Annotated in this window: 57 protein-coding genes and 1 pseudogene (2 of these 58 only partly in view); 16 read left to right on the top strand and 42 right to left on the bottom strand. The window is 68.1% G+C overall.

Translation table 11 applies throughout. The annotated features are described in order from the left end of the window. On the top strand, positions 1-2,457 hold the 3' portion of the coding sequence (locus OG589_RS39410; RefSeq protein ID WP_405143689.1) for a LuxR C-terminal-related transcriptional regulator. It extends 351 nt beyond the left edge of the window; 2,457 of the gene's 2,808 nt are visible here — the last part of the coding sequence; its start codon lies off the left edge, out of view; it ends in the stop codon at positions 2,455-2,457. 78 nt (positions 2,458-2,535) lie between these two features. Here the strand turns inward: OG589_RS39410 and OG589_RS39405 are convergent, their stop codons facing one another. Then, entirely contained in the window at positions 2,536-3,009 is a 474-nt protein-coding gene (locus OG589_RS39405; protein WP_405143687.1) for a MarR family winged helix-turn-helix transcriptional regulator, read from the bottom strand. An 86-nt stretch (positions 3,010-3,095) separates the two neighbouring features. Between OG589_RS39405 and OG589_RS39400 the strand changes: the two genes are divergently transcribed. Continuing rightward, on the top strand, positions 3,096-3,962 hold the full coding sequence (locus OG589_RS39400) for an alpha/beta fold hydrolase (RefSeq protein WP_405143686.1): 867 nt from the start codon (positions 3,096-3,098) through the stop codon (positions 3,960-3,962). A 235-nt stretch (positions 3,963-4,197) separates the two neighbouring features. On the opposite strand, the gene OG589_RS39395 is transcribed toward OG589_RS39400, so the two are convergent. After that, positions 4,198-4,902, bottom strand: a complete 705-nt coding sequence (locus OG589_RS39395) for a hypothetical protein (RefSeq protein ID WP_405143685.1) — start codon at positions 4,900-4,902, stop codon at positions 4,198-4,200. A 115-nt stretch (positions 4,903-5,017) separates the two neighbouring features. Further along, positions 5,018-5,368 (bottom strand): hypothetical protein, encoded by a 351-nt coding sequence (locus OG589_RS39390; protein WP_405143684.1) that lies wholly within the window; start codon positions 5,366-5,368, stop codon positions 5,018-5,020. Between the two features lie 146 nt (positions 5,369-5,514). Here OG589_RS39390 and OG589_RS39385 point away from each other — a divergent pair, with 146 nt between their 5' ends. Both OG589_RS39385 and OG589_RS39380 read left to right on the top strand, forming a co-directional pair. Next, the gene (locus tag OG589_RS39385; RefSeq protein WP_405143682.1) at positions 5,515-7,497 is read left to right on the top strand and encodes a histidine kinase; all 1,983 of its coding nucleotides are present in this window, start codon (positions 5,515-5,517) and stop codon (positions 7,495-7,497) included. Then, complete coding sequence (locus OG589_RS39380) at positions 7,485-8,126, top strand: response regulator (protein WP_405143681.1); 642 nt, start codon at positions 7,485-7,487, stop codon at positions 8,124-8,126. The genes OG589_RS39385 and OG589_RS39380 overlap by 13 nt, the downstream gene beginning before the upstream one ends. Positions 8,127-8,790: 664 nt before the next feature. Here OG589_RS39380 and OG589_RS39375 read toward each other — a convergent pair. From OG589_RS39375 to OG589_RS39365, 3 genes are all read right to left on the bottom strand, one after another. Then, positions 8,791-9,684: an SDR family NAD(P)-dependent oxidoreductase gene (locus OG589_RS39375; RefSeq protein WP_405143680.1), complete on the bottom strand. Its 894-nt coding sequence runs from the start codon at positions 9,682-9,684 to the stop codon at positions 8,791-8,793. Positions 9,685-9,824: 140 nt separating this feature from the next. After that, a complete protein-coding gene (locus tag OG589_RS39370; RefSeq protein WP_405152215.1) occupies positions 9,825-10,340 on the bottom strand; it encodes a TetR/AcrR family transcriptional regulator in 516 nt (171 codons plus the stop codon). A gap of 249 nt (positions 10,341-10,589) precedes the next feature. After that, positions 10,590-10,775: a hypothetical protein gene (locus OG589_RS39365; RefSeq protein WP_405143679.1), complete on the bottom strand. Its 186-nt coding sequence runs from the start codon at positions 10,773-10,775 to the stop codon at positions 10,590-10,592. Between the two features lie 526 nt (positions 10,776-11,301). Here OG589_RS39365 and OG589_RS39360 point away from each other — a divergent pair. Further along, entirely contained in the window at positions 11,302-13,554 is a 2,253-nt protein-coding gene (locus tag OG589_RS39360) for a PxKF domain-containing protein (protein ID WP_405143678.1), read from the top strand. A gap of 109 nt (positions 13,555-13,663) precedes the next feature. Here OG589_RS39360 and OG589_RS39355 read toward each other — a convergent pair whose 3' ends face one another. From OG589_RS39355 to OG589_RS39340, 4 genes are all read right to left on the bottom strand, one after another. Beyond that, positions 13,664-15,082: a non-reducing end alpha-L-arabinofuranosidase family hydrolase gene (locus tag OG589_RS39355; RefSeq protein ID WP_405143677.1), complete on the bottom strand. Its 1,419-nt coding sequence runs from the start codon at positions 15,080-15,082 to the stop codon at positions 13,664-13,666. 1,074 nt (positions 15,083-16,156) lie between these two features. After that, positions 16,157-16,675: a type II toxin-antitoxin system RelE/ParE family toxin gene (locus OG589_RS39350; protein WP_405143676.1), complete on the bottom strand. Its 519-nt coding sequence runs from the start codon at positions 16,673-16,675 to the stop codon at positions 16,157-16,159. A 2-nt stretch (positions 16,676-16,677) separates the two neighbouring features. Next, entirely contained in the window at positions 16,678-16,989 is a 312-nt protein-coding gene (locus tag OG589_RS39345) for a hypothetical protein (RefSeq protein ID WP_405143658.1), read from the bottom strand. A 149-nt stretch (positions 16,990-17,138) separates the two neighbouring features. Further along, positions 17,139-17,444 (bottom strand): tyrosine-type recombinase/integrase, encoded by a 306-nt coding sequence (locus OG589_RS39340; RefSeq protein ID WP_405143675.1) that lies wholly within the window; start codon positions 17,442-17,444, stop codon positions 17,139-17,141. Positions 17,445-17,470: 26 nt separating this feature from the next. On the opposite strand from OG589_RS39340, the pseudogene OG589_RS39335 reads away from it, so the two are divergent. After that, positions 17,471-17,746 (top strand): annotated as a pseudogene (locus OG589_RS39335) (IS5/IS1182 family transposase); the annotation flags it as partial. A 13-nt stretch (positions 17,747-17,759) separates the two neighbouring features. Here the strand turns inward: OG589_RS39335 and OG589_RS39330 are convergent. Next, positions 17,760-18,488 (bottom strand): LysR family substrate-binding domain-containing protein, encoded by a 729-nt coding sequence (locus OG589_RS39330; RefSeq protein WP_405143674.1) that lies wholly within the window; start codon positions 18,486-18,488, stop codon positions 17,760-17,762. A 55-nt stretch (positions 18,489-18,543) separates the two neighbouring features. On the opposite strand from OG589_RS39330, the gene OG589_RS39325 reads away from it, so the two are divergent. Continuing rightward, a complete protein-coding gene (locus OG589_RS39325) occupies positions 18,544-18,915 on the top strand; it encodes a DUF5997 family protein (protein ID WP_405143673.1) in 372 nt (123 codons plus the stop codon). 352 nt (positions 18,916-19,267) lie between these two features. On the opposite strand, the gene OG589_RS39320 is transcribed toward OG589_RS39325, so the two are convergent. Next, positions 19,268-19,795, bottom strand: a complete 528-nt coding sequence (locus OG589_RS39320) for a GNAT family N-acetyltransferase (protein WP_405143672.1) — start codon at positions 19,793-19,795, stop codon at positions 19,268-19,270. Between the two features lie 44 nt (positions 19,796-19,839). Beyond that, positions 19,840-21,303 carry an MATE family efflux transporter gene (locus OG589_RS39315; RefSeq protein ID WP_405143671.1) on the bottom strand — a complete coding sequence of 488 codons (1,464 nt, stop codon included), beginning with the start codon at positions 21,301-21,303 and terminating at the stop codon, positions 19,840-19,842. Between the two features lie 111 nt (positions 21,304-21,414). Here OG589_RS39315 and OG589_RS39310 point away from each other — a divergent pair, with 111 nt between their 5' ends. Next, positions 21,415-21,939, top strand: coding sequence for a PadR family transcriptional regulator (locus OG589_RS39310; protein ID WP_405143670.1), 525 nt, complete (start codon positions 21,415-21,417; stop codon positions 21,937-21,939). Between the two features lie 85 nt (positions 21,940-22,024). Next, positions 22,025-22,864 (top strand): SMI1/KNR4 family protein, encoded by an 840-nt coding sequence (locus tag OG589_RS39305; protein WP_405143669.1) that lies wholly within the window; start codon positions 22,025-22,027, stop codon positions 22,862-22,864. Here OG589_RS39305 and OG589_RS39300 read toward each other — a convergent pair. Then, entirely contained in the window at positions 22,861-23,490 is a 630-nt protein-coding gene (locus tag OG589_RS39300) for a class I SAM-dependent methyltransferase (protein WP_405143668.1), read from the bottom strand. The genes OG589_RS39305 and OG589_RS39300 overlap by 4 nt on opposite strands. Before the next feature lie 151 nt (positions 23,491-23,641). On the opposite strand from OG589_RS39300, the gene OG589_RS39295 reads away from it, so the two are divergent. Then, positions 23,642-23,977 carry a helix-turn-helix domain-containing protein gene (locus OG589_RS39295; protein WP_405143666.1) on the top strand — a complete coding sequence of 112 codons (336 nt, stop codon included), beginning with the start codon at positions 23,642-23,644 and terminating at the stop codon, positions 23,975-23,977. Between the two features lie 313 nt (positions 23,978-24,290). Continuing rightward, positions 24,291-25,133 carry an RDD family protein gene (locus OG589_RS39290; RefSeq protein ID WP_405143665.1) on the top strand — a complete coding sequence of 281 codons (843 nt, stop codon included), beginning with the start codon at positions 24,291-24,293 and terminating at the stop codon, positions 25,131-25,133. A gap of 325 nt (positions 25,134-25,458) precedes the next feature. Here OG589_RS39290 and OG589_RS39285 read toward each other — a convergent pair whose 3' ends face one another. From OG589_RS39285 to OG589_RS39255, 7 genes are all read right to left on the bottom strand, one after another. Continuing rightward, positions 25,459-25,929, bottom strand: a complete 471-nt coding sequence (locus tag OG589_RS39285) for a hypothetical protein (protein ID WP_350955391.1) — start codon at positions 25,927-25,929, stop codon at positions 25,459-25,461. A 461-nt stretch (positions 25,930-26,390) separates the two neighbouring features. Continuing rightward, positions 26,391-26,747: a hypothetical protein gene (locus OG589_RS39280; protein WP_405143663.1), complete on the bottom strand. Its 357-nt coding sequence runs from the start codon at positions 26,745-26,747 to the stop codon at positions 26,391-26,393. Further along, the gene (locus OG589_RS39275) at positions 26,744-27,214 is read right to left on the bottom strand and encodes a hypothetical protein (protein ID WP_405143662.1); all 471 of its coding nucleotides are present in this window, start codon (positions 27,212-27,214) and stop codon (positions 26,744-26,746) included. Before OG589_RS39275 ends, OG589_RS39280 begins: the two co-directional genes overlap by 4 nt. 292 nt (positions 27,215-27,506) lie before the next feature. Further along, positions 27,507-28,955, bottom strand: coding sequence for an argininosuccinate synthase (gene argG / locus OG589_RS39270; protein ID WP_405143660.1), 1,449 nt, complete (start codon positions 28,953-28,955; stop codon positions 27,507-27,509). A 177-nt stretch (positions 28,956-29,132) separates the two neighbouring features. After that, positions 29,133-29,651 (bottom strand): type II toxin-antitoxin system RelE/ParE family toxin, encoded by a 519-nt coding sequence (locus OG589_RS39265; protein WP_405143659.1) that lies wholly within the window; start codon positions 29,649-29,651, stop codon positions 29,133-29,135. A 2-nt stretch (positions 29,652-29,653) separates the two neighbouring features. Then, positions 29,654-29,965: a hypothetical protein gene (locus OG589_RS39260; RefSeq protein WP_405143658.1), complete on the bottom strand. Its 312-nt coding sequence runs from the start codon at positions 29,963-29,965 to the stop codon at positions 29,654-29,656. 156 nt (positions 29,966-30,121) lie between these two features. Beyond that, entirely contained in the window at positions 30,122-31,141 is a 1,020-nt protein-coding gene (locus tag OG589_RS39255) for a helix-turn-helix transcriptional regulator (RefSeq protein ID WP_405143657.1), read from the bottom strand. A gap of 93 nt (positions 31,142-31,234) precedes the next feature. Here OG589_RS39255 and OG589_RS39250 point away from each other — a divergent pair, with 93 nt between their 5' ends. After that, positions 31,235-31,633 carry a VOC family protein gene (locus tag OG589_RS39250; protein ID WP_405143656.1) on the top strand — a complete coding sequence of 133 codons (399 nt, stop codon included), beginning with the start codon at positions 31,235-31,237 and terminating at the stop codon, positions 31,631-31,633. 199 nt (positions 31,634-31,832) lie between these two features. Here the strand turns inward: OG589_RS39250 and msrA are convergent, their stop codons facing one another. Further along, on the bottom strand, positions 31,833-32,495 hold the full coding sequence (gene msrA, locus OG589_RS39245) for a peptide-methionine (S)-S-oxide reductase MsrA (protein WP_405143655.1): 663 nt from the start codon (positions 32,493-32,495) through the stop codon (positions 31,833-31,835). Between the two features lie 138 nt (positions 32,496-32,633). Between msrA and rarD the strand changes: the two genes are divergently transcribed. Both rarD and OG589_RS39235 read left to right on the top strand, forming a co-directional pair. Further along, positions 32,634-33,551, top strand: coding sequence for an EamA family transporter RarD (gene rarD / locus OG589_RS39240; RefSeq protein ID WP_405143654.1), 918 nt, complete (start codon positions 32,634-32,636; stop codon positions 33,549-33,551). A gap of 125 nt (positions 33,552-33,676) precedes the next feature. Further along, complete coding sequence (locus OG589_RS39235; protein WP_405143652.1) at positions 33,677-34,645, top strand: LLM class flavin-dependent oxidoreductase; 969 nt, start codon at positions 33,677-33,679, stop codon at positions 34,643-34,645. Between the two features lie 11 nt (positions 34,646-34,656). Here the strand turns inward: OG589_RS39235 and OG589_RS39230 are convergent, their stop codons facing one another. From OG589_RS39230 to OG589_RS39150, 17 genes are all read right to left on the bottom strand, one after another. Continuing rightward, positions 34,657-35,652 (bottom strand): polyprenyl synthetase family protein, encoded by a 996-nt coding sequence (locus tag OG589_RS39230; RefSeq protein WP_405143651.1) that lies wholly within the window; start codon positions 35,650-35,652, stop codon positions 34,657-34,659. Between the two features lie 12 nt (positions 35,653-35,664). After that, entirely contained in the window at positions 35,665-37,224 is a 1,560-nt protein-coding gene (gene nuoN, locus OG589_RS39225; RefSeq protein ID WP_405143650.1) for an NADH-quinone oxidoreductase subunit NuoN, read from the bottom strand. Beyond that, positions 37,221-38,750, bottom strand: a complete 1,530-nt coding sequence (locus OG589_RS39220) for an NADH-quinone oxidoreductase subunit M (protein ID WP_405143648.1) — start codon at positions 38,748-38,750, stop codon at positions 37,221-37,223. The genes nuoN and OG589_RS39220 overlap by 4 nt, the downstream gene beginning before the upstream one ends. Next, a complete protein-coding gene (nuoL, locus tag OG589_RS39215) occupies positions 38,750-40,657 on the bottom strand; it encodes an NADH-quinone oxidoreductase subunit L (RefSeq protein WP_405143646.1) in 1,908 nt (635 codons plus the stop codon). Before nuoL ends, OG589_RS39220 begins: the two co-directional genes overlap by 1 nt. A 9-nt stretch (positions 40,658-40,666) precedes the next feature. Further along, positions 40,667-40,963: an NADH-quinone oxidoreductase subunit NuoK gene (gene nuoK / locus OG589_RS39210; RefSeq protein WP_189165194.1), complete on the bottom strand. Its 297-nt coding sequence runs from the start codon at positions 40,961-40,963 to the stop codon at positions 40,667-40,669. Next, on the bottom strand, positions 40,960-41,859 hold the full coding sequence (locus OG589_RS39205; protein WP_405143644.1) for an NADH-quinone oxidoreductase subunit J: 900 nt from the start codon (positions 41,857-41,859) through the stop codon (positions 40,960-40,962). The genes nuoK and OG589_RS39205 overlap by 4 nt, the downstream gene beginning before the upstream one ends. Then, a complete protein-coding gene (gene nuoI / locus OG589_RS39200; protein ID WP_358548424.1) occupies positions 41,852-42,367 on the bottom strand; it encodes an NADH-quinone oxidoreductase subunit NuoI in 516 nt (171 codons plus the stop codon). The genes OG589_RS39205 and nuoI overlap by 8 nt, the downstream gene beginning before the upstream one ends. Continuing rightward, entirely contained in the window at positions 42,354-43,715 is a 1,362-nt protein-coding gene (nuoH, locus tag OG589_RS39195) for an NADH-quinone oxidoreductase subunit NuoH (protein WP_405143642.1), read from the bottom strand. The genes nuoI and nuoH overlap by 14 nt, the downstream gene beginning before the upstream one ends. 85 nt (positions 43,716-43,800) lie before the next feature. Next, the gene (locus tag OG589_RS39190) at positions 43,801-46,227 is read right to left on the bottom strand and encodes an NADH-quinone oxidoreductase subunit G (protein WP_405143640.1); all 2,427 of its coding nucleotides are present in this window, start codon (positions 46,225-46,227) and stop codon (positions 43,801-43,803) included. Beyond that, positions 46,224-47,510, bottom strand: a complete 1,287-nt coding sequence (gene nuoF / locus OG589_RS39185; protein ID WP_405143639.1) for an NADH-quinone oxidoreductase subunit NuoF — start codon at positions 47,508-47,510, stop codon at positions 46,224-46,226. The genes OG589_RS39190 and nuoF overlap by 4 nt, the downstream gene beginning before the upstream one ends. Continuing rightward, positions 47,507-48,184, bottom strand: a complete 678-nt coding sequence (nuoE, locus tag OG589_RS39180) for an NADH-quinone oxidoreductase subunit NuoE (RefSeq protein WP_405143638.1) — start codon at positions 48,182-48,184, stop codon at positions 47,507-47,509. Before nuoE ends, nuoF begins: the two co-directional genes overlap by 4 nt. Continuing rightward, positions 48,181-49,533 (bottom strand): NADH-quinone oxidoreductase subunit D, encoded by a 1,353-nt coding sequence (locus OG589_RS39175; protein ID WP_405143637.1) that lies wholly within the window; start codon positions 49,531-49,533, stop codon positions 48,181-48,183. Before OG589_RS39175 ends, nuoE begins: the two co-directional genes overlap by 4 nt. Further along, positions 49,530-50,207: an NADH-quinone oxidoreductase subunit C gene (locus OG589_RS39170; protein ID WP_405143636.1), complete on the bottom strand. Its 678-nt coding sequence runs from the start codon at positions 50,205-50,207 to the stop codon at positions 49,530-49,532. The genes OG589_RS39175 and OG589_RS39170 overlap by 4 nt, the downstream gene beginning before the upstream one ends. Next, a complete protein-coding gene (locus tag OG589_RS39165) occupies positions 50,204-50,755 on the bottom strand; it encodes an NADH-quinone oxidoreductase subunit B family protein (RefSeq protein WP_262842214.1) in 552 nt (183 codons plus the stop codon). The genes OG589_RS39170 and OG589_RS39165 overlap by 4 nt, the downstream gene beginning before the upstream one ends. 39 nt (positions 50,756-50,794) lie before the next feature. Further along, on the bottom strand, positions 50,795-51,154 hold the full coding sequence (locus OG589_RS39160; RefSeq protein WP_203993453.1) for an NADH-quinone oxidoreductase subunit A: 360 nt from the start codon (positions 51,152-51,154) through the stop codon (positions 50,795-50,797). Between the two features lie 91 nt (positions 51,155-51,245). Beyond that, positions 51,246-52,520, bottom strand: coding sequence for a geranylgeranyl reductase family protein (locus tag OG589_RS39155; protein WP_405143635.1), 1,275 nt, complete (start codon positions 52,518-52,520; stop codon positions 51,246-51,248). A gap of 128 nt (positions 52,521-52,648) precedes the next feature. Further along, positions 52,649-53,383, bottom strand: coding sequence for a demethylmenaquinone methyltransferase (locus tag OG589_RS39150; RefSeq protein WP_405143634.1), 735 nt, complete (start codon positions 53,381-53,383; stop codon positions 52,649-52,651). A gap of 77 nt (positions 53,384-53,460) precedes the next feature. On the opposite strand from OG589_RS39150, the gene OG589_RS39145 reads away from it, so the two are divergent. Further along, the gene (locus OG589_RS39145) at positions 53,461-54,759 is read left to right on the top strand and encodes a hypothetical protein (RefSeq protein ID WP_405143633.1); all 1,299 of its coding nucleotides are present in this window, start codon (positions 53,461-53,463) and stop codon (positions 54,757-54,759) included. On the opposite strand, the gene OG589_RS39140 is transcribed toward OG589_RS39145, so the two are convergent. After that, on the bottom strand, positions 54,756-54,956 hold the full coding sequence (locus OG589_RS39140; RefSeq protein WP_405143631.1) for a DUF4229 domain-containing protein: 201 nt from the start codon (positions 54,954-54,956) through the stop codon (positions 54,756-54,758). The two genes, OG589_RS39145 and OG589_RS39140, sit on opposite strands and share 4 nt — an antisense overlap. Positions 54,957-55,249: 293 nt before the next feature. On the opposite strand from OG589_RS39140, the gene OG589_RS39135 reads away from it, so the two are divergent. Further along, entirely contained in the window at positions 55,250-55,489 is a 240-nt protein-coding gene (locus OG589_RS39135; RefSeq protein WP_189165217.1) for a BldC family transcriptional regulator, read from the top strand. A 263-nt stretch (positions 55,490-55,752) separates the two neighbouring features. Here the strand turns inward: OG589_RS39135 and OG589_RS39130 are convergent, their stop codons facing one another. Both OG589_RS39130 and OG589_RS39125 read right to left on the bottom strand, forming a co-directional pair. Further along, complete coding sequence (locus tag OG589_RS39130) at positions 55,753-55,998, bottom strand: hypothetical protein (RefSeq protein ID WP_405143629.1); 246 nt, start codon at positions 55,996-55,998, stop codon at positions 55,753-55,755. Positions 55,999-56,008: 10 nt separating this feature from the next. After that, positions 56,009-56,428 carry the 3' portion of a hypothetical protein gene (locus OG589_RS39125; RefSeq protein ID WP_405143627.1) on the bottom strand. 645 nt of this gene lie beyond the right edge of the window, so 420 of the gene's 1,065 nt are visible here — the last part of the coding sequence; the start codon falls outside the window, past its right edge — the gene reads right to left on this strand; it ends in the stop codon at positions 56,009-56,011.

Genomic DNA, 56,428 nt, shown 5'->3' with positions numbered 1-56,428 from the left:
CTCGCGTTGACAGTGGCCGCGGACGCGGCCGATGCGTACGCCGATGGGGTATGGTTCGTCGATCTGGTGCCGGTTACCGACCCGGGTATGGTCGCGGCCGCGGTCGCCGGTGCGCTCGGCCTCGGCGAGCAGCCCGGCCGAGACATGACCGAGTCCGTGGTCGCCGCGCTGGCCGACCGTCATACCTTGCTGGTGTTGGACAACTGCGAGCAGGTACGGGACGGGGTGGCGCTGTTTCTCGAGCGGCTGCTCGCGGCGTGCCCTCGAGTGACGGTGCTGGCGACCAGCCGGGCCCGGCTGATGGTGCCGTTCGAACGGGTGTATCAGGTACCACCGCTGTCGCTGGCCGTCGACGGCGAGTCGGACGCGGTCGCGTTGTTCAAGGAACGGGCGGCGGCGGTCGGCCGGCCGCTGGATCCTCCACTGTTCGACCAGATCGCCTCGATCTGCGAGCGGCTGGACGGGATGGCGCTGGCGATCGAACTGGCCGCCGCCCGGTGTCCCACCCTCGGACTGGACGGCATCACCGCCGCCCTGTCCCACCCGCTCCGGATGCTCACCGGCGGCTCCCGTGCCGAAGACCGGCATCGCTCGGTGCGGGCGGCGCTGGACTGGAGCCATGCCCTGCTGGAGCCGGCCGACCGGGCGCTGCTGCGCCAGGTGTCGGTGTTCGTGGCGCCGTTCACCGCTGCTGCGGCGGCGGATGTCACCGGGTCCCAGGAAGGCGTTGTCGCCGACGGACTGGCCCGGCTCGCCGAACAGAGCCTGCTGGTGGTGACGGCCGGCCCGAGCGGGACCGGCTATCGGGCGTTGGAGACCATCCGACAGTACGGGACGGAGCGGCTCACCGAGGCCGGTGAGCTGGTCGAGATACGATCCCGGCACCTTCGCTGGTGCCTGGCCAAGGCCGCCGACCTGGCGGTGGTGGGAGCGGACTGGCGGGCCCGGTTCGACGCGGTTACGGACGATCTCCGCGCCGCCCTGGCCTGGGCGGCCGACCAGCCGGAGCAGCGCGCGGATGCCTGCCACCTCGCCCGGTACCTGGCGGAGCTGACTTTCACCCGTCACCTGGTCGGCGAATCCCAGGGGCGTTATGAGCAGGCCGCCGCGCTCGCCGATGATCCCGCCACCACCGCGTCGATGCTCCGGCATGCTGCGGCCGTGGCCGGATGCCGGATGCGTGGTGATGACATGTACCGCCTCCACCGCGCGGCCACGGAAGCCGCCCTCCGCACCGGGGACACCGCCGGCGCCGCCTGTGACTTGGCGACCATCGCCACCAACGCGTACCGGTTCTTGGGCAAGTTCGCGCGGAAGCTGCCATCGGAGGAGACGGTCGCGTTCATCGCCCAGGCGCGGGAACTGGCCCGTGAGGACCCGGCAGCACAGGCCATGGTGGCGTTGGCCGAGGCAGGGCGGGCGCTCAACGACGCGGTCGGTGCCGTCCAGGGTCAACCCGACAAATCCGCACCAGAGACGATCGCGCGTGCCAAACGGGCTGTCGAACTGACCCACCGTGCGGGTGATCCACTCGCCGAATCCGCCGCGCTCGATGTGCTGACCGGTGCCCTGAGCTGGTCCGGTGACACGTTCGCCGCCGCCGCCACGGCCCGGCGCCGGATCACGCTGCTGTCGTCCACATCGAATACGCCGGCCGCTACCCACGAGCTGATCGAGGCGCTCGGTGAGGCCGCCGAGGCCAGCCTCGGCACCGGCGATCTACCAGGGGCTCGCCGGTGGGCACGGCAACTCGCAGATCATCCGTTGCTGGCCGAGGTCGGCCACCGCGCCATGAGCTGGCTGCTGGTCGCCGACGCGTTGGCGGGCAACGTCGACCAGGTGCTCACTGGCAGCGTCCGGTTCCTCGACGCGTGGCGGCGGGCCGGCAGCCCTGCCAGGTCAGCCCTCGGCCCGGCGGTGGTGGCAGTGATGATGATCTACGGCCTGCGCGACGACCACGACGCCCGGCGCGAATGGGAGACGGTCCTGGACCAGTTCGGCACCCCTCCGGAACAAACCTACGGCTACGGGGCGGTCTTCGACGCGATGCTTCTGCTGCACCACGGACAGGCATCGGAGGCGCTGGAGCGGATGGCCCCCGAGCCCAGGCAGGTGTGGAAGTGGGTCACCTGGATCTGGCTTCACTGGTACGTGGCGCTACGCGCAGAGGCCACCGTGCTCGCCGGGAGCCCCGACGCTCGCGACCGCCTGGCCGACGCACGGACCATCACGGCCGGAAACCCGGTCGCCAGTGCCATCGTGGAGCGTGCCGAAGCACTGCTCGACAATGACCAGGAGCGACTGCTCGCCACGGTAGACGCCTTCGACGCCGCCGGCTGCCGGTACCAGTCGGCACGGACCCTGGTGCTCGCCGGCGGCGACCATGCCGTCTGCGGCGCCGCCGCGCTCGCCGATCTCGGCCTCGCCCCGATGGCCCCACCCCAACACCCGAGCTGACCTCGGTTGTGGTTATCGCGGCGAGAGACCAGCCGCAAGGTGACCGCCAAGCTCCACGAGGAGGGAACGCCGCAAGTGCTACTCCTGGCTGGTTCGTTGCCGGGTGACGGCCTCGTGAACGCCGCCGAGGAAGCGCTCGATGGTCGCCTGGTCCGCGGCGTCGAACCGTCCCATGACGGCGACGATCTCATGGATGAGCGGACCGAAGAAGCTCCATCCGAGCGCGACGGCGCTCTCATCCACTTTCAGCAGCACACGCCGACGGTCTTGGGTGTCGCGTTCCCGGCGCACGTGACCAAGTCTTTCCAGACGGTCGATCACCGCCGTGGTGCCCGCGGAGTTGAGGCCGAGGTGCGCCCCCAGCATTCCCGGGGTGGCGGGCGCGCCCGTGCGGGCGGCATCCAGGAGGCAGATGAGCGCACGCACATCGGTCGGATGGAGCGCGTGCCGGGCGGCGAATCCCTCCCCGATCCGGTCGAGTTCCACGGTGATGGCGCGCAGCAGGTGCACCACTCGCATCCCGGCGTCCTGTTCGTGCACGTCGTCCGCCACCTTCCTCCGTCCTCGCCATCGCCATATTATGGCAGTATCTCGCTCAGCGAGATTCTTGCTTGGCGAGTTACCTGGTGAGGTGAGGCATGTCCGGTGACGGCCACGGCGCGAACGCGGCCTTCCTCGCCGCCTATGACGCGGTCCTGGAGCGCTGGCCGGTCCAGGTCGAGCCGATCGACCTGCCGTCGGCATACGGCACGACACGGGTGAACGCGTGCGGGCCCGCGGACGGCCCGCCACTGATCCTGTTGCACGGCGGTGGCACCACCGCGGCGACGTGGTTCGCCAACGTCGCCGAACTCGCACGCCGGCATCGCGTGTACGCCGTGGACCGCATCGGCGAGCCGGGACGGAGCATCCGGGGCGAACGGCCCCCTCGCAACGTCCCCGACCTGCTCGACTGGCTGGACGGGGTGCTCGACGGGCTCGGGATCGGGAGCGCCGCCGTGTGCGGGCACTCCTACGGCGGGTGGATAGCCCTGACATACGGCCTCCACGCGCCCCAGCGGGTCCGGCGGCTCGTTCTCCTCGATCCGACGCAGTGTTTCGGAGGATTCCGGGTGGGATACCTGGTACGCGCGCTGCCGTCCCTCATCCGGCCGACGGCCTCGCGCGCGCGAGCCTTCCTGGCGTGGGAGACCGACGGCGCGGAAGCCGACCCCGCCTGGCTGCGGCTGTACGGCCTGGCCGCGGAGTTCCCGGACGCGAAAATCATGACCGGGAAGCGGCCCAAGCCCGGACTGCTGCGCACACTTACGACGCCGACTCTGGTGCTCCTCGCCGGACGCAGCAGGGCCCACATCCCTCGCCGCGTCGCATCCGCCGTCGCGCGTCTCCTGCCCCACGTGGAGACCGCGGTGCTGCCAGGCCTCTCCCACCACGCGATGCCATGGCACAAGGCCGCCGACCTCAACACCCGCGTCGTCGGTTTTCTCCACAGGACGGCGACTTGAGAGGGCGATTCGCGAGTTGATACCCGAACCGTCTTAGCGTGATCAATTAGACCCGACGCCGCCACGACCCTGTCCAGCAGGCCACGCTCAATTCGGTTCGAGGCTTTCAGCACCCGGGCGAGCAAGAGCAGCTTGCCTTACATGCCAACCGTCTGAACCGATCGCTCCGCAAGCCGGTACGGATGAAGGGAGCTCGCGCCGAAGGGCGGGAAACGCGAGGATCCGCTACGCCAGGTCACCGAGGTGCGGCCAGGAGGCGCAGGCCGACTACGGCCAGGCCGACCGCCTGCGAGACGGCACCCGCGACCTCGAACCACTCGCTGCCGACCACGAGCCCGATCACATGCAGCGGAGGCCACGCGAGGACCGCGGCGGCTGCCCCGAGCGGGATCGTGCGGCTACGGAGGAGGGCCAAGCCGAGCAGCAGCGTGCCGACCAGGTTGCCCAGCACGAAGAGGAGGAACACCCACAGGGCCGATGCATCGCTTTGGCTGCTGTCGAGGACGGCCGCGTAATCCGAGAGGGGGCCGCCGCGCTCAGCCATGGCGATGTCGATGATTCCGGTGAAGGCGATCGCGAAGTAGCAGATGTATCCGCCGGCCGTTAGTGCCGCACCGACGGAGCCAAGTTTCGGGCTCCCGACCACCACGAGTCGCTTGACGCCGAGGACCGCCGGGACCATGAGCAGACTCGCCAGCATCGCGGCGACGGTACTGAGGCGATACAGGCCGGGGTAGGCCGCCGCCAGAGCGAGCGCCCCTGCACCGGTGCTGTCGCTTCCTCCGGCGCGGGTGGCCCACGCGTAGGCGCTGTTGGCGACGACGAATCCCCATGGTGCGGTGAACAGCGCCAGGGCGAGCGGGACGCTGCGAGTGTGCGGCGGACCAGCCGGCGCAGACCTCTCGGAGGGCAGTTCGGAAGGCGGGACGGACGTTTCCATGGTTCTCCTCGGGTGGTGAAGCATGCATGCCGTGGTGGATGCGGGGTGGATTCAGGTGCCGCCCGGGCGGCGCCCAGGAGAGGCGTGGTGAGCGGCGCGGACGAGAGCGACAAGATCAGCTGAGGGACCGCAGCGCCGGCGCGACCAGTGCGATGCAGCCGAGGGTGAGCACGACGCCGACCGCGGCGGCACCCATCGCCTCAGCGGGGACCCCGTCGGCGAAGAACGCGGGTACGGCGGTCAGCCCCGACAGCAGCCTGGCGACGATCACAGCGACCGCGCCGGCTCGGCTACCGCGCCAGGCCAGCGCGACGCCGACCAAGGTGATCAGCCCGAGTACCGCCCCTGCGACGGCCACCGCGAACGGGGGGTGCTCGCCGTCGCCGAACGGCAGCGAGACCACATCGATGAGGCCGAGCAGGCCGCCCAGGATCAGCCCGACGACGAGAAGACGGGAGCGCTTCATGTGGTTCTCCTGTGAGTGGAGCGGGGGAATGTGCCGATTCCGCAGTCTCGGCGCGCCGGCACGGTCAGCGGATCCGGGCCGGCGCGGGACTGATCTCCGTACTGGCACGTATTCACCAGGAGATCCCGGGCCCCTACCGTGTAGCTGTGGCCACCCCCCGTCTGTTCGCGTTCGCCCTAGCGGCCTTGATGGGCGTGCTGGCGGGCGCCGGGGTGGTGCTGGCGGTGATCGGCGGCGATGGAGGCGCCACGACGGGGTTCGCGGCCGGCACGACGTTGGCGCTACCCTCCGCGGTGCTCGGGATGGTGGTCGCCGTCCGGCGTCCTGACAGCGTGGTCGGCTCGCTGCTCGTGCTGGTCGGCACGATGGCGGTGTGGGTCACAGTCGGTGATCTGTACGCGTCGGCCATCACCCGACGGCCGGATCTGCCGTTCTCCGAGCTGTATGTGGCCCTGTCGCAAGGCGACTGGATGTTCCTGTACGTGCCGGCGGCACTGCTCATGCTGGTGTTTCCGGACGGACGCCTGCCGGGGCGGCGGTGGCGCTGGGCGGTCACCGGGTTGCTGGTCGTTCCGGTGCTTTTCATGCTGATCACAGCGTTCGATCCGAGTCCCTACCCACCGCCCTTCGAGCCCACGCCGCACCTTTTCCGGCTCCCGGCGCCCTACCTGCCGGTGCTGCAGGTGGCGGGCGTTGCGCTGTTGCCGGTCTTCCTCGGGTTGTTGATCGCGTCCGCGACGGCGGTGGTGCTCCGCTACCGGAGGGCGACCGACGAGGTGAAGCGGGCACAGCTCAAGTGGTTCGCGCTCGGTGCCGCCTGCCTGCCGCTGACGCTGCTGCTTTGCTGGGCGAGCTACCTGTTCCTAGACGGGCCGGAGCTGGCGCTCGTCGGCCTGGCGGCGACGGCCCTGGCGATTCCGGTGGCGACAACGATCGCCGTGTTGCGGCACGACCTCTACGACATCGACCGCGCGATCAGCGCCGCCGTCACCTACGGCCTGGTGACCGCGATCCTGCTCGGCTTCTACACGGCCGCCTCATTCCTGGTGGGCCTTGGCGCCGGCCGGAGCTCACCCGTCGCCGCGGCCGCGGGCACGGCCATCTGCGCCGCTGCGCTGTCCCCTCTGCGCGTACGGCTCCAGCGCTGGGTCGACCGCCGGTTCTACCCGGCCCGGCAGGCCGTGCTGACCGCCATCGAGGACCTGCATGGCCGTACGCACGCGGGTCAGGCGCAGCCCGAGGAGCTGGAGGCGACACTGCGCACCGCGCTGCGCGATCCGGCGCTGCGCGTCGGCTATCGGCTGCCCGGCGCGTCCGGGCTGGTCGACGCGACCGGCGCTCCGGTCGACCCCGGCGACGCTCTCGTCGCACGGGTACGGCTCGGCGGTCACGACATCGGCGCCATCGTGCGCGGTAGAGCCGGCACCCGGGAGCTGCTGCGCGAGGCGGCCTCCGCCGGCGCGCTGCTCATCGAGGTGGTCCGGCTGCGAATCGAGGTGAGCCGGGCGCTCGATGAGGCCGAGGCCAGCCGCGCTCGGCTGCTGTACGCCGGATACGAGGAGCGGCGGCGGCTCGAACGCGACCTGCACGATGGGGCACAGCAGCGCCTGGTCTCCCTCGGCATGGCGATCCGGCTGGCGCAGCGCCACCTCGACGACGGCACGGTCGACGTCGACGGTCTGCTGGACCAGTGGGTGGCGGAGCTGGCCCTCGCGGTCATCGAGCTGCGGCAGATCGCGCACGGCCTGCGGCCGAGCTACCTCGACGACGGGCTCGGCAACGCACTGGTCATGCTGGCCGGCAAGGTGCCGGTCCCCGTGACGCTCGACGTGGCGGCCGACGACCTGCCCGAGGACGTGGCGATGACCGCCTACTACGTCGCGAGCGAGGCGATGACCAACGCGGTCAAGCACGCCGGACCTGCCACGATCGGAGTCCGCGTCAGCCGGGCCGGCGATCGGGTCACCGTACGGGTCAGCGACGACGGGCCCGGGGGAGCCGAGATACGTCCGGGGACCGGTCTGGCGGGCCTCGCCGACAGGGTGCAGGCGGCCGGTGGCGCGTTACGGCTGTCCAGCCCGGCGGGCGGGGGCACCCTGGTCGAGGCGGTGCTGCCGTGCGCGTTGTGATCGGCGAAGACTCCACCCTGTTCAGGGAGGGACTGGCCCGCCTGCTCTCCGACGCCGGGCACGAGGTCGTGGCCAAGGCACAGGACGCCCCGGGGCTGATCGCCGCCGTCACGTCCGCGAACCCCGATCTAGTGATCATCGATATCCGGATGCCGCCCGATCTCACCGACGACGGCGCCCGAGCGGCCCGGCGGATCCGCGGCACCCACCCGGAGCTCGGCATCGTCCTGCTCTCCCAGCACGTCGAGACCCGGCACTCCGTCGACCTGGTGTCCCGCGGGAGGTTCGGCTACATGCTCAAGGACCGGGTCTTCGACGTTGAGGACTTCTTCGACTCGCTGCAGCGGGTGGCGGCCGGGGGCTCCGCCCTCGACCCCGAGGTCGTCTCGCGCCTCATCGGCGCACGCCGGGCCGCCGACCCTCTGGCGTCGCTGAGCGCGCGAGAGCGCGAGGTGCTGGCGCTGATGGCGGAGGGCCGCACGAACGTCGGCATCGCCCGGCGGCTCTGGCTGACCGACCGGACGGTGGAGACCCATGTCAGCTCGATTCTCGCCAAGCTCGGCCTGGCCAACTCGGAGGAGGACCACCGCCGTGTGCTCGCCGTCCTCCTCTACCTCAACCGTCCCTGAGCCTGACGACGAGGGGTGGAACATGACGATGAGTCGCGAGGTCGCCGCGTAGGCGGTGCTGACGCTCGTGATCTGCACGTGAGCGCGGATCGGCGCGCATGAAGGCGACGGCCGACCCGGCGATCGTGACCACACGTATTGAGATCCTTGTATCGATGAGAACCCTCGCCTCGTACGGTAAGAACCCGACCGACTCGACCCTGTAGAGAAGATCCTCGCCGTCGTTACTCACCGTAACGGGCACTTTTCGGGGCATCGCCCATGATCAGTTCGGCGATCCGTAGCCAACGTGCGGCATAGATGCGGCCTTCACGTCGGCGAAGTCGCGGGACCAACGCACGTAGGTCACGCGCGCACTCCCGGACGATGCGAAGTTGATCAGCGTCCAACACGCCTCGCTGGTGACCTACGTAGCTGGTCACGCACCCCGGCCATGTAGATGTCGATCAACAGCATGGGGTACCCGTGGATCTCCACAACTGATCAGATCATCGGGATAGGCCAGTCCACACTGCTCGGCGAACAGCACGCAGACTTCGTTGAAGACCTCTCGGTTCACTCGCCCGCAGGCGCCAGCCCCACCGGGCAGGCCACGCCAGTACCGCCGATTCCGCGGTAGTCGCCCAGGTACTGGTTCACGTACAGCCGGTGGTAGCGGTTCACTTCATGCGATCACGCTGGCAGGCGGAGTGAGCGGGGCCAACTGCCGGCTGAGCCTGAGGACGGCCTTCGCCGTTCGTGGGTCGGCGGCGGGGGCGAAGGGGGCGACAGGACGGGCCTCGGACCCAATGACAAGGCCGGTCCGCCCGTCGAGTGAGGCGTCGGCCGCGGCGAGGATCGACGGCCGTGCCGCCACTGACGCGGAGCCGGACGTGGCGCGTTCGAAGGTTCGCCGGACCAGCGGCCAAAGCACCCGCAGCCCCGGCGAGACGATCTTGGGCGACCGCATGGTGCCGTCGGTCATCTCGGTGGCCGCGCCGCCCGGATCGGCCGCGAAGACCGAGATGCCCGTGCCTCGCAGCCGTTCCGCCAGATCCAGCGTGTAAGCGAGGTTGGCGAGCTTCGCCCGACCGTACCAGTGGAAGCCGTAGTAGCCGCCCGGCGGCTCAACGGCGCCGAAGGAGCGTTTGGCGACCCGGACCGAAGCCGAGGTGACGCTCACGATCCGGCTCGGCCCTCCGGCCCGGAGCGGTTCCAGCAGCAGTTCGGTCAACAGGTACGGGGAAAGGTGGTTCACGGCGAACGACGCCTCGATCCCGTCCACCGTCTGTTGCCGGTCTGCGAACATCGCCCCGACGTTGTTGACCAGAACGTTCAACGGCCCCTCCTCGGCGAGGCGGGCGGCGAGCGCTCGTACGGCACCAAGCGACGCGAGATCCGCGGCGACGAACCTCGCCTCCGGACCGGCTGCCACCGCGTCGATCCGCTCGACTGCGCGGGCGCCCCGCTCGGCGTTCCGGCCCACCACGGTCACCGCGTAACCGATCGCCGCCAGCCCCATCGCGGTCTCCAGGCCGATTCCCCCGGTCCCCGCTGTCACCACAGCCCGTTTGCCCATGACTCCACCCTTCGCCAGCCGGTCGTTATCGGATAGCTATCCGGTTACCAGCTCGTACCGTAGCATAAGCGGATGACTATCCGATTAGAAAAGCTGGGCGTGCGGCAGCGAACGTCCGAGCCGGGAGTTCCGGACTGCCGTCAACGCGGGGGGCGCAGACCCTCAAGGAGAACGTCGAGGTAGATCTCCGCGTACTTGGCGTCATTGTCGCCGGAGCGGACCGCGTGCTCGATGCCGCAGAGCAGGCGGCGGACGTCGTCCGCCTCGATGCCATACCGAATGGCCCCCGCACGGCGGGCGCGGTCGAGCAATTCCGCGACGGCACGGTCAAGCTCGGCCTTCATCGCCGAGGTCTGCGCGTCGGCGTCGCTGGCGGATCCGAGCACCGCCGCGAACCCGGCATCGTCCAGCGCGCGTCCGAGAGTGAACCGCAGGAGGCGGTACAGACCCGCGAGCGAATCCTCGTCGGCCGCCGCGGCCTGCGCCTCACGGACAAGCTGCTGGAAGCGTTCCGCCAACAGTGCTTCCAGCAGCGCGTGCCGGTTGGGGAAATGCCGGTATACGGTCCCAACGCCCACTCCCGCGAGCCGGGCGATGGTGTTCAGCATGAGCGAGTCGTCACCTGCGGCCAACTGCTCCCTGGCGACCTGCAACACCCGTGCGCGATTGCGCGCAGCGTCCGCGCGCAACGCCGTCCCACGGTCAGCATTGGGTGTCACGGGCTCAGCCTAATGGCCTGCCGTCCAAGCGCCGCGCGGTGCCGAGGGGAGTGCCCAGCCGCCCGTCCAGGCGAGCAGTGACCCTGCCGCTCGTTCAGTCTTCCCCACGCGCCTCCTGGTAGGTGGCGGCCGACCAGCGGACAGGGCGTTGGGCGTACGCATCCACCGGAGCCTCCTGGGACATGCTCATCTTGAGCGCGAGCCGTAGAGCAAGATTTGGATCTGCTCCTCGGCAGGCACCAGGCTCGCCTGGCAGGCGCCCCACTCGGATGGGTCACCTGCCTTGACGTTGGTGCCGACGTGGACTCCTGCCATCGTGTCTGGTTCGAGCTCCACGAAGACCTCATCGCCACGCTCGGCCTCGACCGGCACGCGGAACCCTGACCCGCCATCCCGGCGAAGAAGGCGGACAACGCCGCATTCCCGGACGGCATCCGCGCCGCCAACGACACCGGCCTACGCAACCTGCCGCTGCACGACTTCACCCGAAACCAGATCTGGGTGGAGGTCGTCGCGCTGGCCTGCGAACTGCCGGCGTGGATGCAGAGGCTCACCGGTTCATACAACGGTGGCCGACGAGTTCTCCGTGGCCGTACGCGATTGCGGGGCTCTGGACTCTAGTGTCCGGCGCCATCCCCCGGAACTCGCTTTCGATCCCCAGCCATGGAATCAGTCACGCTCGTACGGCGCCCGTAGGTGCCAGCGGTTCACCGCGCCCTTCCCTCAACGGGAAGGGGCGAGATTACCGACAGCGGTTAACTTTGTCAGGGTAATGCACCTATTGACGCCTATTTTACCAGCCTGGTACTAATCGCGAACCTTGTCCTTCCCCCTTGCGACCCAAAGGGCGAGGACGCCACGCGGACCTCCACGTCCGCCAGTACCAGGGAGTTCCTCTGTGGGGAGTTCATTCGACCATCCCCGTCGGCTCAGGCGACTTACCGTCGTCGGCGGCTTGGCGGCGGCGCTGGCCCTCGGGACCGTGTCCGCCGCCATCGGCGGTGTCCCGGCCCAGGGATCGTCAGGCGCGGGCCTGACGGCCGCTGCGACCAGCGCACTGCTGAAGGACTACGACCACGAGATCGTCGACCAGTTCGACTCGGCCAACTCCGTCAACCATATTCGGCAACTCGCCGTGAACATCGGCCCGCGGCTGAACGGCACGCCACAGGAGCGGGAGGGCGCGGAGTACATCGGCGGCATCCTGAAGTCCTACGGCTTCGATGTGACCCTTCAGTCATGGGGCCCGGTCTCGACCAAGAACGTCGCGAAGGTCACGTCCCCGAACGCCGACCTGCCGGGAGGACCGAACTGGCAGATGGCCGCGTCGACCAGCGCGAAGTTCACTGGCAATGACGCCGCGGTGGAGGGGCAGGTCGTCTACGCCAAGACCGGCCAGTCCGCCGCGGACTTCCCCGCCGACACCGCGGGCAAGATCGTTCTGATGGACTACAGCACCACCGCGTCGGTCCGCAACACCGCCGTGGTCAACGCGGCGAGCCAGGGCGCGGTCGCGGTCATCCTGGCCTACGCGACCGGCAACAACGCGCCGCCGTCGTTCACGCTCACCACGGCCCAGCCGAACATCCCGGTGATGGGCGGCGGCAGCGCGCACTCCACCTGGATCAAGGACCTTCTGGACAAGGGCCCGCTGACGCTGCGGGTCACGACCAACCAGTACGTGAACCCGATGGGCACCAACGTCATCGGCATCCGGCACGCGGTCGGCGACCCGGACGGCACCAAGGCTCCGATCGTCATGGTCGGCGCGCACATCGACTCGGTGCTGGGTGCCCCCGGCGCCCACGACGACGCCTCGGGCAACGGCGTCTCGCTGGAGATCGCCCGGGTCCTCAGCCAGTACCCGCTGGACAAGGAACTGCGGATCGGCGGCTTCGGCGGTGAGGAGGGCGGCCTCCTCGGCGCGAGGGCGTACGTCAACACGCTGACCGCGGCGGAGAAGGCGCGGTTCGTCGGCGAATGGCAGATGGACATGGTCGGCACGCCGTACGAGCCGGCCCGGCTGTGGGCGCTGACCCCGAACGGCCAGTCGAACTACGTGGTCCAGGAGGCGTACAACGCGGGCGCGCGCGTCGGTTTCGACGGACTGCGCAACTGCAGGCTCGGGCAGAGCGACCACCAGGCGTTTTTCGACGTGGGCATCCCGTCCTCGCTGTTCATCTGGCTCGACTACCGGCCGCCGACCCCGCCGGCCGTCTGCGGTCCGACCGGTGGGACGTACGTCACCGAGCCGCAGTACCACAAGCCGACGGACACGATGGACAACATCAGCCCCGAGCGGCTGCAGATCACCCTTGACGTCGTGGGCGGCGCGGTGGCGCACAACGCGCTGAACGCGGTGACGGTGTCCGCGGTCTCCGACGGCGCTCAGCCGCTGGCCGGGGCGCCGGTACGGGCCGACTGCGGCAACGGTCTGCGTGACCTGGGCACCACCGGCGCCGACGGCCGACTGCAGGCGGTGCTCCCGCACGCCACCTGTGACTTCACCACCACCGTCGACGGCCGGGTGGCGAACGAGCGGGGTGTGTCGATCGCCGGTGACCAGGCGGTGAAGATGACCGTCGACCTCACGAAGCCGACGATCTCCCTCACCAGGCCCACCGATGGCGCGGTCTTCGAGCTCGGGACGGCCGCGACCGCGTCCTACCGGTGCGATGACAACCTGGCCGGGGTTGCCACCTGTGTCGGCACGGTGCCCGACGGCAGCGCGCTCGGCACCTCCACCGTGGGCTTCCACGAGTTCACCGTGAACGCCACCGACAAGGCCGGCAACGCAGCCGACAAGAAGGTCATCTACCAGGTCGTCTATCCCTGGAAGGCCTACTTCCCGGAGACGATGAACGGCAAGGCCAACAGTGCCGTACCGATCAAGTTCGGCCTCGGCGGTGACCGCGGCCTGGGCGTCATCGCCGCCGGCTACCCGGTCTCCCAGCCGGTGGCCTGCGACACCGGGAAGGCGACCGGTGCGTCCGAGCCGACCAGCGGCCCCGGGAACTCGAAGCTCAGCTACGAAGACGGTCAGTACAACTACGTATGGAAGACCGACAAGAGCTGGTCCGGCACCTGCCGCACGTTCGAGCTGAAGCTCAATGACGGCAGCAGCCACTTCACCACCATCAGTTTGAAGTAACTGCGATACGACCCCGGCCGGGGAACGGAGCCGGCATCGCGCCCCGCTCCCCGGCCGGGTCATGGTGAATTGGAGTCAGGAACACCCGAGCCGGACCCGCGTCACGCCATCAGCGCTGCAGTGTCAGCACACCCGGCCGGTAGGGCAGGAGGCCGTAGTCGCCGCCGGAGCTGGGGCTACGGCCCTGGTAAAGCAGTTGCAGATTGCAAGGATCAACGGTCTTGGTCTGATCGGGGTTGCTGCGAACCAGATCGCCGTGGCTGATGTCGTTGGTCCAGGTGGCGCCGCTGTTGGCCTTGCCGGCGAAGGGGTTGCTCTCGGTCGCGGCCTGCGGGGTCCACGTCCCGTCCAGGCTGGTGGCCGTGAACGAGCGGAAGTAGCGGCCCTGCGAGCCCATCGCCTCGACGAGCATGAGGTACTTGTTCTGGCCCTGGAGCTTGTAGACCTCAACGCCTTCGAACAGGTTGGCCTGCGTGTCGCTCATGATCGTCGTGTAGTTCGAGCCGAAGCTGCCCGGGAAGTTCCCGATGGGCATGCTGGCCCGGTAGATCTTGCCGTTGTCCCCGGCGAAGAACAGGTACATGTTGTTGTTGTCGCCGATGAGCGTCTGGTCGATGGGGCCCGTTCCGGAGCCGGAGATGCTTCCGGTGAAGAGGGTCTGCTGCGAGGACCAGCCGTTCGGGTTGGTGGGGTCGCTGGAGGTCCGATAGGAGAAGGCGGTCCCGCCCCACTGGTAGGCCAGCACCCAGATGTTCTTCGGGGCGAAGTAGAACAGCGTGGGCGCGACAGCGGAGAAGTTCATCGTGTTCTGGCTGGCCGAGGCCATGTCGGACCAGTTCGTGAAGAGGCCGAAGTTCATCGAACCCCAGCTCGATCCATTGTCGTGCGTCGTCGCGTAGACGAGGTGCTTGCCGTTGTAGACGACGTTGGTGAAGTCCTTGAGCGAGACCCACCCCGACTTCGGGTTCGCCAGCGGGCCGGTCGATGTCCACCGGTACGTCGACGGAAGATTGCACGTGCCGGTCGGCGTCACCGACGGAGACGGGCTCGGGCCGCCTCCGGGGGTGCTCCACTTCTGGTTGCTCTGCCCGTTGCAGGTCCACAGTTGGACGAGGGTCCCGTTGGCCGTGCCGAGTCCAGTCACGTCCAGGCACAGACCCGACTGCGTCCCCCTGATGGAGCCGTCGGCGTTCTGCTGCCACTTCTGGTTGGCCTGGCCGTTGCAGGACCAGATGACCACCTTCGTGCCCGGCGAGGTCCCCTGGCCGTAGGCGTCCACGCACCGCGTGCCGCCGAACGTGCGCAACTCACCCGCGGAGGTGAATTCGAACGCCTGGTTCGCCTGACCGCTGCAGTCCCAGATCTGCAGGCTCGTGCCCAGCGCGTCGGTGTTGCCCGCCACATCCAGACACCGCCCCGACGCCGCACTCACCAGCGGCGCCACCGCCGCCGACGCCGGCACCGACCACGTCATAGCGGCCGCCATCACCGTCGTCAGCACCGCGGCCAGCGTCGCCACGAGGCGCACGCCGACACCGGCCGACGAACGATGCCGACCGCTCCTCACACGAATGGGGGGTGAATCCATTGTTTCGTTCTCCTTGGGCGTGAAGGCGTGGCGAAACGGGCCACACCAGGGAAAACCGCAGTGGTCCCACGGGGCCGGGCAGGAATTGCCGGCCGATCGGGACGGATTCCTAAGCTCTGCCGCCAAGAGGTCGACGGGCTCGCGAATCGTTTCCGTGCGGCACGGTTCGTTGTCGTTCGTGTGCGGAGCTCGAGACCCGCCGCATCCTTTGAGACCTCGCCCCCGGCAGGGGCGATGAAAAGGTCGATGGTGGACGCGGTGACGAGTCCGCCCCCCATCACCCGGCGCGCCACCGTACACATCACGCCGTTCGAGGGGCGAAAGCACGGTTGCGCACTGGACCGCAGGGGGCCGTCACCGCGAAGATGTTAGCGCTAACCTTATGTCGGCAACCCGGGTTCCTCTCCCTCGGCTACTTTGAGGTCATGGTGCAGCGGAGCAAATGCGACCGGGCGAGGCCGCGTTAAGAATTCGGCCCCTCCCGATGTCGGTCACGCCCGGATGCCGCTAAGGTGGCGCGCAGCCGCGGACCGCCTCCGATCATGGAGACCCTCCTTCCCAAGGCCAGGCATGTTAGCGCTCACATTTCCGCGACCCGAGGAGCCGCGTCCACAGGTGTCGATGCCGGTGGTAATGGCGGATCAAACTAGGAATCACCGGGTTGCGTCAAGAGGAAGATCGAGAGCTCCGGTGGCGCTTCAACCTTCTGGAACGCACTCATCTGCCATTACCGGCCCGCTCCCGCACCGTGTGCGAGACGGCTCGTGATGAAAATTTCAACCGAGCGCTTCGACCTTCGTCAGGTCGCCACACTGGATCAGCGCGACTATCTCGTCGTTGCCCCTCGTCATCTTCCCAAGGGGCAACGACTCACGATCCTGCCCGGCGACTGATCAAACTTCGCCGGCGGTAAGGCCGACGGGGCAGGAGACGCCGGTGCCGCCGAGGCCGCAGTAGCCCAGCATCGAATGGCTCCCGGCGTACGCATCCCAGCCCGTGAGGGACGACTACGGGCTAACGCTGCCCCGAGCGGAACTCCGTCCATAGATCGACGGCTTTCTCCAGATCGAGTGCCGCCACGTCCTCACGGGCTATGCCTACCGTGTAGATCAACCGATCGGCGAGCCAGTCAGGAACCGGCTCTCGCACAGATGTCTTTTCGACATGGATGTGATCGGTCAGGGTTCCCAGCCGGTCGATGACCTCGCCGAGGCGGACGACATCGGGGCGCGAGCCGCCGGCCTCTCGGACTCGCGCCTTGGCTTCGGCATAGACCTCAGCGTCGGCCCTTTCTCCGACAGCCCAGATCTCGCAGACCTCAACCGCCTTGTCGTCGGTGATCCGGTAGACGACCCGCCAGGTGTTCCGGCCGACGACAAGCTTGCAGAATCCGGTCAGCTCCCCGCCGAGCGGGTAGCCGGCCTCGGGGTTCTCCAGCAGCAGGAGGATCTTTTTCAGAACCTTGGGTACGGCATCCGGACCGATCCTGCGAAGATCATCAACGGCCGGGTCGGTGAATACGACGTCGGACACCGCTACTCGTCGTCATCCGGGAGCGCGGCCAGCGACTCACGGGTATGCCCGAAAGCGGAAAGGACGTCGTCGATCGACGTCCGCCGCCCACTGTCGGTCGCCGCCCGTACAAGAACGAGCGCAAGGTCACGCAGATCGGCCGCGGCCTCTTCCAGCTCGTTGAGACGCCGCATGCTCACGACGGCTGCGACCGGCTGATGCCGACGGGTCACCACCAGATCCGTCCCCTGCTCCGCGTCAGACACCAGACGAGCCACCCCGCGCTGCGCGGCCTCGGTGACCGTGAGCTCGGTCGCATCATGGAGAACAGTCATACAAAAACTATATAGAGAACTATACAGAACGGCAAGCGCCGGACCGGAGGTCTCGATTGCCGAGCCACTCGGACGGGTCACCTAGCTTGACGTTGGTGCCTCCGATGCCGCAGTAGCCGACAGAGGCCAGACATCCGCTAGGTCACCCGTCACGCACCCTTGGCCGGGTAACTGATCCAGCTTCTGATCAACGCCAGGTCACGCAGATCGGCCGCAGCCCCTTCCAACTCGCCGCGTGGCTTCCGTTCCTCGGGCCTAACGGTGTTGGCGTGGCCGACCAGTCGCGAGATGTGCTCGATGAGGACGCCCGAGTCCGAGAGCAGTGAGACGAAGCTGTGGCGCATCTCCCTGGGTGTCCACTCCGCGTCGACCAGCCCGGCGTCTTTGAGGATCTTCCGGAAGTCCCGCCGGACGTTGCCAGCGCTCAGCGCGGTCCCGTTCTTCGTGCAGAACACCAGCCTCGCGGTTCCGCCGTCGTCGGCGGTTCCGGCGCGGGCGACGCCGACGCCGCCCGGCCAAGCTGCATGGCGACAAAAGCTATGACTACCCCTGCGTGTGCCGCTTCCTGCGCGAACGTGGCATCACCTCGTGCATCGCCCGCCGCAGGGTGGAATCCAGCCAACGCCTGGGACGGCACCGCTGGGTAATCGAGTACACGATGGCATGGTCGAACGGGGACCGCCGCTACGAACGCCGGGCCGACCACTTCGCGTCCTTCATCGCCCTCGCGGCCGCTCTCATCTGCTACCGCCGACTCATCTGTCTGCAGGTCACCGAGGCCGGTAGCCCTTCTTTTTACGGCTGGCTGGCACGGCCCGGCGACCGGAGCCATGCTGTGCGGGTTTTTGTGCAGGCCGCTGTGCCGGTTTCTCCGCAGGGGAGGCGGGGGTACGGCCCCGCGAGCTGTTCACCGTCCGGCCGCGGACGATGCCGATGAAATCTTCCACCAGGTCAGTGGTCGCGTCCGTGGGCCAGGTCAGCGCAACCTGAGACTGCGGCGCGTCCGGCACCGGCCGGTAAGTGAGATCCCTGCGGTGGTGGAGGCGTGCCAGCGACAGCGGAACCAGGAGAATCCCAGTGCCGGCCGCTACCAGCTCGACCGCGTCCGCTGTTGTGCCCGGGCGGGTGAACGCGGGCAGCCCGGGCCGGACCGTCCACTCGATGGTGTCGTCCAGAGGATGGAACACCTCGTCGTCGATAAGGTCGGCGATGGCCACCTCGTCGGCGGCGGCCATCGCGTGGTCCTTAGGCACCATGACCACCGTGGTTTCCACGTAGAGAGGAATCACGCTGAGCCCATCCCGGTCGACCGGCAGCCTGACGAATCCGGCGTCGGCGCCGCCGTTCCGCAGGAGTCCCACCACCTCGGCGGCGGGAACCGCGACCAGGGTAATCGGCACGCCGGGCATTCTCTCGGTCCAGACGTTGACCCATTTCGCGGGTGTCACCCCGGGCACGTACGCCAGTCGAAACACCCTGCCGGGCTCTCCATCAGTCACTTCCTCAGGGTACCGATGTCAAGGGAACCTGTTCCGGCTGACTACTCTTGACGCCATGACCTCGCCCAAACCGAAGACCATCCAGACAATGAAGCCCGCGACCGCGGCCAAGAAGCTGGGTGTCCCCCTCTCGGCCACTCCCGCCGAGTTCCAGGCGAGTGTCGTCTCCAGGGACGAGCTGAACGAGTTGCAGTCGACGCCTCCCGCCTGGCTCGCCGACCTGCGCCGCAACGGCCCGCACACCAAGCAGGTCATCGCCGCGAAGCTCAGGGTCTCCATTGCCGGCCTGCTCAGAGGTGGGATCACCGGACCGCTCACCACCGCTGAGATCGATGCGCTGAAGGCGGAGAACCCGGCGTGGCTGGAGCGCGAGCGGTCCAGCCACGCCGAGGCCCGCAAAGAAGCGCTCCGCCTCAAGCAACGCTAGACAGCTGAGATCCCGCACGTTTCCGACCCCAGACGCGTCTCCAGGCTGCCGCCACCGCCTCGCTGAGTGACCAACTGGGTGACAACGACCCTGGACGAGGTCGGACGACGGTGGCTCACCGTGGACCGTAAGCCCAGTTGGGAGCGGGTATAGCCCATGGTCCCGCCCCCTTCCGGGTTGCTTTGCAAGCAGGATGTCAGGAGTTCGAATCTCCTAGGCTCCACCCACCGGTAAGCCCAGGCCAGGAGGCATCTTCCCCGCCTGGGCCTTGATCGTTGTTCGGCCTTCTCGATCTCACGTGCCCGTTGCGGCCCGATGGCTTCTTTATGCGGTCAAAGAGGTCCGAGGTCGATCAGATTGACAGCGGACGACGGTAGCGGACCTTGGTGATGAGGAACCCGTCACTCCGGTCCTCGACCATGCCACCGTCCTTACTCCAGCCCTGCCCTCGATAAAAGTCCTGGGCCCTGTCATTGCCTTCGAGCACCCACAGGGTGGCCTCGGCATAGCCGGCTCGGGCCAAATTGTCGACGACTTCCGCCATCAGCGCCTTGCCGACCCCCGTGCCCCAGACCTCGGGCAGCGTGTAGATCGATCCGATCATGCCTACGGCCGTCGGGTCGTCATCGGCGTCATCGGTGGGATAGAAGCGTGAGTAGCCCACGACCCTGTCGGCTTCCTCGGCCACCAGCGCGCCTGACGAGGGCCACTGAGATTCGGCGAGGACGTCCGCCCACGTTTTCTCGAAGGCCTCGGTATCCAAGTTCGCCAGGTACTCCTCGGGCATGAGTCCGTGGAAGGCCGCCTGCCATGACGCGGCCTGGATCACGCCAAGGGGCGCAGCGTCCAGTGGAACCGCCTGTCGAACTCGTCGCGTCATGATTTCCACTTCGATGGGCCGGGGTGCTTACGTCCGTACGAGCGCTAAATCGTATCCCGTCGCCTTGGGGATACTGCACCGGTTTTTCTGTCGGGCGACCAGCCAAGCAGTTGACGAGCAAGAGCTATGACCTCGGGTTCTCGGCCTCCGGTGAGAAGCGCAGCACCGGCGAGGTATCCGCCGCTGTCGCGGCCAGTGGCCGTCGGCTGTTCCGTGCGCCGGTACATCCTGGCGATGGCTGCGCACTGCAGTGCCATGGACAGCGCCATGGCCAGGCAGACGCCGGGCAGTCCCGAACCCGACAGGCCGTATGCGAGCGCGAGCTGGAGTGCCACGCCGCACGTGGTGATCCGCGCGAGGGCGGCACTGCCGCCGCTGCCTTCGAACACCCCGCCCAGCGCGATGAAACAAGCGAGAAGCACCAGGTACGGCCCCAGGTAGCGCAGATAGAGCGCCCCCGCCTCAGCCACCTCTCCCTCGCTGCCGAAGGCCCGCATGATCCATGGTCCGATGGTGAGCAGTGTCAGCATGGCCGAGAGCCCGAGAGCCCCGGCGAGGAGCAGCGACTGGCGCCCAATGGTCCGCCGCTCGTCGCGGCCGGCGCCGAGCAGATGGGCGGTGTGGATGGCGGCGGCCTGGCGTACCGAGTAGAAGGCCATGGTCGCGACGTACGTCGCCTTGGTCGCGATTCCGTACGCGGCGACCTCGCTGACGCCGATCCGGGCGACGATGGCGACGAGCGCGAGCGCCCCGGCCATCCGCGCGACGAAGTCGGCCGACATGGGAAGCCCTGTCGCGGCCGTCCTGCGCGCATCGGCGCTGAGCGACCCGGTCCGGTTCGGGGCCACCCGGGCTGCCTGCCGCAGTACGCCGTTGCGGCGCAGCACCACGAAACCGCAGATGAGCGCGACCGTCCGGCCCAGCACTGTGGCGATCGCCGCCCCACGCACCCCGAGGTCGAATCCCAGGATGAGCAAGGGGTCCAGCACGAGAATCAGCCCGTTCGCGAGGACCGCGAGCTTCATCGGGGTACGGGTGTCGCCCGCGCCCTTGAGGATGCCGTCGACGACGTTGGTGGCGAAGAACACCGTGATTCCCGGCAGCGCGATCGAGAAATAGCGGGTGGTGAGGGACAGCGAGTCGCCTTCGCCGCCCCCGAGCACGAGGCGGGCGAGCGGTTCGCGGCACAGGTATCCGCCGATGGCGATCACAGGTGTGACGAGCGCCCACAGGGCCCATCCGCCGCGCACGGCGGAGCGCATCGCCGCCGGATCCTCCGCACCTCTGGCTCGTGCGACCAGCACGGTCGTGCCTGAGCCGGCGACGAGGATGACGCCGAGCAGCAGGTTCTCGACATTCGTGGCGACAGCCACCGCGGCGACAGCGTCCCCGCCGAGCCGCGCCACCCAGACCATGTTGATGATCCCGGCCGTGACCCCCGCGAGAAGCTCGAAGTAGACCGGATATGCGAGCGACACCAGCCTGCGTCGGTGTTCTGCTGTCCCCATGATCGCATCCCCTCTTTCCGCTATGCATCGATTAGAGGTACAGCGGAAAGAGATACCATCACGGCATGGGGCAGGCAAGCGCGCGGACAGGCGCAGGAAGGGGTTCGGCGCATGCTGGAGCTGTCGATTCTGGGTTTCCTCTACGAGGAGTCCCTGCACGGCTACGAACTGAAGGCCCGTATCCAGGGCCTCAGCGGCCATATCCGCCCGGTTAGTGACGGCGCGCTCTATCCGGCCATCACCCGGCTGACGAAGGCGGGCCTGATCGAACAGCGCACCGAGCCAGGAAGCGGTGCCGCGCCCCGTCGGGTCCTTTCCCTCACCGAGGTGGGCCGCACCGAACTGCTGGCCCGGCTGCGGCACCCCAAGGAAGCGGAAATCACCGATGGGCAGCGCTTCTTCACGCTGCTTGCCTTTCTGCGCCACCTCCCCGACCGCGCCGAGCAGGCTGCCGTCCTCCGCCGCCGGCAGACCTTCCTCAACACCCCGGCGAGCTTCTTCTACCGTGATGGCGAGCCGGTACGGGCCGAGGAGGCGTCAGATTTCTTCCGGCAGGGCATGCTGCGCATCGCTCGCGCCACCGGCGCCGAGGAGAAGAAGTGGCTGGCCGAGACGATCAGCAGGCTGGAGGGCTGAAGGCACCCTTCCGAACTCGCGGCAGGTGGATCCTTGGATGGTGGGGGCGAGAAAGCTGATCGTCGGCTCACTACACTGACGAGCCATGACGGCGATGGACGAATTGATCCGCTTTGTGGCGCCGCCTACGGAACCGGTCGATGCGCACGGCGACTGGAGTGAGGTCGAGGCCGCCCTCGGGCTGGGGCTGCCCGCTGACTTCAAGACGCTCATCGAGCAATATGGGCACGGCCAGTTCGTTGACTTCATCACGCCGCTGACTCCGTTTGGCGCTCACGGCCCGCTGGTCCAGCACGCACAGCGGCTGCTGGACAGAGAGCGGTCTTTCCGTGAGAAGTATCCCGACGAATGCCCGTACCCGTTCTATCCGGAACCCGGCGGGCTGCTGGAGTGGGCCGGCACCGACAACGGTGACTCGCTCTGCTGGCTGACCGACGGAGAGCCGGACAGTTGGAGGGTCGTGGTCTGGAACTCGCGCAACGTCTACTACGACGCACATGACGTCGGCGCGGTGGAGTTCCTCCACGGCTGGTTGAGTGGACGGATCACCACGACGATATTGCCCGATGGGGTCGAGGCGTCGCCGTGGTTCGAGCCGTTTCGCGAGCGCGAACACGTCTACCTCAAGCTGTCCGAAGGCGAGTTGCCTTATCTTGAGCGGCTACGGATCCTCCGTGATGCGCTCGCGCCTACGGCCGACCGGGGCGCGTACGACGACGGAGACGGCTGTCGACAAGACCATTTCGCAGCCACGGACCTCGGCTGGTCGCTGACCTACGAGACGGCCTACGGTCACCAGATCCGGGTCGCCTTCCCGGCTGAAGACGAAAGGCGGGCGCGCGTCACACTGTTCGATGCCGTCCACCGCATGGGCTGCCAGGTGCTGTCGACGACGACGCACTGCGGAGAGCCGGTCTGGCCCTAATGCTGCGACCGGAAAGTTCCACCGGGATGCGTGGAGTGCCGAGGATGGCTTAGGTCAGCGACTTCGGATGGAGCGGCCGCCTGCAGTCCCAGGTAGGTCCACGAGACGTCCTGGCGCCCGTGAGGATCGTCGCGCTCTGCGAGATGGATCATTTCGAGCCCGTGCATGTGAGCCAAGTCGATCGTCTCCCTCGCGGAGACAGGGAACATGCGGCGGCCGATCGGGACAGGGCCGTGACGAAGGGAGAGGATCATGCGCCCGCCGGGGACGAGCAGGCTGACCAGGTTGGGCATCGCCGCCGACCGCTGCTGCTCGTCCAGGTGCATCCAGACCGCGGTCAACAGGATGAGATCGAAGCGACGCCCCTTTTCGCGCAGTCCCGCCAGGTCCGGTAGTGCATCATCGACCCACTCCATGTCCTGGTCGGCATGGAGGTACTCACCCAGCGCACGAAGTTCAGCGGTGGGCTCGGCGGCGACGACCACGTGGCCCTGGGCAGCCAAGGCCGCCGCATCGCGGCCACTGCCCGCTCCGATGTCCAGCACCCGGCTCGGCTGCGTGGGGAACAGGTGCAGCACCTCTCGGTGAACCTCCGCGAACGTCACGCTCTCGTACTGCTCGGCCAAGGTCTCTGCTGCTTCGCCGTACCCCGCAGTGGAGTGCAACTGTTTGAACGGTATGTCCCTATTCACGGAAGGGCACTCTAGTGCTGCGTTCCTGAATGGAGTCAAAGATCCCTGCTGACCTGGGGTGATGATGGTCTCAGGGGGGATTGTCATGCCGAAACTGCTGCATGCGCGTCCACCGGTGGACGCCGACGAGGAACGACAGATCCGCAGGCTGGCCGGGGCCCGTCATGCCCCGACCGACTGGATCATGAGAGCGCAGATCATCGCGTTCAGCTGGCAGGGATTACGTACCAGCGCCATCGCGGCCAAGCTGGGCTGTCACATGCAGACCGTGCACGAGCGGATCGAGCGCTCGGGGGACGTGGCCCGGCCAGGAGCACGAGGCGGACCATGTCGTCACGGACGTGCTGCAGGCGATGGAGATCCTGCACGGCGAGCGCTGACCGAAAGGCCGCGTCGTAGCTCGGTGGGAAACCGGCTCTGATCCTTCTCCGACGCGGTGCGGTGCCCGCCCCGGCCATCGGGTCTGTGTTGCTTGCCGGAGCGTCGTAAGGTGTCGCTCTCCGGGCGAAAGGATCATTGTGCCGCAGTTCTCCCGGTTATCGCGGTCAGCGCTGTCGGTATGGGTGGCGGCTGCGGCCGTCGCAGCTCTCCCGACCTGGGAGCTATGGCGCGAGCCACTCGATCGTGAGGAGCCCACCCGGACCTCTGGGAATATCTACGAGCTCATATGCCGGTACAGCGGTGAATCGACGCTGTCGCCGCTTGCCCCGCTGCGCCGTGATCTCGAAGCGGTCATGGAGATCACGGAGGACTGGGCGGTTGCGGCCCTCGTGGTCCTGCTCGGCCTCCTCGCGTGTCTGGGCCGCAGGGATCCCGGGGTGACGGGCCGGCGGGTGGCGGGGCTCCTCGTCCTGATCGCGGTCATCGAACCTCTCGCCTCGTTGTACAGCTATCGGAGAAGCTGCGGCGAGACGATCCCGCTGTTCAGCGCCGACTGGTTCAGAGGGGCGGCCGGCGGTTGGGGGATCACCCAGCTGTGTCTCCTGGTGGCCGCGGCGCTGGTGTTCGCCGCGTCGCGGGCGATGCGGTCCGTCACCGGGGACGAGCCGGGCGAGTCACAGGCCGGGATGGTGTGGCGTCGGCCGGTGGCGGCCCTGGTCGACTATTTGATCGTTGTCGCGGTCTTCAGCGCTGTCGTGGGGGCGGCCTGGCTCTTGGTCGACATCGACTTCAAGGTCCGCGTGGGAGCCGGACTTCTGGAGTGGGCCGACGCGTACGTGTTCCGGAGCAGCGTGAAGCCCGCGGGACTGGCCATCCTGGCCGGGCTGTTCCTCTATTTCTGGGTGCAGCACGCCCTGTGGGGGCGGACGCTCGGCAAGCGGCTGCTGGGTGTTCGGGTCATCGCCGCCCGGACGGGCGGACGGCTGGGCGCGGGCAGGACCGCGCTTCGCGCGCTGGTCTTCCCCCTCCTTGCCTTCGTCGCCGACGTCGGGTTGTGGTGTCTCCTCGCGGGCGGGCTGTGGATGCTCCTCGATCCTGATGGCCGGGTTCTTCATGACCGCTTGCTGGGCGCCGCGGTGGTACGCGACCGGGTGAAAACGCTCAGCTGGAGACCTGACCCGACATCATCTGCGTGATCTTGCTAACGCGGATGCTAACCATAGGTCTGGACGGCCCTGGACGACCATGGACTGAGAGACCTCACAGAGCCTGTCCGACCAGGCCCGGAAGACGGCTGTGGACGGTCCTGGACAATCGTCCCTGTGACGAAACTTGGACCTCAGCCACAGCGCGGCAGCGGACAGTAGATGGGCATGCGGGAACCGCGGCGCGGTCGTGATGGTGCGACCGTCCGCTGAGCTGCGGGAACGTCAGACGACGGGGTCCTCCCCATGGTTCCGAACCGGATATCCCATTCGTCATCCGGAGGCGGGACCGTGACCCGGTCACCACGCTTCGGACTCATGCTGAAACCTCCACCGGCCCGAAGTCGCCGCTCGTGGCCTTGCGAGCCTGGGCGTAGTGCGCGGGGTCGGCTTTGATCCGAGCGGTCGCCCGCCATCCTGCGATGACTTCCTGTGTGGTGACATCGACATCCAGTTCCGCGGCGTCAGAGAGCGCCTCTACCAGTTCGAGCGTGAAGGCACGCAGTTCGGCGGAGGTGAGGTGGCGAACCCAGGGGAAGACCTCGGGCATGGCGATGACCAGCGCGCGGGCGGTCGGATCGTGCTTGATGAGGGCGAGGAACAGACGGGATGCCGTAGCCAGTGTCTGCCCGCGCTGATCCTCACGATCGGCGGCGGTCAGGTAGAAGTCCGGGGCATCGCGGTGGGTGACGCGTACTCGACCGAGGCGCGCGGCGCGCTCGGCGACGGCTCGAGGGTTTCTCGACAGGTCCGAGAAGGTGACGGCGTCGGCGTTGCTGGTGCTCACCCTGCCATCATAAGTCAGAACACATTCTGAAGTTGGTGAACCAGAGAAGGAGCGTCACACGATCGCCTGTCAGCAAACAGGCCAAATCGAGCTGCCAGACGACTCTCAGCGCGAAAAACAGTCATGGAACGTGCAGCAACCCTTAGAAGGTCGCCCTGAATCAGTTCCCAGCTCGATGAAGGAGCAACGGCGAAGCCGCGCAGACGGACACGGCTCACGACCAGGAAGGCAGAGGCGAGCCCCACAAGCGGGTACGGCTCACCCCCAGAAGTCGGGCGCGAGCCGTACCGGTGAAGTCGGCGCTACTCCTCGGTCGGGACCAGGCCCGTCTGGCAGGCGGCCCACTCAGACGGGTCACCTAGCTTGACGTTGGTGCCGCCGAGGCTGGGATATCCATCGGGGCTCCGGAGGCCGCCGCGGTCCGAGTGGGAGATCACCCGATCGGATTCCAGCCTTCGGCTTCAGACATCGGTGTCCTTCGGGTGACGAGGTGATGCGTAGACGACCCAGACAGTTCGGGTGGCGTCATCGATGACATAGCGGACGCGCCCGCCGCTGGTGACCTCGAATTCCCATTGCTCTAGTTCCTCGCCATTGTGGCGATGAGTCGCGAGGTCGCCACGTAGGCGATGTTGACGCTCGTGATCAGCCCGTGAGCGTGGATCGGCGTGCAGTGCCTCAAAACACCGGCGCGTGTTGGCCAAGGCGTGACGGCACAACTCCTCCCATCCCTTGACCGCATCGCTGCTACCGAACCGGATATCCCATTCGCCATCCGGAGGTGGGAGCGTGACCCGATCACCACGCTTCGGACTCATACTGAGACCTCTACCGGCCCGAAGTCACCGCGTGTGGCCTTGCGAGCCTGGGCGTAGCGCACGGGGTCGGCCTTGATCCGAGCGGTCGCCCGCCAGCCCGCGATGACTTCCTGGGTGGTGACATCGACATCCAGCTCCGCGGCATCGGAGAGCGCCTCTACCAGTTCGAGGGTGAAGGCACGCAGTTCGGCGGAGGTAAGGTGGCGGACCCAGGGAAAGACCTCGGGCATGGCGATGACCAGCGTACGGGCGGTCGGATCATGCTTGATGAGGGCGAGGAACAGGCGGGATGCGGTAGCCAGCGTCTGCCCGCGTTGATCCTCGCGGTCGGCGGCGGTCAGGTAGAAATCGGGGGCGTCGCGGTGGGTGATGCGTACTCGACCGAGGCGTGCGGCGCGTTCGGCGACGGCTCGGGGGTTTCTCGACAGGTCCGAGAAGGTGACGGCGTCGGCGTTACTGGTGCTCACGCTGCCATCGTAAGTCAGAACACATTCTGATAGACGATGAACCACGGGAGAGAATGCCCTGACGTCGCCTGTCGGCAAACGGGCAAGCCGAACCGCCAGACGACTCACCCCGGGAAGACACGTGCAAGCGCGGGAAGTCACCCTCGGCCAGATCCTCGCCCGTCCGGCAAGGTCTCACATGGACGGGTCACACAGCTTGACGCTGGTGCCACCTACCGCAATATCCGCTAGGGACCTTGTACAGGTACTGCTGGCGGTAGTCGACAGCTGAGGCCGTCTCCGTCGTGGCTGGTCAGTCGGTGCCGGACTCCATCGCGGCGTGATCGAGCAGCTCGTCGCCGCCAGGGACCTCTCCGCGGGAGGCGATTGCCTCGGCCCCTCCCTTGGGCATCGCGCCGATCAGCCCGGTCGAGGCCGCCTGTGCGGCACCGATCAACGTCGGGTGCGGGCTGCCGACCATGCCGAGGTCGGCGTACTGCTCCAGCTTGGAGCGAGAGTCGGCGATGTCGAGGTTACGCATGGTGAGCTGGCCGATGCGATCGACCGGCCCGAAGGCAGAGTCCTCGGTCCGTTCCATGGACAGCTTGTCCGGGTGGTAGCTGAACGCCGGTCCTGACGTGTCCAGGATGGAATAGTCATCACCGCGCCGCAGTCTCAGGGTCACCTCGCCGGTGACCGCCGTCCCGACCCAGCGCTGCAGCGACTCGCGCAGCATCAGCGCCTGCGGGTCCAGCCAGCGGCCTTCGTACATCAGCCTGCCTAGTCGCCGTCCCTCGTTGTGGTAGCTGGCGAGGGTGTCCTCGTTGTGGATGGCATTGACCAGCCGCTCGTACGACGCGTGCAGCAACGCCATTCCCGGTGCCTCGTAGATGCCCCGGCTCTTGGCCTCGATGACCCGGTTCTCGATCTGGTCGGACATGCCCATGCCGTGCCGGCCGCCGATGGCGTTGGCCTCCAGCACCAGGTCGATGGCGGAGGCGAACTCCTTGCCGTTGATCGTCACTGGTCGCCCCTGCTCGAAGCCGATCGTGACGTCCTCGGCGGCTATCTCGATGGCGGGATCCCAGAACCGCACGCCCATGATCGGTTCGACGATCTCGATGCCCGCGTCGAGGTGCTCGAGCGCCTTGGCCTCGTGGGTCGCGCCCCAGATGTTCGCGTCGGTGGAGTAGGCCTTCTCCGCGCTGTCCCGATAGGGCAGGCCGCGGGCGAGCAACCACTCGGACATCTCTCTGCGACCGCCGAGCTCGCTGACGAAATCAGCGTCCAGCCACGGCTTGTAGATCCGCAGGGAGGGGTTGGCAAGCAGGCCGTAACGGTAGAACCGCTCGATGTCGTTGCCCTTGAAGGTGGAGCCGTCCCCCCAGATCTGCACCCCGTCCTCGAGCATCTCGCGCACCAGCAGAGTGCCCGTGACGGCCCGCCCGAGCGGGGTGGTGTTGAAGTAGACACGGCCACCGGACCGGATATGGAACGCCCCGCAGGCCAGCGCTGCGAGCCCCTCCTCCACGAGGGCCGCCCGGCAGTCGACCAGTCGGGCGATCTCCGCGCCGTACGCTGTGGCGCGCCCGGGCACGGAGGCGATGTCGGGCTCGTCGTACTGGCCGATGTCGGCGGTGTAGGTGCACGGCACTGCACCCTTCTCGCGCATCCACGCGACCGCTACAGAGGTATCGAGGCCGCCAGAGAAAGCGATCCCGACACGTTCGCCGACAGGCAGGGAGGTAAGAACCTTGGACACGAGTAGGAGTATATACATTGCTATGCATGAGCATGCAAACACAGTCGAGGCCGGGGCTATCAGGTGCCCCACTGGGACGGGTCACCTAGGTTGACGCTGGTGCCGCCGAGGCCGCAGTAGCCCAGCATCGAATGGCTCCCGGCGTACGCATCCCAGCCCGTGAGGGACGACTACGGGCTAACGCTGCCCCGAGCGGAACTCCGTCCATAGATCGACGGCTTTCTCCAGATCGAGTGCCGCCACGTCCTCACGGGCTATGCCTACCGTGTAGATCAACCGATCGGCGAGCCAGTCAGGAACCGGCTCTCGCACAGATGTCTTTTCGACATGGATGTGATCGGTCAGGGTTCCCAGCCGGTCGATGACCTCGCCGAGGCGGACGACATCGGGGCGCGAGCCGCCGGCCTCTCGGACTCGCGCCTTGGCTTCGGCATAGACCTCAGCGTCGGCCCTTTCTCCGACAGCCCAGATCTCGCAGACCTCAACCGCCTTGTCGTCGGTGATCCGGTAGACGACCCGCCAGGTGTTCCGGCCGACGACAAGCTTGCGGAATCCGGTCAGCTCCCCGCCGAGCGGGTAGCCGGCCTCGGGGTTCTCCAGCAGCAGGAGGATCTTTTTCAGAACCTTGGGTACGGCATCCGGACCGATCCTGCGAAGATCATCAACGGCCGGGTCGGTGAATACGACGTCGGACACCGCTACTCGTCGTCATCCGGGAGCGCGGCCAGCGACTCACGGGTATGCCCGAAAGCGGAAAGGACGTCGTCGATCGACGTCCGCCGCCCACTGTCGGTCGCCGCCCGTACAAGAACGAGCGCAAGGTCACGCAGATCGGCCGCGGCCTCTTCCAGCTCGTTGAGACGCCGCATGCTCACGACGGCTGCGACCGGCTGATGCCGACGGGTCACCACCAGATCCGTCCCCTGCTCCGCGTCAGACACCAGACGAGCCACCCCGCGCTGCGCGGCCTCGGTGACCGTGAGCTCGGTCGCATCATGGAGAACAGTCATACAAAAACTATATAGAGAACTATACAGAACGGCAAGCGCCGGACCGGAGGTCTCGATTGCCGAGCCACTCGGACGGGTCACCTAGCTTGACGTTGGTGCCTCCGATGCCGCAGTAGCCGTTCGGCACCTCAAAAAGGTAGTGCTGGTGATAGCGCTTCACTTGGCAACACCTGCGCCTGGCGCAGGTGGAACCCTGCGGGCGAAGGCCCCGAGCCGCTCCGCGAGCGCGGCGACAAGGTCGCGGAGGTCGTCCGGTCGCTCGATGATGAACGGCTGGTCGAGCGACGCGAGCACCGGAGGCAACCAGTCGAGCCGCTCCGCTCGCAACTCGACGCGGAGCCAGCCCTCGGTCTCGGGATCGGCGCCGCCCGCGGACGTGGGCTCCTCCACAGTCGCGATGCTCGCGGGAAGCCGGGCGCGGATCTGCTCGACTGTCCCCTGGATGCGCAGGACCACTTCATGCCGGTACGGAGCCTTGGCGAGTCCCGACAGAACACGCTGCGCCGGATCAAGCCCGGCGGGCGGCTCGAACGAACCTGGCAGGGTCCTCGCATCCGCGATGCGATCCAGCCGGAAGATCCGATCCTCGCCGATCTCGGGATCCGCACCCGTGACGTACCACCGGCCCGAATGGGCGACGAGGCCGTACGGATGCAGCGTGCGTTCGCTGCGCCGGCCGTCGGCGGCGGTGTACCTGATCGAGATCGGACGGTGATGGCGCACAGCATCGGCGATGGAGAGCAGGACCGCGGTCTCCGGGGTGGCGAACTCGCCGGGCGGAGCCGTGAAGGCGAGGGTTTCGAGCACGGTGTCGAGCCTGCGGGCGAGCCGCTCGGGCAGGACCCGTCGGATCTTGGCCGCTGCCGTCTCGCTCGCCGTACCCATCATCGTCATCAACCCTGTCCGGCGCCCGGCGACCAGGCCGAGCAGCACGGCGAGCGCTTCGTCGTCACTCAGCATGAGCGGAGGCAGGCGGTATCCGGGAGCGAGCCGATACCCGCCGTAGCGGCCGCGCACCGACTCGACGGGCACGTCGAGGTCGACCAGGTGGTCCACGTACCGCCGAACGGTGCGCTCGTCGACGCCGAGCCGGTCGGCGAGCTCGGCCATCGTCCGGATGCCGCCCGACTGCAGGAGCTCCAACAGCGTGAGCACGCGGTGAGTAGGTCGAGCCACGTCACACAACTTAGTGCAAATAGTGGGCGGTTTCTGTCCAGTATTCGTCCTAGCCTGCCATGGAAGAACGGCCCCATAACCAGGGAGACCACCATGGACTTCGTATCGATCCGCATCATCACGGGCGACGTCGCACGCCTCGTCGACTTCTACGAGCGAGCCACGGGAGTGCGCGCCAGTCGGTACAGCGAGGACTTCGCCGAGCTCAGAACTACCTCCGGCACCCTCGCGATCGGCAGCACCCGCACCGTCCCGCTCTTCGCGCCTGGCGCTGCCCGTCCTGCCGACAACCGCACCGTAATCATCGAGTTCCTCGTCGGCGACGTGGACGGTGTGCATCAGAATCTGACCGGCTTCGTCGAGGAGTTCGTCAACGAGCCCACCACAATGCCCTGGGGCAACCGGTCGCTCCTGCTGCGTGACCCCGACGGCAACCTCGTCAACTTCTTCACCCCCGTCACCCCAGCCGCCCGCGAGAAGTTCGCTCGCTGACGACGCGGCAGGGGCCTGCGGGCGGTCGCGCGGGTCCGCTGTGCCGATCGGATGGGGAGATCACATCGGATAGACCCGGGAGGCGCGGGGGCAGAACCAGTTCAACGAGATCGGGCTGGCCTGCCTGGACCCTCGGTGGGCGGGAGGTGTTAGCCGTTAGCCGGGCGGCCAAGAGCCAGGATCAGCCAGTCATCGCACGTCAGGCTTCACCGGCGGTCAGGCCGACGGGGCAGGAGACGCCAGTGCCACCGATGCCGCAATACCCATTTGGCACCTTAAAAAGGTACTGCTGGTGATAGTCCTCGGCGAAGTAGAAGTGGGGGGCTGGGGTGATTTCTGTGGTGATGGGGTCGTAGCCGGCTGAGGTGAGGACCTGCTGGTACGCGTCGCGGGACGCGAGGGCGGACTTCTCCTGGGCCGGGCCGTGGGTGTAGATGGCCGAGCGGTACTGCGTGCCGACGTCGTTGCCCTGGCGCATGCCCTGCGTGGGGTCGTGCGCCTCCCAGAAGACCTTGAGGAGTTCCTCGTACGACACCTTGCTGGGGTCGAAGACGACGCGGACGACCTCGGTGTGGCCGGTGAGCCCGGTGCACACTTCCTCGTATGTCGGGTTCGGGGTGTGGCCACCCTGGTAGCCGACCGACGTGGACACGACGCCCGGGGTCTGCCAGAACTTGCGCTCGGCGCCCCAGAAACAGCCGAGCCCGAACTCGGCGATCTCGGTCCCCTCGGGGTACGGCCCGGCGAGCGTCGCGTCGAGCACCGCGTGCCGCGCGGGCACGGGCATCGTCGCCGTACGTCCGGGGAGCGCCTCGTCCGCGGTCACCATTGAAGTCTTGTTCTTGCCGAAGAGCCAGCCCATCGCGCACCTCCGTCAGACAGCCTTGCAGAGAGCCCAACCACTGGGCCGTCCCCGTTGTTCCTCAGGTAAGCATCGCTTAAGAGAGGACAAAGACCTACTTATTTGTGGTAAAGGCTGTCAGCAGTGAAAATGGGCTACATGCCTGATTCGCGCCGTGGGGTCTTGTACGGCATCGCCGCCTATGCCATGTGGGGCCTCTTCCCCCTCTACTGGCCGCTGCTCAAGCCTTCCGGGGCGGTGGAGATCCTTGCTCACCGCATGGTCTGGTCGCTGGTGGCGGTCATTGCCGTGCTGGCCGTGAGGCGCCACTGGTCCTGGTTCCGCGAGCTCGCCGGGCAGCCCAGAAAGCTGCTCCTGCTCACCCTCGCCGCCGTGGTCGTCTCGGTGAACTGGGGCGTCTACATCTACGCGGTGAACGCCGGCCATGTGGTCGAGAGCGCGCTCGGGTACTTCATCAACCCTCTGGTGAGCGTGCTGTTCGGCGTGATGATCTTCCGGGAGCGGCTGCGCCGGTGGCAATGGGTGGCGGTGGGGCTCGGCGCCCTCGCCGTCGTCGTCCTGACCGTGGACTACGGCCGGCCGCCGTGGATCGCCCTGGTGCTCGCGGTCAGCTTCGGGACGTACGGCCTGATCAAGAAGTCCGCCAACGTGGGAGCGGCCGAGAGCCTGACGGTGGAGACCCTGGTCCTGCTGCTGCCGGCCCTGGCGTATCTGGTGTTCCTGCAGGCCCAGGGGACCTCCACCTTCGGCAACGAGGGGCTCGGCCAGGCCGCGCTGCTGGTGGGCGCGGGTCTGGTGACGGCGGTCCCGCTCATGTGCTTCACCGCCGCCGCGATCCGCGTACCGCTCACGGTGATCGGGCTTCTGCAGTACATCGCGCCCATCCTGCAGTTCCTCTGCGGTGTGCTGGTGGCCCACGAGACCATGCCGCCCAGCCGCTGGGCCGGTTTCACGATCATCTGGCTCGCCCTGGCCGTCTTCAGCTGGGAAGGGCTGCACAACGCCCACACCGTCCGGCGCGCCGCCAGCGGGACTCGCGCCCTCGAAACCGTCTGAGCTACGTCGCCGGACGTATCCGGCGGACCGCGCATACCTCCTCGGCCGTACGAGGGACCCCGCCGGCCGGCTGACGACGGTGCCTGCCAGAGGCGAGAGCATCGACGGGAACCAAGGGGGTAAAGATGGCAGATCGCCTCTTTCGCTTCGGGGTCGTCGCGGGGATGGCGGGAGACGCCGGTCAGTGGATCGGGCTCGTACGCCACGCCGAGGACCTCGGGTACGCGACCTTTCTCACGCCGGACACGCTCAACACGCTCCCCCCGCTGCTCTCGCTGAGCGCGGCGGCCGCCGCCACCACGTCGATCGGGCTGGGCACATTCGTCCTCGCGGCCCCGTACCGGCGGCCCGCCCAGCTCGCGTGGGAGGTCGCCGGGCTGAGCCTGCTGTCGGGCGGCCGGTTCGAGCTCGGGCTCGGCGCCGGACGGCCGCACGCGCGAGAGGACGCGGCCCGGCTTGGCGTGCCGTTCGGCTCGCCCGACCAGCGGATCAGGCAGCTCGAAGACGTGATCCACCAGACGAGGAAGTGGCCGGGTCCAAGCGGGCCCAAAACCACAGGTCCGAGCGAGCCCAAAACCACAGGTCCGAGCGAGCCCGAAACCACAGGTCCGAGCGGGCCCACAGCCGAGGGTCCCAGCGAGCCCAAAGCCATGGCTCGCAGCGAGGCGACTGCCAAGGGGCCTGGTGCCGCCGCCGGGCCGGCCCCTCGCCTGCTGATCGCGGCCTCTGGGGCCCGCATGATGGGCTTCGCCGCCAGGAACGCCGACACCGTCGCCCTGGGACTCCCACCCTCCACCCCCGAGGACGGCCTGGCCGAGCACGTACGCCTGATCCGGCAGGCGAGTGACGACTTCGACGCCCTGGAGCTCAGCACCGGCATCCACGTGGTCGGTGACGAGGTGCCCCCATGGCTGGCACAGCAGATGGGCCCAGACGTCCCCGAGGACTCGATCGCCGTGCTCAACGGATCACCGCGCCAGATGGCCGACCGCCTGCTCCGCCGCAGGGACACCCACCAGATCTCCTACATCACGGTGAACGCGATGTTCGCCGACCGGCTCGCCCCCGTCGTGGAACTGCTCGCGGGCACCTGAGACCCGCAGGGTCAGCCGGAGCGGTCGGCCACGTAGTCGCAGAGGGCCAGCAGGGCCGCCCTGGCGGGGATGTCGGGTAGCGCCGCGAGGTCGCCGCGCGCCCGCTCGACCCACGACATCAGCTCGGCGCGGGCGCGGATCATGGCGGGGTTGCCCCGGAGCAGCTCCACGGCCTCCTCGATGTCCTCAGCCGCGACGGGCCCCGAGAGAAGCTGCCGCAGCCGCCCGTCCTCCGGCGCCGAGGACTCGAGCACGTACAGGACGGGGAGCGTGCGGATGCCCTCACGCAGGTCGGTGCCGGGGGTCTTGCCGCTCTCCCCCGCCGACGAGGCGACGTCCAGCAGGTCGTCCCCGAGCTGCCAGGCCACGCCGATGGCCTCGCAGGCGCTGGTGAGACGCTCGACGACCTCGGGGGACGCCCCGGCGAGCATGCCGCCGAAACGGCCAGAGGTGGCGATCAGCGAGCCGGTCTTGTCGGCCAGCACGTCGATGTAGTGCGTGACAGCGTCCACGCCGGGCCGAGGGCCGATGGTCTCGCGGATCTGCCCCCGGACGAGCCGGGAGAAGGTCTGCGCCTGGATGCGGACCAGCTCGGGCCCGAGGTCGGCGAGGATCTCCGAGGCCTGGGCGAAGAGGTAGTCGCCCGTGAGGATGGCGACCGTGTTGTCCCACCGGGCGTTGGCGGACGGGGAGCCCCGGCGCACCCGGGCCTCGTCCATGACGTCGTCGTGGTAGAGCGTCGCGAGGTGGGTGAGTTCGATCACCACGGCCCCCGGCACGATGCCGGGGGCGGTGGAGTCACCGAAGTGCGAGGCCAGAAGCACGATCATCGCCCGGAAGCGCTTGCCGCCGGCCTCGATGAGGTGCTTGGACGCCTCGGCCACGAAGGCGTCCTCGCTGTCGGCTGACGCGCGGAGCAGCTTCTCGACGGCGTCGAGGCCACTGGCGATATCCGCTGCCAGCCCTTCGTCGATGAAAGGCAGGTCGACTACGGGCGGCGCGGCCATGAACCATTACTCCTAACGGACGAACAGCGACTGCGCAGCCGTGTGCGCGAGGTCGAGCACGGGCTGCGGGAAGACCCCGAGCACTACCGTAGCCGCCGCGGAAAGCGTGACGACCGCCGCGGTGCCCATGCTCGGCATGGCGATGGTCGGTCCCTCGGGGGCCGGGTCGCTGAAGAACATCAGGACGATCACGCGGACGTAGAAGAACGCCGCCATCGCGGACGTCACCACACCCACGATGACCAGCCCCACCGCCCCGCCGGAGACGGCCGCGGCGAACACCGCGTACTTCCCGAAGAAGCCGGACGTCAGCGGGATGCCGGCGAAGGCGAGCAGGAAGAGCGCGAAGATGCCCGCGAGGACGGGTGATCGCTTGCCGAGGCCGGCCCAGCGGGACAGGTGCCCCGCCTCGCCGCCGGCGTCCCGGATCATCGTGACGACGGCGAAGGCGCCGACCGTGGCGAAGCCGTAGGCGACCAGGTAGAACAGGATGCCCGCGAGCGCGCTGGCGTTCTGCGCCTCATTGCCGGTCGCCACCACGGCGGTCAGCAGGAAACCGGTGTGCGCGATCGACGAGTAGGCGAGCATGCGCTTGATATCGGTCTGGGTGATCGCGAGGATCGCGCCGATGACCATCGTGAGGATGGCCACGGCCCACAGCACCGGGATCCACTCGGTGTCGAGGTTACCGAGCGCGACCCAGAAGACCCGCAGCAGCGCGCCGAACGCGGCGATCAGCGTGCCCGAGGCCATCAGCGCGGTGATGGGGGTCGGTGCGCCCTGGTACACGTCGGGCTTCCAGGCCTGGAACGGAGCCGCGCCGATCTTGAACAGGAGGCCGACGCCCACCAGCGCGGCGCCCATGTACAGCAGGCTGTCCTGGCCGCCCACGGTGCTGAGGGCCTTCTCGATGGCCCCGAGGTCGACCGATCCGGCGAAGCCGTACAGAAGGGCCGTGCCGTACAGGAAGAACGCCGAGGAGAAGGCGCCGAGCAGGAAGTACTTCATCGCCGCCTCCTGCGAGAGCAGGCGGCGACGGCGGGCGAGGCCGCACAGCAGGTACAGCGGCAGCGACATGACCTCAAGGGCCACGAACATGATCAGCAGGTCGTTCGATGCGGGGAAGAGCATCATGCCGCCGACCGCGAAGAGCACCAGCGGGTAGATCTCGGTGTGCGCACCGCCCTCGGCGATCGCCCGGTCCTCCTCGGCGCTGCCGGGCACGGCAGCGGCCTGCGCCACGAAGTGGTCGTCGTCGTTGATCAGCAGCACGCTGACGATCGCGAGCAGGAGGATGGCGCCCCAGATGAACAGCGACGGCCCGTCCACGGCCACCGCGCCCATGGCGGCGGCGTTGCGCACGCCCTGGAAGCCCTCCCAGACGGTCAGCGCGAACGCGCCGATCATCGACAGGATCGTGATGGGCATCTGGATCGACTTGCGCAGGTAGCGCGGTGTGAAGGCCTCGACGAGGACACCGGCGATCGCCGCGCCGAAGACGATGAGCATCGGGGCGAGCTGCCCGTATTCGATCTTCGGCGCCTCAATGGTGACGGCGGCGAGCGTGCTCACTGGCCTGCCCCCTTCTTCTCAGCGGTGGCGGGTATGGCGGGGGTGAACTGCGGCGCCTGCACGCTGGTGAGGGTGTGGTGGACCGCCGGGTTGATCACGTCGAGCAGCGGCTTGGGGAAGAACCCGAAGCCGATGAGCAGCGCGAGCAGCGGCGCGACCACGAACTTCTCGCGGAGGTTCAGGTCGGTGATGCCGCGGACCTTCTCGGCCGTCGGGCCGGTCATCATCCGCTGGTACATCCAAAGGATGTAGACGGCCGCGAGGACCATGCCCGACAGGGCGATGATGCTCGGGACGACGTACCGCTCGTAGGTGCCGATCAGCACCAGGAACTCGCTCACGAACGTCGACAGGCCGGGCAGCGACAGGGACGACAGGCCGGCGACCAGGAAGGTGCCCGCCAGCACGGGGGCGACCTTCTGCACGCCTCCGTAGTCCGCGATGTACTGCGACCCTCTGCGGTTGATCAGGAAGCCCGCGAGCAGGAACAGCGCGCCCGTCGAGAAGCCGTGGTTCACCATGTACAGCGTGGCGCCCGAGCCGGCGTCGGCGGTCATGGCGAAGACGCCCATCGTGATGAAGCCGAAGTGCGAGATCGACGTGTAGGCGATGAGCCGCTTCATGTCGGTCTGCCCAATGGCGACGATCGCGCCGTACACGATGCCGATCACGCTCAGCGCGATCACCAGCGGGGTGAAGAACTTGGCGGCGTCCGGGAACAGCTCCAGGCAGAAGCGGAGCATGCCGTACGTGCCGACCTTGTCCAGCACGCCGACGAGCAGCACGGCCGCCCCGGCGGGCGCCTGGGCGGCGGCGTCGGGGAGCCAGGTGTGGAACGGCCAGAGCGGCGCCTTGACCGCGAACGCGATGAAGAAGCCGAGGAACAGCCACTTCTGCGTGTTCGGGTCCTTGATGACCCCGATCAGCTCGGGCTGCAGGAACGTGCCCTTGTCGGCGACGAAGTAGAGCGCGATCACGGCCACCAGCATGAGCAGGCCGCCGAACAGCGAGTACAGCAGGAACTTGACGGCCGCGTACGACCGCTGGGCTCCGCCGTAGGACCCGATCATGAAGTACATCGGGATCAGCATCGCTTCGAAGAAGACGTAGAAGAGGAAGATGTCGGTCGCCGCGAAGACGCCGATCATCATCGCCTCCAGCACCAGGATCAGTGCGAAGTACGTCTTGACCGACCGCTTGGCCTCAGGCCGGTCGGCGTCGTGCCAGGAGGCCAGCACGACGATCGGCACCAGCACCACCGCCAGCGCGATCAGCACGAGCGCGATGCCGTCGACGGCGACCGCGTAGTGGACCCCGAACGACGGGATCCAGTCGTACACCTCGCTGAACTGGTCGCGACGCCCGGACGGGTCGAACTGGGACGCCATGATCAGCGTGAGCACCAGCACGACGAGCGAGACCGCGAGCGTGAGCTGCTTGGCGAGCTTGTCGTTGCCCTTGGGCACCGCCGCCACCGCCAGCGCGCCCACCACGGGCACGCCCATCAGGATTGAGAGCCAGGGCATCACAGGTTCCCTACGACGAACCATGCGCCGACCAGAAGGGCGGCACCGAAGAATATCGACAAGGCGTACGACCGGACGAAACCGGTCTGCACCCGGCGCACGCGGCCGGACGTGCCGCCGATCATCGCCGCCAGGCCGTTCACCAGGCCGTCGACGCCGCGGTTGTCGAAGAACACCGCGAGCCGGGTCAGCCACTGGCCGGGGCGCATGAACAGCGCCTCGTTGAGGGCGTCGCCGTACAGGTCACGACGGGCGAAGGTGGTGAGGAACGATCCGCGCGGGGCGACCGCGGGGACCTCGGCCCTGCCGTACTTCATCCACGCGTACGCCACGCCGACCGCGACCAGCGCCAGGGTCACCAGGCCGGTGACGCTGAACGGGGCGAACTCCGGCTCGGTGGCCGGCGCGCCGACGGCGGGCTGGAGGAACTCCATGAAGCGGTTCCCCGTGATCAGGTACGCGCCTCCGAAGACCGAGCCGATCGACAGGATGATCAGCGGCCAGGTCATCACGGCGGGCGACTCGTGCGGGTGGGCGTCCTTCTCCCAGCGCCGCTGGCCGTGGAAGGTCATGAAGAACATGCGCGACATGTAGAAGCCGGTGATGCCCGCGCCGATCACGGCCAGCCAGCCGAGGATCGGGTTGTGGTGCATCGCCGTCTCGATGATGCCGTCCTTGGTCCAGTAACCGGACAGCAGCGGGAAGCCGATGATCGCCAGGTAGCCGAGCCCGAAGGTGATCCACGTGGTCTTCATGACGGAGGCCAGGCCCCCGTACTTGCGCATGTCGACCTCGTCGTTCATCGCGTGCATGACCGAGCCGGCGCCGAGGAACATCGAGGCCTTGAAGAAGCCGTGCGCGATCAGGTGGGCGATGGCGAAGGCGTACCCGACCGGGCCGAGGCCCGCGGCGAGCATCATGTAGCCGATCTGCGACATCGTCGAGCCGGCCAGGCCCTTCTTGATGTCGTCCTTGGCGGTACCGATGATCGCACCGGCCAGCAGCGTGGCCACGCCGACGATCGTCACGACGAGCTGCGCGGTCGGCGCCCCCTCGAAGATCGCGCCGGAGCGGACCACGAGGTAGACCCCGGCGGTGACCATGGTGGCCGCGTGGATGAGGGCCGAGACCGGGGTCGGGCCCTCCATCGCGTCCAGCAGCCAGGACTGCAGCGGGAGCTGGGCCGACTTGCCGCACGCGCCGAGCAGCAGTGCGAGGCCGATCAGCGTCAGCGTGCCCTGCGACGCCTCCGAGGCGTGCGAGAAGACCGGGCCGAAGGCCACGGTGCCGAACGTCGTGAAGATCACGAAGATGCCGAGCGCGAGGCCCATGTCACCGACGCGGTTGACGACGAACGCCTTCTTGGCCGCCGCGGCGGCCGACGGCTTGTGCTGCCAGAAGCCGATCAGCAGGTAGGACGCGAGACCCACGCCCTCCCAGCCGATGTAGAGGCCGAGGTAGTTGTCGGCCAGCACCAGCAGGAGCATCGCCGCGATGAAGAGGTTCAGGTAGGCGAAGAACCGCCGCCGGTTCGGGTCGTGCGCCATGTAGCCGATGGAGTAGATGTGGATCAGCGATCCGACACCGGTGATCAGCAGGGCGAACGAGATCGACAGCGGGTCCAGCAGCAGGCCCATCTTGACGTCGATCGTGCCGCCGGGCAGGAAGTCGTAAAGCTCCACCACACGGCGGCGCTGGTCGGCCCCGAGGCCGATCAGCTCGAAGAAGACGAGCACGGCGACCACGAACGACGCCAGCGACATGGCGACGCCGAGGAAGTGGCCCCAGCGGTCGGTACGACGGCCGCCCAGCAGCAGGATCGCGGCGCCCAGCAGGGGCAGGACGATCGTCAGCCAGGAGACGCCGATCACTCCACCGGAGTGCTGGACGATCTCAGCGGGTTCCACGGCCACCTCTTAGTACTTCAGCAGGTTGGCGTCGTCCACCGACGCGGACCTGCGGGTTCGGAAGATCGTCACGATGATCGCGAGACCCACGACGACCTCGGCGGCGGCCACGATCATCACGAAGAACGCGATGATCTGGCCTTCGAGGTTGCCGTGCTGCCTGGCGAACGTGACGAAAGCCAGGTTGCAGGCGTTGAGCATGAGCTCCACGCACATGAACACGACAATGGCGTTACGGCGTACGAGCACACCGACACCGCCGATGGCGAACAGCAGCGCGGAGAGCACCAGGTAGTGGGTGGTCACTTGCCTTCCTCCTGGACGGGGCCGTCGGCGGTGCCGGCGGTCTGGACGACCTTCGGCTTCTCCTCCGCCTCGGGGGAGCCCTCGAGGGAACCCTCGGGCTTCTCGGCGACGGCCTGGACGACCTTCGGCTTCTCGGTGCGGCCAGAGCCCGCGGCGACGTTCCTGATCGCCTGGGCGAGCCTCGGGTTCTCCGGCAGCCGGCCGTCCTCGACGTCGTGCCGGGCGATGAACCGGTTGACGGAGAGCTCGGAGACCGTGCCGTCCGGCAGCAGCGCGGGCATGTCGATCGCGTTGTGCCGCGCGTAGGTGCCGGGCCCGGGAAGCGTGCCGGGGTGCCCGCCGAGGAAGCGCGCGCGCGACAGCTCCTTCTGGGACGCCTTCGGCGTGCTGCGCTCGCGGTGCGCCAGCACCATCGCGCCGAGCGCGGCGGTGATGAGCAGCGCGGAGGTGACCTCGAACGCGAAGACATAACGGGTGAAGATCAGGTGGGCCAGCGCGGGGACGTTGCCTCCGTCGGCCTTGACCGCCGAGGCCAGCCCGACCGGGTCGCCGACGACCGCGTTGCCGATGCCGGCCGCCAGGAGCACCGCGAAGCCGAGGCCCGCGATGACCGCCCAGAAGCGCTGACCCTTGATCGTCTCCACCAGGGAGTCAGAGGAGTCGACGCCGACCAGCATCAGCACGAACAGGAACAGCATCATGACCGCGCCGGTGTAGACGATGATCTGCACCACGGCGAGGAACGGGGCGTCCTGCACGGCGTAGAGCACGGCCAGCGAGAGCATCACCACGCCCAGCATGAGCGCGGAGTACACCGCCTTGCGGCTGAAGACGAGTCCGAACGCCGCGGCCACCGAGACGACCGCCAGCACCCAGAACGTGATGGTTTCACCCATTGCTACGGCCCAACCGGTAGTAGTCCTCTTCGGTCTCGCCGAGGCGCATGGAGTGCGGCGGCGCTTCCATGCCAGGACCCAGCGGCGCGAGCAGCATCTCCTTGGTGTAGATGAGGCTCTCACGACTGGAGTCCGCGAGCTCGTACTCGTTGGTCATCGTGAGCGCGCGTGTCGGGCACGCCTCGATGCACAGTCCGCACAGGATGCAGCGCAGATAGTTGATCTGGTACGTCCGGCCGTACCGCTCACCCGGGGAGTAGCGCTCCTCGTCGGTGTTGTCGGCACCTTCCACGAAGATCGCGTCCGCCGGGCAGGCCCAGGCGCAGAGCTCGCACCCGACGCACTTCTCCAGGCCGTCCGGCCAGCGGTTCAGCTGGTGGCGGCCGTGGAACCGAGGCGCGGTGGGCCGCTTCTCCTCGGGGTAGTTGACCGTCACAGGCTTCTTGAACATGTGGTGGAAGGTGACGCCGAAGCCCTTTACGGGATTCAGGAAATCAGTTAGTCCCACTGGGGACCTCCTTGCGTCCGTTGACGCCGTGGTAGTGCGGCAGGTCCAACGCCGGAACTGGGAACCCACCGGCGGCGGGCTCCTCGCGCAGCTGCTCGAACTCCGCCTCGACCTCGGCGGCCCTGGCCTCTCTGCGGCGCTGGTTGACCGTGTCGAAGCGGAAGTAGATCGCGAGGATTCCGACGACGACGATCGCCGCGATCACCAGCACCAAGGTTCTCTGCTCGCCGGCGACCCGGGTGGCCCGGACGGTGGCGACCAGCAGGATCCAGCCGAGGTTGAGCGGGATGAGGACCTTCCAGCCGAAGGCCATGAGCTGGTCGTACCGGATACGTGGCAGCGACGCGCGCACCCAGATGAAGAACGCGAACACCAGCGCGAGCTTGATGAAGAACCACAACATCGGCCACCAGCCGACGTTCGCGCCGTCCCACAGCGAGATCGGCCACGGAGCGCGCCAGCCGCCGAAGAAGAGCGTGATGCACAGGCCCGACACCGTGAACACGTTGGCGTACTCGGCCAGCATGAACATCGCGAACTTCAGCGACGAGGAGTACTCGGTGTGGAAGCCGCCGACCAGCTCACCCTCGCCCTCGGGAAGGTCGAACGGCACGCGGTTCGTCTCGCCGAGCATCGTGATCACGTAGATCAGGAACGACGGGATCAGCAGGATGGCGTACCAGGACGGGAGCGGGATGGAGAGCCCGAAGGCGTCCCAGGTGCCGCCGGAGGCCTGCTTGGCCACGATCTCGGAGGTGGACAGCGTGCCCGCGAACAGGAACACCGCCACGAACGACAGACCCATCGCGATCTCGTACGAGATGACCTGGGCCGTCGAGCGCAGGCCGCCCAGCACGGCGTACGGCGAGCGCGAGCCCCAGCCCGCGAGCACGATGCCGTAGACGCCGATCGAGGCCATGGCGAGGACCACCAGCACCGCGACGGGCAGGTCGGTGAGCTGCAGCGGGGTCCGCACGCCGAACATCGACACCATCGGCCCGAACGGGATGATGGAGTACGACAGGAAGGCCGGCACCGCGATGATGATCGGCGCCAGGATGTAGACCAGCTTGTCGACGGTCCTCGGGAGGATGTCCTCCTTCAGCCCCATCTTGATGCCGTCGGCCACCGACTGCAGCAGGCCGAACTTGCCCGCGCGGTTGGGGCCGTAGCGGTGCTGCATGCGCGAGATGAGCTTGCGCTCGGTCCACACGCCGAACAGCACGCCCAGCATCAGGAAGACGAAGATGAAGACGGCCTTGATGATGGAGATCCACAGGGGATCCTTGCCGAAGTCCGCCAGGGTGGGCCCGGCCGGATCGGCGACCAGAAGGGCTGCCTGTGTCATTTGGTCGCTCACCACTTCTCATTCGCTTCGCGGGCGGCTCGTGCCAAGCCGACCGCTCCGCTCACCGCGTAGGATTCGCTCCCAGTCATGAGGCGCTCCCGATCTTGACGACGTCGCCGGCCACGGCGCGCAGGTCACGGGTGACCGAGCAGCCGGCCGAGTTGGACGGCACCCAGACCACGCGGTCGGGCAGGTCGGCCACCCGCGCGGGCAGCGTGACCGTGCCGCCCTCCGTGGTGATCGTGACCTTACCGTCGAGCGCGCCGATCTCCGCCGCCGTGGCCTCGGAGAGCAGCGCCTCGACGGCGCGCCCCGTGCCCGCGAGGTACGGCTCGCCGTCCTGCAGGCGCCCGGAGTCCAGCAGGAGGTGCCAGGTCGCGAGGACGGCCTCACCGGCCCTGGGGTCGGCGTGGGTGCCGCCGCTCACGCTCGGACCGTTGGACCGGGAGCCGCGCCAGGCGCCGAGCGCCGCGAGCTCGCGGCGGGCGGCGGCGGCGTCGGGCAGGCCCAGATGCACGTCCATGTAGTCGCTGATCGCGGCGATCGCGCGCAGGTCGCTCAGCACGCCGGGGACCTCGATGGCCTGCTCGAACGAGCGGCCACGGCCCTCCCAGTCGACGAACGTGCCGCTCTTCTCCGAGACCGCCGCGACGGGCAGCACCACGTCGGCACGGTCGGTGACCGCGCTGGCGCGCATCTCCAGCGAGACGATGAACGGCGTGTTCTCGAGGGCCGCGAGGGCCGCCTCGGGGTCGGCCAGGTCGTAGGGGTCGACGCCCCCGATGACCAGGGCGTCCAGCTCGCCCGTCAGCGCGGCGGTGAGGATCGCGGAGGTGTCGCGTCCGGCGGCGCCGGGGAGCCCCGAGACGTTCCAGGCGCGGGCGACCTCGGCGCGAGCCGCCTCGTCGGCGGCCGGGCGGCCGATGGGAAGGAGGTTCGGCAGCGCGCCGGCCTCGATCGCGCCGCGCTCACCGGCCCGGCGGGGCACCCAGGCCAGGCGCGCGCCCGAGGTGGCGCTCAGCCGCAGGACGGCGGAGAGCGCGCCGCGGGAGGCGGCGAGCCGCTCGCCCACCAGGATGATCGTGCCGGGTTGCGCGAGCGCGTCGGTGACCGGGGAGGACCCGGAGATCAGGTCGCCGAGCGCCTCGGCCTCAGCGCCGGGAAGCGTGCGGATCAGCTCGCCGCCCATCTTGGCGAGACCCGCGCCGGCGAACGGCGCGAGCGAGAAGACCTTGAGACCGCGCTTGCGCCAGGCCTTGCGGAGCCGCAGGAAGACGATCGGCGACTCCTCCTCGGGCTCGAACCCGGCGAGCAGCACGGCCGGGGCCTTCTCGAGGTCGGCGTAGGAGACCTCGATGCCCTTGCCCGCCACCGCGTGGGCGAGGAAGGCCGTCTCCTCCTCCGACAGCGGGCGGGAGCGGAAGTCGATGTCGTTGGTGCCGAGCGCGATGCGGGCGAACTTGGAGTACGCGTAGGCGTCCTCGACGGTCACCCGCCCGCCGACCAGCACGCCGGCCTTGCCCCTGGCCTTCGCGAGCCCCTCGGCGGCGGCGGTCAGCGCCTCCGGCCAGGACGCGGGCCGCAGGTAGCCGCTCTCGTCTCGGACGAGCGGGGACTGCAGGCGGTCGGGCTGGGTGGCGTACGCGAAGGCCCAGCGGCCCTTGTCGCAGTTCCACTCCTCGTTGACCTGCGGGTCGTCTCCGGCGAGGCGCCGGGTGACCTTGCCGCGCCGGTGGTCGGTGCGCAGCTCGCAGCCGCTCGCGCAGTGCTCGCAGGCACTCTGCGTGGAGACCAGGTCGAACGGCCGTGACTTGAAGCGGTAGGCGGCGCCGGTGAGCGCGCCCACCGGGCAGATCTGCACGGTGTTGCCGGAGAAGTACGACTCGAACGGCTCGCCGTTCGCGACGCCCACCTGCTCGGAGGCGCCCCGCTCGAAGAACTCGATCAGCGGGTCGCCCGCGATCTCGTCCGCGAAGCGGATGCAGCGGGCGCACTGGATGCAGCGCTCGCGGTCGAGCAGCACCTCGGTCGAGAGCGGGATGGGCTTCTCGAAGGTGCGCTTGGTCTCCTGGAAGCGGGACTCGCCCTGGCCGTTCGACATGGCCTGGTTCTGCAGGGGGCACTCGCCGCCCTTGTCGCAGACCGGGCAGTCGAGCGGGTGGTTCAGGAGCAGCATCTCCATGGCGCCCCGCTGGGCCTTCTCGGCGACCGGCGAGGTGAGCTGGGTCTGGATGACCATGCCCTCGGCGACCTCGATGGCGCAGGACGGCTGCGGCTTCGGGAAGCCCCGGCCGTTGCCGGCGTCCGTGATGTCGACCAGGCACTGCCGGCAGTTGGCTGCGGGCTCCAGCAGCGGGTGGTCGCAGAACCTCGGGATCTGGATGCCCAGCAGCTCGGCCGCCCGGATGATCAAAGTCCCCTTCGGAACGCTGACCTGGAAGCCGTCGACGGTGAGGGTCACCATGTCCACCGGCTGCTCGACCGGTCCTGCCGGGGTCGTCTGTACTGTCATGCCTTACCCCACACAGTTGATGCGGCGGGATCGAACGGACATCCGCCGATCTCGAAGTGCTTGAGGTATTCGTCCCGGAAGTGCTTCACCGACGAATGGATCGGGCTGGTCGCGCCGTCACCGAGGGCGCAGAACGACCGGCCCAGGATGTTGTCCGCGATGTCCGTGATCGTGGTGAGGTCCTCTTCGGTGCCCTGGCCCTTCTCGAGCCGCCGGAGCACCTGCTTGAGCCAGTAGGTGCCCTCCCGGCAGGGGGTGCACTTGCCGCAGGACTCGTGGGCGTAGAACTCGGTCCACCGCAGCACCGCGCGGACGACGCAGGTCGTCTCGTCGAAGATCTGCAGCGCCCGGGTGCCGAGCATCGAGCCCTTGGCGCCGACCGACTCGAAGTCGAGCGGGACGTCCAGGTGCTCGTCTGTGAAGATCGGGGTGGAGGACCCGCCCGGCGTCCAGAACTTCAGCCGGTGGCCCGCCCGGACCCCGCCGGCCATGTCGAGCAGCTCGCGCAGGGTGATGCCGAGCGGCGCCTCGTACTGGCCTGGCCTGGTGACGTGGCCGCTCAGCGAGAAGATGCCGAAGCCCTTGGACTTCTCGGTGCCCATCGAGGCGAACCAGTCGGCGCCGTTCCCGATGATGCTGGGAACGCTCGCGACCGACTCGACGTTGTTGATGACAGTGGGGCACGCGTAAAGGCCCGCGACGGCGGGGAAGGGGGGCTTGAGCCGAGGTTGACCTCTGTAGCCCTCCAGCGAGTCGAGCAGCGCCGTCTCCTCGCCGCAGATGTAGGCGCCGGCGCCGCTGTGCACGACCAGCTCCAGGTCGTAGCCCGACCCGAGGATGTCCGTGCCGAGATAGCCCTTCTCGTACGCCTCGGCGACGGCCGCCTGCACCCGGCGGACGACGTGCAGCACCTCGCCGCGGATGTAGATGAAGGCCTGGTTGGCCCTGATCGCGTACGCCGTGATGATGACGCCCTCCACCAGCGAGTGGGGGTTGGCCATCATGAGCGGGATGTCCTTGCAGGTGCCCGGCTCGGACTCGTCGGCGTTGACGACGAGGTAGTGCGCCTTGCCGTCGCCCTGGGGGATGAAGCCCCACTTCATGCCGGTCGGGAAGCCCGCGCCGCCACGGCCGCGCAGGCCGGAGTCCTTGACCGCCTTGATGATGGCGTCGGGGTCCATCCCGAGCGCCTTCTTGGCGGATTCGTACTCGCCGTATCCCTGGAGGGTGAACGAGTCCGCCCGATCCCAGTTCGCGGTGAGGACCGGAGTCAGAGTCGTCATTCGGAGGCCCCCTTCGAAGGCGCCGGCGCCGTCCAGCCGTTCGCCTTGGCGATCTTGAGGCCCTCGACCGAGGGGCCGGCGGCCGAGGGGCCGTCGCCGGCCAGGCCGTCGGGCAGGCCCGCGAGCACGCGCGAGGCCTCCTTGAACGAGCAGAGGCGCCCCGGGCCGCGGGTCGGCGCGATCTCCTTGCCGGCGCGCAGGTCGTCGACGAGCTGCTTGGCGGAGTCGGGGGTCTGGTTGTCGAAGAACTCCCAGTTGACCATCATGACCGGGGCGAAGTCGCAGGCCGCGTTGCACTCGATGCGCTCCAGCGAGACCTTGCCGTCGGTGCTGGTGTCGCCGTTGCCGAGGCCGACGTGCTCGGAGAGCTCGTCCCAGATCTGGTCGCCGCCCATGATCGCGCACAGCGAGTTGATGCAGACGCCCACGTGATACTCACCCGCGGGCTTGCGCTTGTACATCGTGTAGAACGTCGAGACGCCCACGACCTCGGCCTTGGTGAGGCCCAGCATCTCGGCGCAGAACTCCTGCCCCGCGTCGGAGACGTAGCCGTCCTCCGACTGCACGAGGTGCAGCAGGGGCAGCAGCGCCGACCGGGTCTTCGGGTAGCGCCCGATGATCTCTTTCGCGTCGCGTTCGAGACGCTCGCGGACTTCCGGCGAGTAGGTCGTCACCGGTCCACACCTCCCATGACCGGGTCGATCGATGCGACCGCGGCGATGACGTCGGCAATCATGCCGCCTTCGCAGGTAGCGGGCACCGCCTGCAGGTTCGTGAACGAGGGGTCGCGGAAGTGTACGCGGAAGGGGCGGGTGCCCCCGTCGCTCACGACGTGCGCGCCCAGCTCGCCGCGCGGCGACTCGACCGGGACGTACGCCTGGCCCGCCGGCACCCTGAAGCCCTCGGTCACCAGCTTGAAGTGGTGAATCAGCGCCTCCATCGAGCTGCTCATGATGTGGGCGATGTGATCGGGCGAGTTGCCGAGCCCGTCGGGCCCGAGCGCGAGCTGCGACGGCCAGCCGATCTTCTTGTCCTCGATCATGACCGGCTTGCCCTTGAGCTCGGAGCCGGAGAGCCGGTCGAGGCACTGGCCGATGATCTTGAGCGACTCCTCCATCTCGGCCACCCGGACGAGGTAGCGGCCGTAGACGTCGCAGGAGGTCTCGGTCGGCACGTCGAAGTCGTAGGTCTCGTAACCGCTGTAGGGCTGCGACTTGCGAAGGTCCCACGGAAGGCCCGCCGCCCGCAGCATGGGCCCGGTGATGCCGAGTGCCATGCAGCCGGTGAGGTCGAGGTAGGCGACGTCCTTGGTGCGCCGGGTGTACGCGGGGTTCTCGTCGAGCAGCTTGCGCATCTCCTTGATGCGCCCCGGCATGATCTTGAGGAACTCACCGATCTTGTCGACCGCACCCGCGGGCAGGTCGACCGACACGCCGCCCGGCCGGACGTACGCCATGTTCATGCGCAGGCCGGTGATGTACTCGAACAGGTCGAGCACCAGCTCGCGCTCGCGGAAGCCGAAGAGCATCGGCGTGGTGGCGCCGAGCTCAAGGCCGAAGGTCGCGATGGCCACCAGATGGGAGGAGATGCGGTTGAGCTCCATCATCATGACCCGGATGGTCTGCGCGCGGAGCGGCACCCGGTCGGTGATGCCGAGGAGCTTCTCCACCGCCATGCAGTACGCCGCCTCGTTGAAGATGGGCGACAGGTAGTCCATGCGGGTGACGAACGTGACCCCCTGGGTCCACGTCCGGAACTCCATGTTCTTCTCGATGCCGGTGTGGAGATAGCCGATCACCGTGCGCGCCTCGGTGACGGTCTCGCCGTCGAGGGTCAGCACCAGCCTGAGCACGCCGTGGGTGGAGGGGTGCTGCGGGCCCATGTTGATGACCAGGCGCTCTTCCGACGACTCGGCGACCGCGCCGACGACCTCGTCCCAGTCCTGGCCGTTGACGCTGTAGACCCGGCCCTCGGTGGCGTCCTGGTCGGTGTGAGCCGTCTCACCGTCGTGGATGGCGGTCATGCGTACGACCTCCTCTGGTCCGGCGCGGGGATGGTGGCGCCGCGGTACTCCACCGGGATGCCGCCGAGCGGGTAGTCCTTGCGCTGCGGGTGGCCTTCCCAGTCGTCGGGCATCTCGATGCGCGTGAGCGCCGGATGGCCGTCGAAGACGATGCCGAAGAAGTCGTAGGCCTCGCGTTCGTGCCAGTCGTGGGTCGGGTAGACCGACACCGTGGACGGGACGTGCGGATCGGAGTCCGGGCAGGCGACCTCGACCCGGACGCGCCGGTTGTGGGTGATCGAGCACAGGTGGTAGACCGCGTGCAGCTCTCCGCCGGTCTCCTCGGGGTAGTGCACGCCCGAGACGCCGAGCGACAGCTCGAAGCGCAGGTCGGCGTGGTCGCGCAGGTGGCGCATGACCTCGACCAGGTGCTCGCGGGCGACGTGCAGGGTCAGCTCGCCGCGATCGACGACCACGCGCTCGACCATGGTGGTGTAGGCGTCGCCCGTCACGCGCTCGAGCCCGTCGGCGACCTCGTCGAAGTAGCCGCCGTACGGCTTGGCGCTCGACAGCTTCGGCGGGCGGCGCACGACGAGCCGTCCGTAGCCGGAGGTGTCGCCGGAGTCGGTGACGCCGAACATGCCAAGGCGGGCTACCGGCTCCTCCGGCACCCCGGGAAGGTTGTCAGTGCTCATTTCGAGGTCCCCTGGTCGATGAGCGGAAGCGACCGGAGAGCCTGCAGCTCCAGCTCGTCGATCTGCTTGGCGCGGTGCGCGCCGAACTTCATGTTCTGGATCTTGTCGTGCAGCTTGACGATGGCGTCGATGAGCATCTCGGGACGCGGCGGGCAGCCGGGCAGGTAGATGTCCACCGGCACGACGTGGTCGACGCCCTGCACGATCGCGTAGTTGTTGAACATGCCACCGCTGGAGGCGCAGACGCCCATGGCGATGACCCACTTGGGCTCGGCCATCTGGTCGTAGATCTGGCGCAGCACCGGCGCCATCTTCTGCGAGAGCCGGCCCGCCACGATCATGAGGTCGGCCTGGCGGGGGGACGCGGACGCGCGCTCCATGCCGAACCTGGCCAGGTCATGGTTGGGACCGCCGGTGGCCATCAGCTCGATGGCACAGCAGGCCAGGCCGAACGTGGCCGGCCAGACGGAGTTCTTGCGCGCCCATCCGGCCGCCTGTTCCACGGTGGACAGGACGAATCCGCTGGGCAGTTTCTCTTCGAGACCCATCTCAGTGCTTCCTCTCGCGCGCCTCCGGCACGCTGCCTCTCAGTCCCAGTCCAGGCCGCGGCGACGCCACACGTAGGCGTACGCGACCAGGACGGTGACGATGAACAGCACCATCTCGACCAGCCCGAAGACCCCGAGCTGGTCGAAAGCGACCGCCCACGGATAAAGGAAGATGATCTCGATGTCGAACACGATGAAGAGCATCGCCGTGATCATGTACTTCAGGGGGAACCGGCCGCCGCCGACGGGCTGCGGCGTTGGCTCGATGCCGCACTCGTAGGCGTCGAGCTTCGCGCGGTTCCAGCGCTTGGGGCCGGTGAAGGGCGCGATTCCCACGGAGAAGACGGCGAAGCCGGCCGCGAGAACCGCGAGCACCAGGATAGGCACATACAGTTCCATCGCTATGCGTCCCCTCTGAGCGCTGAAGCTTCGGTCAATCGGTTGCTGAGTCTAGGCAGGTCGATCATCGATCTTCGTTCCGGGTGCTGTGTCATGCCGGCGGCGTGACCTTGGACAGGGCGTTGATGATCCGGTCTGACGCATCGCCCTGCCGGTCCGTGAGATTAGCAAGGAGTTTCAGAGCGAACCGCATCAGACTGGGATGTGGCATGCCGTGCCGTGTGAGGAACCCCATCACGCCGGGCTTGCCGATGGCCTCGACGAACAGCCGCCCGAGGGTGAAGTAGCCGCCGTAGGCGTCCTTGAGCGTCTGCGGGTACGCGCGCAGGACGCGCTCCCGCTGGGCGGGGGTGGTGCCGGACAGGGCCGTGACGATGGTGTCGGCGGCGATGCGCCCGGTCTCCATCGCGTAGGCGATGCCCTCGCCGTTGAAGGGGTTGATCATGCCGCCCGCGTCGCCGACGAGCACCAGGCCGCGGGTGTAGTGGGGCTGCCGGTTGAAGGCCATCGGCAGCGCGGCGCCCCGGATCGGCCCGGTCATGCTCTCCTCGGAGAACCCCCACTCGGAGGGCATGTTCTTGACCCAGCGGCGCAGCAGATCGCGGTAGTCGATGTTCTGGAACGCCGCGCTGGTGTTCAGGAGCCCGAGGCCGACGTTGCTGGTGCCGTCGCCGACGCCGAACACCCAGCCGTAGCCGGGCAGCAGCCGGGAGGAGCCGTCCGGCTCGGTGTCCCACAGCTCCAGCCAGGTCTCCAGCCAGTCGTCGTCGTGGCGGGGGCTGGTGTAGTAAGTGCGCACGGCGACGCCCATCGGGCGGTCGGTGCGCTTGTGCAGGCCCATCGACAGGGACAGCCGCGTGGAGTTGCCGTCGGCGGCCACGACCAGGCGCGAGCGGTAGGTCACCGGCTCGCCATCGAGCTTGGCGGTCACTCCGACGATGTGGCCGCCGCGCGGGTCGAGCACCGGACCGGTGACGTTCACGCCCTGCAGAACCCTGACGCCTCCACGCTCGGCGTTGTCCGCCAGGATCTGGTCGAAGTCGAGACGCGTGCGCACGAGGCCGAAGTCGGGGTAGCTCGACAGCTCCGGCCAGGCGAGCTCGAGGCGCATGCCGCCGCCGACGGCCCGGAGCCCCTTGTTCCTGATCCACCCCGGGGCGTCGATGTCGACGCCCATGGCGATCAGCTCCTTGACGGCGCGCGGCGTCAACCCGTCTCCGCACACCTTCTCGCGCGGAAATCGGGTCTTCTCCAGCAGCAGCACGTCGAAGCCGGCCTGTGCGAGGTAGAAAGCCGTGGTCGAACCCGCCGGTCCGGCACCGACGACGATGATGTCGGCGTCCGCCGCGGGAGCTGACTCGCTCACGGGACCTGTCCTGTCCTGGGTGTCGAGGGCCTCGGGGTTTGGGGCCTTCGTTCCTTTGTGAACCACTTCACAAACTTGTCGGCGGAAGTCTAACCCTTTTTCCCTGCCCGATGTCAGATGGAGCTTACCTACTTGCTCACGGTTGGTTTACCAGCCCGATGCAGTGCCACGATGCCGAGCGAAAGATTGCGCCACTCGACCCGTTCCCAGCCCGCCTCCTGGAGAAGCCGGGCGAGACTGGCCTGATCAGGCCAGGCGCGGATCGACTCGGCGAGATATTCGTAGGAGTCGGGATTGGAGCTCACGGCGCGGGCGACGGGCGGCAGGAGCTTCATGATGTATTGCGTGTAAACCAGCTCGAAGGACTTCACCGTGGGCCTGGAGAACTCGCACACCACCAGCCGCCCGCCCGGTTTGGTGACCCGCAGCATCTCGCGCAGCGCCTCGACCGTGTCGTTGACGTTGCGGAGCCCGAACGAGATCGTCACCGCGTCGAAAGTGTCGGCCGCGAAGGGAAGCCTGAGCGCGTCGCCCCCGACGAACGTGACGCCGCGCACCCCCCCGCCGTGCAGCCCCGACCCGCCGCGCCGCTCGGCACCCGTGCGCAGCATGCCGAGGGAGAAGTCGCAGGCGATCGCCCGCGCCCCGAGGCCGGTGAAGGCGTCGGTCGAGGTGCCGGTGCCGGCCGCGAGGTCGAGGACGAGCTCACCCGGGCCGGCGTCGACGGCGACCGAGGTGGCCTTGCGCCATGACCGGTCTTGGCCCAGCGACAGGACATCGTTGACCAAGTCATAGCGCCGGGCCGTGCGGTCGAACATCGCCGCCACCTCGTGCGGCTGTTTGTCCAAGGATGCACGCGTCATGCGACAAGCTTAGTGCGCATGACGTGATCGACCCAAAGTAGCCGCCTCATTACTCGGCGTCTGCTAGGACTTGACGAATGTTTGCCCGAAAGTCGACCCGCAAGTCGGCCGTCATAGCCCTCCCGCTGCTCGCGGGAGCCCTCGCCGTCCTTCCCTGCGCCCCCGCCTCGGCGGGGGACATCGCGCACACCCACGTCGTCTCGGCCGACCCCGTGGACACCACCCCCCACGTGCTCGACGGCATCGTCAACGCCTTCGCCCTGGTCGGGGGCACCGTCGTCGTCGGCGGCGCGTTCAGCGAGGTGCGCGAGGCGGGCGGCTCCGCGAAGCTGCCGAGGAGCAACCTCTTCGCCTACGACCTCGCCACCGGCAAGGTGGACCCCCGCTTCGCCCCCCGGCTGAACGGCCCGGTCAACGCCCTGGCGGCCGGCCCGGACGGCTCGGTCTACGCCGGCGGCGCGTTCGTCACCGCCGGAGGCGCGGCCGGCGGCGCGCTCGGGGCCGGCCGCGGCCTGGCCCGGTTCAGCCTCGCCGACGGCTCGCCGGTCGCCGGCTTCTCCGCCCCGGTGCGCGGGGGCGACGTCTCCGCCCTCGTACTCCACAGCGGCAGGCTGTACGTCGGCGGCGACTTCACCGGCATCGGCCGCACCGGCCGCGCCGCGCTGGCCCGCCTCGACGCGGCCACCGGGGCGGTCGACCCGTCCTTCACCGTCACGCCGGGAGGTGGGCGCGGCGGCAGCCTCAAGGTCTACGCGATGGCCGCCACTCGCGACCGGCTCGCGGTGGACGGCTCCTTCACCACACTGGACGGGCTGCGCCGCCCGCAGTTGGGACTGATCGACATCGGCGCCGCGCGGCCTTCGGTAACCGACTGGCACACCGAGGCGTACGCGGCCGACTGTAAGGACGTGTTCCCCTCTTACGTGCGAGGCCTGGATTTCTCACCAGATGGACAGTATTTCGTCATCGTGACGACAGGAGGAGCCAAGGGCGCCAAGAAGCTGTGCGATTCAGCGGCGCGCTTCGAGACCTATTCACACGGTGACACCATCAGGCCCACATGGGTCAACTTCACCGGCGGCGACTCGCTGTACTCGGTCGCGGTGACCGGGGCAGCGGTCTACGTCGGCGGCCATCAGCGGTGGCTGAACAACCCCCGAGGGTCGGACTCAGCGGGGCCCGGAGCGGTGGCGCGACCCGGCATTGGAGCGATTCACCCCGCCACCGGCAGAGCACTCACATGGAACCCAACTCGCGACCGGGGCATCGGTGTCAAAGCGTTCCTGGCTCACAAAGGCGGCCTTCTCGTCGGAAGCGACACCACGCACCTCGGACACGAGTACCATGCCCGGGTCGGCATGTTCCCGCTTCCCTAACCCCTGTGGCCCTTGCTGATCTGCTCACTCACCGCGTCTCGCTGCTTGGACAGCAGCACGTAGCTGGCTATGCCGCTGATCACAAAGCTGATCACGATGAGCCAGAAGGCGTTGTGGATGCCGATCAGGAAGAGGACACCAAGGGTGACGGCGAACAGACCAAGCCGTGACGCGGTGTAAACGAGAAACGATCGCACAACGTCGAGGTTACGTCACCTGCCCGCTGGAGCGGTCTACGGCCTCCACTGGACGGGAGCTGATTACGTCCGTGGAGCTTTACACCGCTCACTTCGCATCGGGAGCGAGCACTGCTAGTGTTCCCAACACGGCGCTTTTGTAAAGAAACACCCACGAGCGCCCCAAAGAGGCTCTATCATATAACAAACGGGCAGTCAGCTGATAACAACCCGTGATCTTTCGATGTAAATCACGGATATATCAGATTTCGCTCGGCAAACTGGATACCTGTCCGCCCGCTTCAGGATGCGGGATGCGAGGGGGAGAGATTGTGGAGAGTAGCAGCGAACGTCTGCTGACCCCCGGAGAGGTTGCCGCCCTCTTCCGGGTCGATCCAAAAACGGTGACGCGCTGGGCAGCGGCAGGCCGCATCAGCAGCATCCGTACCCCCGGAGGGCACCGGCGTTTCCGCGAGTCGGAGGTGCACGCTCTCCTGCGTGGCGAGGAAGTCCTAACGGCCGAACGGCCGAGCGGCGACTCACCGCGTGTCTGATGTACAGGCGAGGGAACGCCGTCCCCGGCGACCATCGGGGGCACGGTGAACTCCAAGCCAAGTCGCACCACCCGGTGATCCTGCGTGCCCCCCGGAAGCCGCAGGGTCACTGTTCTTTTTTTGGGACGCGCCTTTAATGCTTTTTCGGGTGCGATCTGTGTTCCGTGTCCGGCCGGTGCGGCCTTCCGAGCGGCTCCGCTTCCCGGCGCCGCGAGCGGGCACGCCGGGCGGCACGCGACCCGGCCCGGGGCGGCCTCCGCGGCTCAGTGGTCGGTGGCCTGTGACTCCTTGAACGCCAGGAACTCACGCTCCAGCTCGTCGTTCTCGTCCTTCCAGCGCCTGCGCCGCTCGGCGTCCTGCTCCTCGGTGATGGACTCGGGCAGCCAGCGGTCGTAGTCGGGGTCGCTGGGGGCGAGCTCCACGTAGGCGTTGCCGATCAGGCGGCCGTCGTCACTGGTGAGGGAATGCGGTATCCGCAACGTCCCGTCCGCGAGCCGGATGACGTACATGGCGGATCACCTAGATTCCGTAGCGCCGGTTGAAGAAGAGCATGACATTGAGAGCGGCGCGGGTGTCTCCGTTCAGCATGTCGACCAGTGCCGGCCGCTGCCGGGAGGCGATGGCCGCGAAGGCGTCGGCGAAAAACTCCTTGCGGCCGAGGCCACCCGGCTGCTTGTGGAACGCCGAGGCGAACAGGTGCCCGCACTCCTCGTAGAGGGCGACGAACTCCGGCGAGTCGGACACCCATTCGCCGTGCGCGGCGTCGATGTCGTCGAGGGCGTGACCCGTCTCGTGCATCATCACGTCGGGCGTGGGCGAGGGCCGGTCACCCACCACGATCTTGCGGTCGCCGTACGCGCCGGCGCAGACGTCCCAGGTCGCCTTGCCCGAGGGCAGCGGCGCGCCCCGGAGATAGCCCATGTCGTCCAGATCGGGCAC

It is taken from the genome of Sphaerisporangium sp. NBC_01403 (assembly GCF_045040145.1).
Taxonomy (GTDB): Bacteria; Actinomycetota; Actinomycetes; order Streptosporangiales; family Streptosporangiaceae; genus Sphaerisporangium; species Sphaerisporangium viridialbum.
The sequence above is the reverse complement of the archived record's forward strand: the minus strand, read 5'-3'. Positions and strand labels throughout refer to the sequence as shown.

Coding starts and splice junctions, on each gene's coding strand:
- OG589_RS39400 (WP_405143686.1), top strand. CDS start 3,096: ATGTCCGGTGACGGCCACGGCGCGAACGCGGCCTTCCTCGCCGCCTAT.
- OG589_RS39395 (WP_405143685.1), bottom strand. CDS start 4,902: ATGGAAACGTCCGTCCCGCCTTCCGAACTGCCCTCCGAGAGGTCTGCG.
- OG589_RS39390 (WP_405143684.1), bottom strand. CDS start 5,368: ATGAAGCGCTCCCGTCTTCTCGTCGTCGGGCTGATCCTGGGCGGCCTG.
- OG589_RS39375 (WP_405143680.1), bottom strand. CDS start 9,684: ATGGGCAAACGGGCTGTGGTGACAGCGGGGACCGGGGGAATCGGCCTG.
- OG589_RS39345 (WP_405143658.1), bottom strand. CDS start 16,989: ATGACTGTTCTCCATGATGCGACCGAGCTCACGGTCACCGAGGCCGCG.
- OG589_RS39325 (WP_405143673.1), top strand. CDS start 18,544: ATGACCTCGCCCAAACCGAAGACCATCCAGACAATGAAGCCCGCGACC.
- OG589_RS39320 (WP_405143672.1), bottom strand. CDS start 19,795: ATGACGCGACGAGTTCGACAGGCGGTTCCACTGGACGCTGCGCCCCTT.
- OG589_RS39315 (WP_405143671.1), bottom strand. CDS start 21,303: ATGGGGACAGCAGAACACCGACGCAGGCTGGTGTCGCTCGCATATCCG.
- OG589_RS39310 (WP_405143670.1), top strand. CDS start 21,415: ATGCTGGAGCTGTCGATTCTGGGTTTCCTCTACGAGGAGTCCCTGCAC.
- OG589_RS39305 (WP_405143669.1), top strand. CDS start 22,025: ATGACGGCGATGGACGAATTGATCCGCTTTGTGGCGCCGCCTACGGAA.
- OG589_RS39295 (WP_405143666.1), top strand. CDS start 23,642: ATGCCGAAACTGCTGCATGCGCGTCCACCGGTGGACGCCGACGAGGAA.
- OG589_RS39290 (WP_405143665.1), top strand. CDS start 24,291: ATGGAGATCACGGAGGACTGGGCGGTTGCGGCCCTCGTGGTCCTGCTC.
- OG589_RS39280 (WP_405143663.1), bottom strand. CDS start 26,747: ATGAGTCCGAAGCGTGGTGATCGGGTCACGCTCCCACCTCCGGATGGC.
- OG589_RS39260 (WP_405143658.1), bottom strand. CDS start 29,965: ATGACTGTTCTCCATGATGCGACCGAGCTCACGGTCACCGAGGCCGCG.
- OG589_RS39250 (WP_405143656.1), top strand. CDS start 31,235: ATGGACTTCGTATCGATCCGCATCATCACGGGCGACGTCGCACGCCTC.
- msrA (WP_405143655.1), bottom strand. CDS start 32,495: ATGGGCTGGCTCTTCGGCAAGAACAAGACTTCAATGGTGACCGCGGAC.
- rarD (WP_405143654.1), top strand. CDS start 32,634: ATGCCTGATTCGCGCCGTGGGGTCTTGTACGGCATCGCCGCCTATGCC.
- OG589_RS39235 (WP_405143652.1), top strand. CDS start 33,677: ATGGCAGATCGCCTCTTTCGCTTCGGGGTCGTCGCGGGGATGGCGGGA.
- OG589_RS39230 (WP_405143651.1), bottom strand. CDS start 35,652: ATGGCCGCGCCGCCCGTAGTCGACCTGCCTTTCATCGACGAAGGGCTG.
- OG589_RS39220 (WP_405143648.1), bottom strand. CDS start 38,750: ATGCCCTGGCTCTCAATCCTGATGGGCGTGCCCGTGGTGGGCGCGCTG.
- OG589_RS39205 (WP_405143644.1), bottom strand. CDS start 41,859: ATGGGTGAAACCATCACGTTCTGGGTGCTGGCGGTCGTCTCGGTGGCC.
- nuoH (WP_405143642.1), bottom strand. CDS start 43,715: ATGACACAGGCAGCCCTTCTGGTCGCCGATCCGGCCGGGCCCACCCTG.
- OG589_RS39190 (WP_405143640.1), bottom strand. CDS start 46,227: ATGACAGTACAGACGACCCCGGCAGGACCGGTCGAGCAGCCGGTGGAC.
- nuoF (WP_405143639.1), bottom strand. CDS start 47,510: ATGACGACTCTGACTCCGGTCCTCACCGCGAACTGGGATCGGGCGGAC.
- OG589_RS39175 (WP_405143637.1), bottom strand. CDS start 49,533: ATGACCGCCATCCACGACGGTGAGACGGCTCACACCGACCAGGACGCC.
- OG589_RS39170 (WP_405143636.1), bottom strand. CDS start 50,207: ATGAGCACTGACAACCTTCCCGGGGTGCCGGAGGAGCCGGTAGCCCGC.
- OG589_RS39165 (WP_262842214.1), bottom strand. CDS start 50,755: ATGGGTCTCGAAGAGAAACTGCCCAGCGGATTCGTCCTGTCCACCGTG.
- OG589_RS39160 (WP_203993453.1), bottom strand. CDS start 51,154: ATGGAACTGTATGTGCCTATCCTGGTGCTCGCGGTTCTCGCGGCCGGC.
- OG589_RS39150 (WP_405143634.1), bottom strand. CDS start 53,383: ATGACGCGTGCATCCTTGGACAAACAGCCGCACGAGGTGGCGGCGATG.
- OG589_RS39145 (WP_405143633.1), top strand. CDS start 53,461: ATGTTTGCCCGAAAGTCGACCCGCAAGTCGGCCGTCATAGCCCTCCCG.
- OG589_RS39135 (WP_189165217.1), top strand. CDS start 55,250: ATGCGAGGGGGAGAGATTGTGGAGAGTAGCAGCGAACGTCTGCTGACC.
- OG589_RS39130 (WP_405143629.1), bottom strand. CDS start 55,998: ATGTACGTCATCCGGCTCGCGGACGGGACGTTGCGGATACCGCATTCC.